The organism is Pseudomonas helleri (genome assembly GCF_001043025.1).
In the GTDB taxonomy this organism is placed as follows: Bacteria; Pseudomonadota; Gammaproteobacteria; order Pseudomonadales; family Pseudomonadaceae; genus Aquipseudomonas; species Aquipseudomonas helleri.
In genome coordinates this window covers 1-57,671 of sequence record NZ_JYLD01000017.1, presented here as the reverse complement: position 1 = coordinate 57,671, position 57,671 = coordinate 1, and the positions used below count along the sequence as shown (strand labels likewise).

The 57,671-nt window shown below is 58.3% G+C and carries 47 protein-coding genes and 1 pseudogene (1 of these 48 running past the window's edge); 14 read left to right on the top strand and 34 right to left on the bottom strand.

Annotated features, from left to right (window positions below; all coding sequences use genetic code 11):
- Together kdgD and garD are read left to right on the top strand one after the other, a co-directional pair.
- Window positions 1-497: pseudogene (kdgD, locus tag TU84_RS22075) on the top strand (5-dehydro-4-deoxyglucarate dehydratase) (it extends 415 nt beyond the left edge of the window).
- A gap of 60 nt (window positions 498-557) precedes the next feature.
- Window positions 558-2,111, top strand: a complete 1,554-nt coding sequence (gene garD, locus TU84_RS22070) for a galactarate dehydratase (RefSeq protein WP_048372932.1) — start codon at window positions 558-560, stop codon at window positions 2,109-2,111.
- Window positions 2,112-2,193: 82 nt separating this feature from the next.
- On the opposite strand, the gene TU84_RS22065 is transcribed toward garD, so the two are convergent.
- The 13 genes from TU84_RS22065 to TU84_RS22005 form a co-directional block, all read right to left on the bottom strand.
- The gene (locus TU84_RS22065) at window positions 2,194-3,594 is read right to left on the bottom strand and encodes a purple acid phosphatase family protein (RefSeq protein WP_082148788.1); all 1,401 of its coding nucleotides are present in this window, start codon (window positions 3,592-3,594) and stop codon (window positions 2,194-2,196) included.
- A 225-nt stretch (window positions 3,595-3,819) separates the two neighbouring features.
- A complete protein-coding gene (locus TU84_RS22060) occupies window positions 3,820-4,221 on the bottom strand; it encodes an ExbD/TolR family protein (protein ID WP_048372930.1) in 402 nt (133 codons plus the stop codon).
- A 1-nt stretch (window position 4,222) separates the two neighbouring features.
- Window positions 4,223-4,942, bottom strand: coding sequence for a MotA/TolQ/ExbB proton channel family protein (locus tag TU84_RS22055; protein ID WP_048372928.1), 720 nt, complete (start codon window positions 4,940-4,942; stop codon window positions 4,223-4,225).
- A gap of 82 nt (window positions 4,943-5,024) precedes the next feature.
- Window positions 5,025-5,831, bottom strand: a complete 807-nt coding sequence (locus TU84_RS22050; RefSeq protein ID WP_048372927.1) for an energy transducer TonB — start codon at window positions 5,829-5,831, stop codon at window positions 5,025-5,027.
- Window positions 5,832-5,934: 103 nt separating this feature from the next.
- A complete protein-coding gene (locus TU84_RS22045) occupies window positions 5,935-7,032 on the bottom strand; it encodes a sigma-54 interaction domain-containing protein (protein ID WP_048372918.1) in 1,098 nt (365 codons plus the stop codon).
- Between the two features lie 225 nt (window positions 7,033-7,257).
- Window positions 7,258-8,076, bottom strand: coding sequence for an ABC transporter ATP-binding protein (locus TU84_RS22040; protein ID WP_048372917.1), 819 nt, complete (start codon window positions 8,074-8,076; stop codon window positions 7,258-7,260).
- Window positions 8,077-8,090: 14 nt separating this feature from the next.
- On the bottom strand, window positions 8,091-8,861 hold the full coding sequence (locus TU84_RS22035) for an ABC transporter permease (protein ID WP_048372915.1): 771 nt from the start codon (window positions 8,859-8,861) through the stop codon (window positions 8,091-8,093).
- Between the two features lie 9 nt (window positions 8,862-8,870).
- Window positions 8,871-9,638 carry an ABC transporter permease gene (locus TU84_RS22030; protein ID WP_048372913.1) on the bottom strand — a complete coding sequence of 256 codons (768 nt, stop codon included), beginning with the start codon at window positions 9,636-9,638 and terminating at the stop codon, window positions 8,871-8,873.
- A complete protein-coding gene (locus TU84_RS22025) occupies window positions 9,638-10,693 on the bottom strand; it encodes an ABC transporter substrate-binding protein (protein WP_048372912.1) in 1,056 nt (351 codons plus the stop codon). The genes TU84_RS22030 and TU84_RS22025 overlap by 1 nt, the downstream gene beginning before the upstream one ends.
- A 65-nt stretch (window positions 10,694-10,758) precedes the next feature.
- A complete protein-coding gene (locus tag TU84_RS22020; protein WP_048373022.1) occupies window positions 10,759-11,814 on the bottom strand; it encodes an ABC transporter substrate-binding protein in 1,056 nt (351 codons plus the stop codon).
- Between the two features lie 241 nt (window positions 11,815-12,055).
- Window positions 12,056-13,891 carry an ABC transporter ATP-binding protein gene (locus tag TU84_RS22015; RefSeq protein WP_048372910.1) on the bottom strand — a complete coding sequence of 612 codons (1,836 nt, stop codon included), beginning with the start codon at window positions 13,889-13,891 and terminating at the stop codon, window positions 12,056-12,058.
- On the bottom strand, window positions 13,884-15,665 hold the full coding sequence (locus tag TU84_RS22010; protein WP_048372908.1) for an ABC transporter ATP-binding protein: 1,782 nt from the start codon (window positions 15,663-15,665) through the stop codon (window positions 13,884-13,886). The genes TU84_RS22015 and TU84_RS22010 overlap by 8 nt, the downstream gene beginning before the upstream one ends.
- Window positions 15,666-15,765: 100 nt before the next feature.
- Window positions 15,766-16,935 carry an LLM class flavin-dependent oxidoreductase gene (locus TU84_RS22005; RefSeq protein WP_048372906.1) on the bottom strand — a complete coding sequence of 390 codons (1,170 nt, stop codon included), beginning with the start codon at window positions 16,933-16,935 and terminating at the stop codon, window positions 15,766-15,768.
- 338 nt (window positions 16,936-17,273) lie between these two features.
- On the opposite strand from TU84_RS22005, the gene TU84_RS22000 reads away from it, so the two are divergent.
- Complete coding sequence (locus TU84_RS22000) at window positions 17,274-18,002, top strand: class II aldolase/adducin family protein (RefSeq protein WP_053225293.1); 729 nt, start codon at window positions 17,274-17,276, stop codon at window positions 18,000-18,002.
- A 90-nt stretch (window positions 18,003-18,092) separates the two neighbouring features.
- Here the strand turns inward: TU84_RS22000 and TU84_RS21995 are convergent, their stop codons facing one another.
- The 6 genes from TU84_RS21995 to TU84_RS21970 all read right to left on the bottom strand — a co-directional run bounded on the left by TU84_RS21995 (window position 18,093) and on the right by TU84_RS21970 (window position 28,274).
- Window positions 18,093-19,133 carry an ABC transporter substrate-binding protein gene (locus TU84_RS21995; RefSeq protein WP_053225292.1) on the bottom strand — a complete coding sequence of 347 codons (1,041 nt, stop codon included), beginning with the start codon at window positions 19,131-19,133 and terminating at the stop codon, window positions 18,093-18,095.
- Between the two features lie 55 nt (window positions 19,134-19,188).
- Window positions 19,189-21,402 carry a TonB-dependent receptor gene (locus TU84_RS21990; RefSeq protein ID WP_048372904.1) on the bottom strand — a complete coding sequence of 738 codons (2,214 nt, stop codon included), beginning with the start codon at window positions 21,400-21,402 and terminating at the stop codon, window positions 19,189-19,191.
- Between the two features lie 247 nt (window positions 21,403-21,649).
- Window positions 21,650-22,840, bottom strand: coding sequence for an MFS transporter (locus TU84_RS21985; protein ID WP_048372900.1), 1,191 nt, complete (start codon window positions 22,838-22,840; stop codon window positions 21,650-21,652).
- Window positions 22,841-22,922: 82 nt separating this feature from the next.
- Window positions 22,923-24,338 carry an aldehyde dehydrogenase family protein gene (locus TU84_RS21980; protein ID WP_048372899.1) on the bottom strand — a complete coding sequence of 472 codons (1,416 nt, stop codon included), beginning with the start codon at window positions 24,336-24,338 and terminating at the stop codon, window positions 22,923-22,925.
- 10 nt (window positions 24,339-24,348) lie between these two features.
- Complete coding sequence (locus TU84_RS21975) at window positions 24,349-25,941, bottom strand: GMC family oxidoreductase (protein ID WP_048372898.1); 1,593 nt, start codon at window positions 25,939-25,941, stop codon at window positions 24,349-24,351.
- A gap of 53 nt (window positions 25,942-25,994) precedes the next feature.
- Entirely contained in the window at window positions 25,995-28,274 is a 2,280-nt protein-coding gene (locus TU84_RS21970) for a TonB-dependent receptor family protein (RefSeq protein WP_048372897.1), read from the bottom strand.
- 304 nt (window positions 28,275-28,578) lie between these two features.
- Here TU84_RS21970 and TU84_RS21965 point away from each other — a divergent pair, with 304 nt between their 5' ends.
- Window positions 28,579-29,736, top strand: a complete 1,158-nt coding sequence (locus tag TU84_RS21965) for an MFS transporter (RefSeq protein ID WP_048372896.1) — start codon at window positions 28,579-28,581, stop codon at window positions 29,734-29,736.
- A 97-nt stretch (window positions 29,737-29,833) separates the two neighbouring features.
- Here TU84_RS21965 and TU84_RS21960 read toward each other — a convergent pair whose 3' ends face one another.
- Window positions 29,834-30,718, bottom strand: a complete 885-nt coding sequence (locus tag TU84_RS21960) for an NAD(P)/FAD-dependent oxidoreductase (protein WP_048372886.1) — start codon at window positions 30,716-30,718, stop codon at window positions 29,834-29,836.
- A gap of 143 nt (window positions 30,719-30,861) precedes the next feature.
- Between TU84_RS21960 and TU84_RS21955 the strand changes: the two genes are divergently transcribed.
- The gene (locus TU84_RS21955) at window positions 30,862-31,320 is read left to right on the top strand and encodes an Rrf2 family transcriptional regulator (RefSeq protein WP_048372885.1); all 459 of its coding nucleotides are present in this window, start codon (window positions 30,862-30,864) and stop codon (window positions 31,318-31,320) included.
- 95 nt (window positions 31,321-31,415) lie between these two features.
- Here TU84_RS21955 and TU84_RS21950 read toward each other — a convergent pair whose 3' ends face one another.
- The 3 genes from TU84_RS21950 to TU84_RS21940 form a co-directional block, all read right to left on the bottom strand.
- Window positions 31,416-32,738, bottom strand: coding sequence for a type II toxin-antitoxin system HipA family toxin (locus tag TU84_RS21950; protein ID WP_048372884.1), 1,323 nt, complete (start codon window positions 32,736-32,738; stop codon window positions 31,416-31,418).
- Window positions 32,722-33,105: a helix-turn-helix domain-containing protein gene (locus TU84_RS21945; protein WP_174479345.1), complete on the bottom strand. Its 384-nt coding sequence runs from the start codon at window positions 33,103-33,105 to the stop codon at window positions 32,722-32,724. Before TU84_RS21945 ends, TU84_RS21950 begins: the two co-directional genes overlap by 17 nt.
- Window positions 33,106-33,287: 182 nt before the next feature.
- The gene (locus TU84_RS21940; protein ID WP_048372880.1) at window positions 33,288-34,061 is read right to left on the bottom strand and encodes an AraC family transcriptional regulator; all 774 of its coding nucleotides are present in this window, start codon (window positions 34,059-34,061) and stop codon (window positions 33,288-33,290) included.
- A 117-nt stretch (window positions 34,062-34,178) separates the two neighbouring features.
- On the opposite strand from TU84_RS21940, the gene TU84_RS21935 reads away from it, so the two are divergent.
- The gene (locus TU84_RS21935; RefSeq protein WP_048372873.1) at window positions 34,179-35,054 is read left to right on the top strand and encodes an EamA family transporter; all 876 of its coding nucleotides are present in this window, start codon (window positions 34,179-34,181) and stop codon (window positions 35,052-35,054) included.
- 145 nt (window positions 35,055-35,199) lie between these two features.
- Here the strand turns inward: TU84_RS21935 and TU84_RS21930 are convergent, their stop codons facing one another.
- From TU84_RS21930 to pstS, 6 genes are all read right to left on the bottom strand, one after another.
- On the bottom strand, window positions 35,200-35,835 hold the full coding sequence (locus TU84_RS21930) for a hypothetical protein (RefSeq protein ID WP_048372871.1): 636 nt from the start codon (window positions 35,833-35,835) through the stop codon (window positions 35,200-35,202).
- Window positions 35,835-36,533, bottom strand: a complete 699-nt coding sequence (locus TU84_RS21925; RefSeq protein WP_048372868.1) for a hypothetical protein — start codon at window positions 36,531-36,533, stop codon at window positions 35,835-35,837. The genes TU84_RS21930 and TU84_RS21925 overlap by 1 nt, the downstream gene beginning before the upstream one ends.
- A gap of 72 nt (window positions 36,534-36,605) precedes the next feature.
- Window positions 36,606-37,367, bottom strand: coding sequence for a phosphate ABC transporter ATP-binding protein PstB (gene pstB, locus TU84_RS21920; RefSeq protein WP_019410462.1), 762 nt, complete (start codon window positions 37,365-37,367; stop codon window positions 36,606-36,608).
- A gap of 75 nt (window positions 37,368-37,442) precedes the next feature.
- Window positions 37,443-38,336, bottom strand: coding sequence for a phosphate ABC transporter permease PstA (gene pstA / locus TU84_RS21915; RefSeq protein WP_048372866.1), 894 nt, complete (start codon window positions 38,334-38,336; stop codon window positions 37,443-37,445).
- Window positions 38,336-39,301 carry a phosphate ABC transporter permease subunit PstC gene (pstC, locus tag TU84_RS21910; protein ID WP_048372864.1) on the bottom strand — a complete coding sequence of 322 codons (966 nt, stop codon included), beginning with the start codon at window positions 39,299-39,301 and terminating at the stop codon, window positions 38,336-38,338. Before pstC ends, pstA begins: the two co-directional genes overlap by 1 nt.
- 71 nt (window positions 39,302-39,372) lie before the next feature.
- Entirely contained in the window at window positions 39,373-40,404 is a 1,032-nt protein-coding gene (pstS, locus tag TU84_RS21905) for a phosphate ABC transporter substrate-binding protein PstS (RefSeq protein ID WP_048372862.1), read from the bottom strand.
- Window positions 40,405-40,882: 478 nt separating this feature from the next.
- On the opposite strand from pstS, the gene TU84_RS21900 reads away from it, so the two are divergent.
- Genes TU84_RS21900 through TU84_RS21890 form a run of 3 tightly spaced genes read left to right on the top strand, consistent with a single transcriptional unit; the run spans window position 40,883 to window position 43,919 of the window.
- A complete protein-coding gene (locus TU84_RS21900; RefSeq protein ID WP_048372861.1) occupies window positions 40,883-41,641 on the top strand; it encodes a hypothetical protein in 759 nt (252 codons plus the stop codon).
- Window positions 41,638-43,245, top strand: a complete 1,608-nt coding sequence (locus TU84_RS21895) for a hypothetical protein (RefSeq protein ID WP_157403817.1) — start codon at window positions 41,638-41,640, stop codon at window positions 43,243-43,245. Before TU84_RS21900 ends, TU84_RS21895 begins: the two co-directional genes overlap by 4 nt.
- A gap of 32 nt (window positions 43,246-43,277) precedes the next feature.
- Complete coding sequence (locus TU84_RS21890) at window positions 43,278-43,919, top strand: glycine zipper domain-containing protein (RefSeq protein WP_157403816.1); 642 nt, start codon at window positions 43,278-43,280, stop codon at window positions 43,917-43,919.
- 146 nt (window positions 43,920-44,065) lie between these two features.
- Here the strand turns inward: TU84_RS21890 and TU84_RS21885 are convergent, their stop codons facing one another.
- Window positions 44,066-44,668 (bottom strand): response regulator transcription factor, encoded by a 603-nt coding sequence (locus tag TU84_RS21885; RefSeq protein WP_048372858.1) that lies wholly within the window; start codon window positions 44,666-44,668, stop codon window positions 44,066-44,068.
- 113 nt (window positions 44,669-44,781) lie between these two features.
- Here TU84_RS21885 and TU84_RS21880 point away from each other — a divergent pair, with 113 nt between their 5' ends.
- Complete coding sequence (locus tag TU84_RS21880) at window positions 44,782-46,392, top strand: ATP-binding response regulator (protein ID WP_048372856.1); 1,611 nt, start codon at window positions 44,782-44,784, stop codon at window positions 46,390-46,392.
- Between the two features lie 24 nt (window positions 46,393-46,416).
- On the opposite strand, the gene TU84_RS21875 is transcribed toward TU84_RS21880, so the two are convergent.
- Window positions 46,417-46,704: a hypothetical protein gene (locus tag TU84_RS21875; RefSeq protein ID WP_048372855.1), complete on the bottom strand. Its 288-nt coding sequence runs from the start codon at window positions 46,702-46,704 to the stop codon at window positions 46,417-46,419.
- 532 nt (window positions 46,705-47,236) lie between these two features.
- Here TU84_RS21875 and TU84_RS21870 point away from each other — a divergent pair.
- Window positions 47,237-47,974: a hypothetical protein gene (locus TU84_RS21870; RefSeq protein ID WP_048372854.1), complete on the top strand. Its 738-nt coding sequence runs from the start codon at window positions 47,237-47,239 to the stop codon at window positions 47,972-47,974.
- Between the two features lie 150 nt (window positions 47,975-48,124).
- Here TU84_RS21870 and TU84_RS21865 read toward each other — a convergent pair whose 3' ends face one another.
- Entirely contained in the window at window positions 48,125-49,828 is a 1,704-nt protein-coding gene (locus TU84_RS21865; RefSeq protein WP_048372853.1) for a LeoA/HP0731 family dynamin-like GTPase, read from the bottom strand.
- Window positions 49,828-53,073 (bottom strand): DUF726 domain-containing protein, encoded by a 3,246-nt coding sequence (locus TU84_RS21860; RefSeq protein WP_048372848.1) that lies wholly within the window; start codon window positions 53,071-53,073, stop codon window positions 49,828-49,830. The genes TU84_RS21865 and TU84_RS21860 overlap by 1 nt, the downstream gene beginning before the upstream one ends.
- A gap of 267 nt (window positions 53,074-53,340) precedes the next feature.
- On the opposite strand from TU84_RS21860, the gene TU84_RS21855 reads away from it, so the two are divergent.
- Window positions 53,341-54,324, top strand: coding sequence for an AraC family transcriptional regulator (locus TU84_RS21855; RefSeq protein WP_048372846.1), 984 nt, complete (start codon window positions 53,341-53,343; stop codon window positions 54,322-54,324).
- Between the two features lie 36 nt (window positions 54,325-54,360).
- Here the strand turns inward: TU84_RS21855 and TU84_RS21850 are convergent, their stop codons facing one another.
- Entirely contained in the window at window positions 54,361-56,286 is a 1,926-nt protein-coding gene (locus TU84_RS21850) for a tyrosine-protein phosphatase (RefSeq protein WP_048372844.1), read from the bottom strand.
- Between the two features lie 605 nt (window positions 56,287-56,891).
- Between TU84_RS21850 and TU84_RS21845 the strand changes: the two genes are divergently transcribed.
- Together TU84_RS21845 and TU84_RS21840 are read left to right on the top strand one after the other, a co-directional pair.
- Window positions 56,892-57,209, top strand: a complete 318-nt coding sequence (locus TU84_RS21845; protein ID WP_048372842.1) for a hypothetical protein — start codon at window positions 56,892-56,894, stop codon at window positions 57,207-57,209.
- Complete coding sequence (locus TU84_RS21840; RefSeq protein ID WP_048372841.1) at window positions 57,199-57,483, top strand: helix-turn-helix domain-containing protein; 285 nt, start codon at window positions 57,199-57,201, stop codon at window positions 57,481-57,483. The genes TU84_RS21845 and TU84_RS21840 overlap by 11 nt, the downstream gene beginning before the upstream one ends.
- The last annotated feature ends 188 nt before the right edge of the window (window positions 57,484-57,671 follow it).

Genomic DNA, 57,671 nt, shown 5'->3' with positions numbered 1-57,671 from the left:
TGGTCTACAACCGTAACGTCTGCCGTTTGACCGCACCGCTGCTGGAGCGTCTGGCAGAACGTTGCCCGAATCTGATCGGCTACAAGGACGGCCTGGGCGACATCGAACTGATGGTCTCGATCCGCCGTCGCCTTGGTGATCGCTTCAGCTACCTCGGCGGTTTGCCGACGGCAGAAGTCTACGCCGCGGCTTACAGAGCGCTGGGCGTGCCGGTTTACTCTTCGGCGGTGTTCAACTTCATCCCGAAAACCGCGATGGAGTTCTACCACGCCATTGCCCGCGAAGATCACGACACCGTGGGCAAACTCATCGACGACTTCTTTCTGCCGTACCTGGACATCCGCAACCGCAAAGCGGGCTACGCCGTGAGCATCGTCAAGGCCGGGGCGACCATTTCTGGCCACAGCGCAGGCCCGGTGCGCGCTCCGCTGACTGATTTGTTGCCGGAAGAATACGAAGCGCTGGCCGCCTTGATCGACAAGCAAGGCCCGCAATAAACAATGCCCAAGGCCGCTGAGCAATCAGCGGCCTTTTGCGTAAAACCAAGGAGCGGGCTTATGACGTTGATTGAACATGCCGACTCGCCGCGCACCATCCGCCTGCATGCGCGGGATAACGTGGCCGTGGTGGTGAATGACCAGGGTGTGCCTGCCGGTACCGAGCTGGCGGATGGCCTGGTGACTCTGGACTTTGTGCCGCAAAGCCATAAGGTCACGCTGGTCGATATACCCCAGGGCGGCGAAGTGATTCGCTATGGGCAAACCATTGGCTACGCCTTGCAGCCGATTGCGCGGGGGCGTTGGGTCAATGAAGACCAACTGCGCATGCCCACCGCGCCACCGCTAGACAGCCTGCCGCTGGCCACCGAGGTACCGGCCGCACAGGCGCCCCTTGAAGGGTTTACGTTCGAGGGTTATCGCAACGCCGACGGCACCGTGGGCACGCGCAATATTTTGGGCATCACCACCACCGTGCAGTGCGTGACCGGGGTGCTGAACCATGCGGTCAAGCGCATCCGTGACGAACTGCTGCCGCATTACCCGAACGTCGATGACGTGGTGGCGCTAACCCACAGCTACGGTTGCGGCGTGGCGATCAGTGCCACCGACGCTTACATCCCGATTCGTACCGTGCGCAATCTGGCGCGCAACCCCAACCTGGGCGGCGAAGCGCTGGTCATCAGTCTGGGCTGCGAAAAACTTCAGGCCGGGCAGGTGATGCACGACAACGACCCTTCGGTGGACCTCAGCGAGCCGTGGTTATACCGCTTGCAGGAGGCGAGCCACGGCTTTACCGAAATGATTGAACAGATCATGGCGTTGGCCGAAACCCGCTTGCAGAAGCTCGATCAGCGTCGCCGCGAAACAGTGCCGGCCAGCGAACTGATCCTCGGCATGCAATGCGGCGGCAGCGACGCGTTCTCCGGGATCACCGCCAACCCGGCATTGGGCTACGCGTCGGACCTGCTGTTGCGGGCCGGGGCGACGGTGATGTTTTCTGAAGTCACCGAAGTGCGCGATGCGATTTACCTGCTGACCTCGCGGGCGCAAAGCCAGGCGGTTGCCCAGGAACTGGTGCGTGAAATGGACTGGTACGACCGTTACCTGGCCAAAGGCGAGGCTGACCGCAGCGCCAACACCACGCCGGGCAACAAAAAAGGCGGGTTGTCGAATATTGTCGAAAAGTCGCTGGGTTCTATCGTCAAGTCCGGCAGCAGTGCGATCAACGGCGTGCTCGGTCCAGGTGAACGCTTTACCCACAAAGGGCTTATTTTTTGTGCCACCCCGGCCAGTGACTTTGTTTGCGGCACTTTGCAACTGGCGGCCGGAATGAACTTGCACGTGTTCACCACCGGGCGTGGCACTCCGTATGGTCTGGCCATGGCGCCAGTGGTGAAAGTCTCGACCCGTACTGAACTGGCGCAGCGCTGGCCGGACCTGATCGACATCGACGCCGGGCGCATCGCCACCGGGCGGGCGAGCATCGAAGAACTGGGCTGGGAGTTGTTCCACTACTACTTGGACGTGGCCAGCGGCAAAAAACACACCTGGGCCGAACAGCACAAACTGCACAACGACCTCACCCTGTTCAACCCCGCCCCGATTACCTGAATCCAACGCATCACCCACTGTAGGAGCGAGCTTGCTCGCGATCTTTTAAACAATCAAAAGATCGCGAGACAAGTGAAGGGGTTTACTTACCCCGCGAACTGCACGGGTAACCATCCGGGCCCGCCGTGCCGGTGCAGGCCCGTTCAGCAGGCAGGGACTTTACCGGCTCGCTCAGGTGGTTACGGTTTTGCGCATCTCGCTCCAGGTCAAACGCGTCATACAGCTTGCCCGCGGCGGTGTAGCTGCGCACTTCAAGGCGTGAGTCCTGCACGTCGATGGTCTGATACAACTGGGTTTCTTCAGCGCTGCGATCCGGTTGCAGGTGCGCCCGGTCATTGAGCCCGTACATCTTCGACCCCGCCACCGAGACCATGTACACCGGGCCCTGCACCTTGCCGCTGGCACGGTCGGCGCGGGAGGCCGCACGCCCGGCTTCGCTGGTCACGCGGCTGTAGCAATGGTCATGGCCTTGCAGCACCAGATCCACCTTGTAGCGCTCAAATAACGGCTTCCAGGCGGCCTTCAATGGTTCGGTGTCTTCGGGGCGGGCGCAGGTGAAAACGGGCTGATGGTTGACCACAATATTCCAGCGCGCCGGGCTGTTTTTCAGGCTGTTCTCAAGCCATGTTGTTTGCTCGGCCAAGGTGCCCATGTCGAGGGCCGCTGTGCCATCCAGCACGATAAAACGCACGCCCTGGTAATCCATCACATACGTGGTGTTCTTCAAGCCCGGCACGCCGTTGTCCGGCAGCGCGAACTGACGATTCCAGTGCGGGCTCAGGGTGCGGCTTTCACTGCCATCAGGGTGTGTCCCGTCCAGGTATTCGTGGTTTCCGATGGCCACCACCTGCGGGATCATCCCGTAGTTATAGCCACCGGCCTGGTTCCACTCGCCCCATTGGTCGTCATGCACCAGGTCATCGCGTTGCGACACCAGATCCCCGGCATGCACGATCAGTGCAGGGTTGGCCACACTTTTCAGGGCCTGGCGGATGCTGCGCGAGGCCAGTGACAGAATGTCGTTTTGCACATCGCCCATGTAGATAAAACTGAATGGCTTGAACGTCTCGGCAGCAGTACGAAACTGCAACCATTCGCTCCAGCCTTCAGCACCTTTGACCCGGTACACGTAGGCGGTGTCTGGCTGTAAATCGTGCAGGCGCACCTGGTGGTAAAGGGCCGGACCGTTTTCAGTGTCCAGGCTCAGTTGAGTCCCTTCCAGCGTATGGGCAGCCTTGGCCAGTTGCGGCCCGTCGAGGGCGACCGCCAACTGCAATTGGCTGGCTTGCTGGTGAGTGTCGGTGCGAAAGGTCACTGCCATTTCCCGTGCAGGATTGGCCCCTGGCGTCAGCACAATCCGATCCGCCAGACCGCTGGCGGCATAGGGTGTCCCGGGTGAATGGGGCAGGGGTGAGGCGGGGGTGGCCGCTGCACTGTTGATCACAGAAAACAGCGCGAGGGCGAGCAGCGTTGGGCGAATCATGGAGCCTCCTTGAGTGGCGAAATGCGCCCAAGGAAACAAAGCTGCGTGACATCGGGATGACGGTCGGGGGTCGATTCAGCTCGGTTTTCACCGGCTTTTTTGTGCTTTAAAGCAGGGGAGGTTTAAACGTTGAGCCCCGGCAGGTCATTTAAGATCAAGCCCATTGGCAGGAGCGAGCGTGCCCGCGATCTTTTGGTCCCTAAAAGATCGCGAGGCAACCCCTGTTTATTTGGCCGTGATCACCGCCAGCTTGGTAATGCCGGCCTTTTCAATCGAGGCCATAAGCTTGGCCACTTCGCCGTAGCTCACCCCGTTGTCGGCCTGCAACTGCACGCGCACATCCGGGTTTTTCGCCTTGGCATCTTGCAGGCTGACTTCCAGCAGGTCCGGTTGAATTTCGTCCTTGTTGATGTACACCTTGCCCTTGTCGTCGATGCTCACCACCACCGGATCCTTTTGCTCGATCGGGGCCACGGCCTCCGTTTTCGGCAGGTTGATCGGGATTGCGTTGGTTAGCAGCGGCGCGGTGACGATAAACACCACCAGCAGTACCAGCATCACGTCGACCAGCGGCGTGACGTTGATTTCACTCAGCACTTCATCGTTGTCTTGGGTTGAAAAAGCCATCTCAAGACGCCTCCTTCACTTTGCCTGCGGCACCGGCCGCGGTGTTCAGCACCGGGTGCAAATGCACGCGGAACGCGCTCTTCTGGGCCAGGCTGTAGAAGTCGTGAGCAAAGTCATCGAGGTCGGCTGCGGTCAGTTTCAGGCGACGCAAAAAGTAGTTGTACACCAGCACCGCAGGCACCGCGACGGCGATCCCGACGCCGGTCGCCACCAGTGCCGCACCAATCGGCCCGGCCACGGTTTCAAGGCTGGCAGAACCCGCAGCACTGATGCCTTTCAAGGCCGACATGATGCCCCACACGGTGCCGAACAGACCGATAAAAGGCGAGGTGCTGCCGATACTGGCGAGGATCGCCAGGCCGGTTTCCAGTGAGCGGCGTTCGCGCACGATCTGCTGGCGCAGTGAGCGCTCCAGGCGGTCCTGATGGTTGATGGCGTGAGCAAGGTCATTGGTTTGCTGGGTGTCAGACACCTGGATCGCGGCATAACCGGCCTGGGCAACACGGGCAGCGGCACCTGGTGCGGTGCTGGCCAGTTCGGCTGCGGAGTCGAGGCTGGTGGCGGCCCAGAATTGCTTGAGGAAGCGGCGGTCCTGGCTTTTAAGGCGGCCGAACTGCACGCCTTTGAGCAAGAACAGGCCCCACGTGGCGACCGAGAAAATAATCAGCAGCCAGATGACCGCGTGTTCGATGGATTCAAAAGGGGAAGCGATCAGGTTCATGGTGTGGCTCTCCAACAAAGGCGTTAAGTCAGTAGTGCGATGCGCCTTTTGTCAGGTAGCCCGCTGGAACAATCAGGTTCAGTTATTTGATTTTGAAGTCGATGGGTACGCTGACCCAGCCGTCCTGGGCCACGTCGCCCTGTTTGGCCGGGACGAAACTCCAGCGTTTGACGGCCGCCAGGGCGGCGTCATCGAGCTGGGTACGACCGCTGCTTTTTTGTATCTGGATCTCGCCCGGTTTGCCGCTGGCCAACACGTGCACGCGCAGCAACACCGTGCCTTCCCAACCGCGACGCATGGCCAGCGACGGGTATTCCGGCGCCGGGTTATGCAAATAACCGGCGTTGGCCGAGGCCGGTGTCACCGGTTTTGGCGCAGGTGGTGCCGGTGGCGCCGGGGCGGCCACAGGCGGTGCTGGCGGCGTGGGTGGTTGCTCAACCGGTTTCGGCACGGGCTTGGGCACAGGCTTGACCACAGGTTTTGGCTTGGGCTTGGGCGGCGGCGGAGGCTTGACGGCCAACTCGTCCTCGACGGGCGGAGGCGGCTCAGCGACCGGCTGCACAATCGGCTCAGGCGGTGGTGGCGGTGTTTCGACCACCGGCGCCGGTTGCGAAAACTCAATCGTCATCGGCGGGATTTCCGGCGGCACGATCGGCAGCACCGGCGCCGGGTTCTGGCTGATCCAATAAATCACGGCGCCGTGCAACGCCAGCGCCAACACGCCGATCAGCACCGCTTCCGGGCGGCTCAAAATACGCTTGGGGGTACTTTGCAGCCGCCCCAGCGCCAGCGGTTCGCGATAGGCGCGGCCCAGATCGAGCAAGTCGCCGACCGGTGCCGTGCGCCATAACGCGTCCGGCACAGCGCTCGCGGTGTGGACTTTACCCATTGACTGACTCCGTTTAAAAAATGTTCGTGTTACACCCTCTGCAGGAGCGAGCTTGTCGCGCGATCTTTTGATCTTTCAAAAAGATCGCGAGGCAAGCTGGCGCCTACAGTGACTGACGTTGAGCTTCCTGGCTGGCGCTGCGCGGTGATTGCGCCAACTCGCCGATTTTTTCCAGGCGAGCCCGGACGATGTTTCGGCTAATCCCCAGCACACGGCCGGTTTGCAATTGGTTGCCATGGCAAAACCGGTACGCTTCACGAAACACGGTTTCTTCAATGCGCTCGTAAAGGTTCGGCAAATTCTGTTCAAACAATTTGGCCAAGGCTTCTTCAAGGCTTGCCGGGGGCACATTTGTCGGTGTGAACGCCGGGGGGCTGGTGGCGCGCACCCCGTGACTGCGCATATCGACCAGGTGCAAATCTTCGGGCTGCACACGCTGGTTACGGCACACCAATAGCGCGTGGTGAATCGAGTTCTCCAGCTCGCGAATGTTGCCCGGCCAGCTGTGGTCCAACAGCTTGCGCTCGCACTCAGGACTCAGCGTGGCGCGGTTGTAGCCCAGGCGCTGGCAGTGTTCTTCGAGAAAAAACTCTGCCAACGGCAGGATGTCACCGGGCCGCTCACGCAACGCTGGCAAGCGGATCGTCGCGACGTGCAAGCGGTAGAACAAATCCTCTCTAAAGTTACCCGCCACCACCGCATCGGCCAGGTTGACGTTGGTTGCCGCCACCAGCCGCACATTGATCGGGATTGGCGTACGGGAACCCAGGCGCACCACTTCACGCTCCTGTAATACACGCAGCAGCTTGACCTGCATGTTCAATGGCAAGTCGCCGATCTCGTCGAGAAACAACGTGCCGCCTTTAGCCGCCTCAAACCAGCCGGCCTTACTGGTGGTGGCGCCGGTGAAGGCGCCTTTCTCATGACCGAACAGTTCGCTCTCCACCAGCGATTCAGCGAAGGCGCCGCAGTTCACGGCAACAAAGGGTTCATCGCGCCGATAGCTCAGGCTGTGGATATGTCTGGCGACCAGCTCCTTGCCGGTGCCGGTTTCACCCATGATCAGCGCATTCGCGTCGCTGGGTGCCAAACGCTCTATGCGGTTGAGCAGTTCCAGCGAGCGCGGGTCCTTGAAAACCAATACGGTAGCGCGGACCGACTTAGTCAGTTCGCGAGCATGCGGATGAGTGATCAATGACATGGTGATATTCCTGAAACCAAGAGCGCTGAAGAATCATGCACGATATTTATATAGATTAAAAAAGTCTTAATTAGCATTTGCATATTCAATAAATGCATATAAGCGATTTTCTGTTCAATCTGTATAAACCCCCCGGGTACAGGGGCTCGCACGGCTGAAAAATCAGCTGTGAAAGGGTCCCGTCGCAGCGTGATGACGGGCTGAAAAAGCGTGTACAAATGGCGTCTATGGGTGAGCAGGGGCCTCGCGATCGTTGCCGACCAATTCCGTCAACAACTCGTCCTTGAGTGCCTGCAAACGCGCGCACTGGCGTTCACGCGGGTGCGGTAAATCGACGTGAACTTCGTGTTTGACTCGCCCTGGACGAGCGTCCATAACGATCACCCGGTCACCCAGGTACAGCGCCTCTTCAACATCGTGGGTGACCATGATCATCGTGCTGCGTTGTTGTACCCAGATCCGTTGCAACTCGCGTTGCAAGTGCACGCGCGTCAGTGCATCGAGAGCACCAAACGGTTCATCGAGCAGGAGGATTTTCGGTTTATTGATCAGTGCGCGGGCGATGGCAGCGCGTTGCGCCATACCGCCCGACAACTGATGCGGGTAGGCCTTCTCAAACCCCTGCAAGTTGACCAGTTGAATATGCTCGGCCACTAACCTGGCTTTTTCGGCGCTGGATAAACGGTGATTTTTCAGCGCGAGCGCGATGTTTTGCTCAACGGTTTTCCACGGGAACAGGCGGTGGTCCTGAAACACGATGCCGCGCTCCAGGCTAGTCGAGACAATGCGTTCACCGTCGAGCAGAATGTCGCCGCTGTACTCGGCTTCCAGGCCGACAATCAGTCGCAGCAAAGACGACTTGCCGCATCCGCTGGCGCCGACAATGCTCACGAACTCGCCCGGCTTGACCGCCAGATTGATGTTTTCCAGCACCGTCAGCGGTTTGCCTTCAATGGCGTACTGCTTGCCCAGCCCACGAATCTCCAGGGCGCCGGGCAGATGCCGGGTCGGGTCCAGCCAGTGTTGCTTGAGAGGTGCATTCATGTGGGATCCCGTATTCAACGAAGATCACGCCAGCGCAGCAAATGCCGGCTGAGGCGCGAAAACAATTGGTTCATGGCGTAGCCGAGCAAACCAATGCACAGCACGCCAATAATCACGACTTCCATGCGTGAACCGGCCTCGGCATTCATCATCAGATTGCCCAGCCCGGCACCCGTCGAAAGAAACAGTTCGGCGCCCACCGAACTCACCCAGGCAAACGCCAGCGCATGCAGCACGCCATTGTTCAGGGAGGGCAGGGCGCTGGGCAGCAACACCTGAGTCAGTTGCTGCCACGGGGTGAACGCGAAGATCTTGCCGACCTCGCGATAGCGCGGCTCGATATGGCTAAACCCCTCATACGTGTTGAGGGTCATCGGGTAAAACGCGGCGAGGCTGACAATTAGCACTTTTGCCCCTTCACCGCTGCCGAACCACAAGGCAATCAACGGAATCAACCCCAGAATCGGCACTTGGCGCAGGATGTGGTAAAGCGGCCCGAGTCCCCGTTCAATCACCCGTGACAGAGCCATCGAGGCGCCGACCAGCAGCCCCGCCGTGACCCCGATCAGCAGCCCAAGGCAAGTACGTTGCAGGCTGGCCAGGGTGCTGATGAGCAGCGCGCCGCTGTCGATCAAATCGACAAACCCTTTGCCGATCGTCGCCAACGGTACAAAGGCGTAGGCCTGCGCAGCACCCTGACGGGAGCAGAACTCCCAAAGGCCGATCAGCAGCACCGGCAGCAACAGGCCACGGCAACGGCGCAGCAGGGCAAGCAATACGTTCATGGGCTTCTCCTAGCGGGCTTTCCAGCGCAGCAAACGTTTTTCCAGCAGGCGAAACCCGTAATCGAGAGCAAAGCCGATCAGCCCGATCAGCACTACGCCGACCATCACAATATCGATGCGCATCATCTGCCGACTCATCTCGATCATTTGCCCCAACCCGCTGTCAGCCGCGAGCAGTTCCGCAGCCACCAGCACCATCCACGCGCGGCTCAGCGCTACGCGCAGGCCGGTGAGAATCGGTGGCGCCGCTGCTGGAAAGATCACTTCCAGCACCAGGGCACGCCATGGCAGGCGGTATACCCGCGCGACCTCGAAGTAACTGCGCGGGATGGCCTTGATGCCTTCGCTGGTGGCCAAGGCCACCGGGAAGAACACGGCTTTGGTGACGATTACGATCTTGAAGGTTTCTTCGACCCCAAACGCCAGGATGAACATCGGAATCAACGCAATCGAAGGTATCTGTCGCACCGTGTGAAACAGCGGTGCGCAGTAGTGCTCGACGGTTTTTGACAGCGCCAGGGCAATCCCGAACAGCAACCCGGCACCGGCCCCAAAGGCAAAACCGATAGCCAGGCGGCTCAGGCTGAACTGGATGTGCTCAAGCAATTCACCGCTGTGCTGTAGATCCTTGAAGGCCTCCCAGACCACTGAGGGTGGCACCAGCAATTGCTCGGAGTAACGCCCGGAACCTGCCACTAGCGTCCACACCACCAGCACCAGCAGAGGTGAGAGCAGCCAGGTCAGGCGGATCAGGTTGCGCCGGATAAGCGTGCTCATCAGATGGCCAGCCTGGTTTTGTCCAGCACCGCTTCCAGCGGTCTCGCATCCACCCAGTCGCGGACATCAAAAGCCCGTTCGATAAAGTGATGGCGGTGCAAGAAGTACGTCAGGTCTTGCAGGGCCAGCAAGGACTTTTCTTCGAGGCGAGTCACCAGTCGACGGTGGGCGTCTTCACCGTAGGCTGCGGCGACGAAGTACTCACTGGTGTTCAGTTCACGGGCCAGAAAGCGTCGGGTTTCGTCGGCATGGCTCCAGGCCCACTGCTCGGCACGCAATACGGTTTCGACGATCAGCGCGGCGGCATCGAAATGCTCGTCGAGCATGTGCTGATCGACGGTCAGCGTGCGCGGTGTACCGATGTTGCTGCGCACCATGGGGTCCGGGTGCGAGCCGGTGTCTATCACCACATGCAAACCGAACTCGTCGGCCAATTGCACGGCGTGCGCGCCCTTGGCGAATATCGCGTCAATGTCCCCCCGCAGCAAACCGATCAACTCATTGTTGCGGCGTTTGCCCTGAGTGCTTTTAAGGGCGATCTGTGCGCCGAACACATGGCGGATTTGCTCGTCGCTGTGTTTACCGCCGTAGGGATAGTCCACCAGTTCTACATCGCCGATGTTCAGCCCTTCGAGTTGTAAGGCGTTTTCTAAAGCGCGCAGGGCCTGGGCGCGACCGAAATCGATCTGAACGTTGGCCCACTTGGGGATGCCAAAGCGTCGGTCGCGTAAGTCACGAATGGTTTTAACCCCGCTTTCCGGGGTGGTCAGGATCAGTTGCACTTCGTCCGTCCAGGACAGCCCCAGCACACGGGTATTTTTGCCGCTGGCCTTGGCCCAGATCGCGGGGGTGTTGCCGCCATGGCGGACTGAATTATCGAGGTGATGATCGAAATGTGCTTCGCGTATTTCCCGGTCAGATGACTCGCGCAGCGCTTGAATATTGGTGCCGTAAGGGCGAAATGCCTCGGCAAGGCGCCCTGATTCAACAGCGATGCCAAGTCCGGTGGGCACGGGGCTGTGTGTGTACCAAAGCGTATCGAGAGTTTTGCTCATGCAGTTACCCAGGCCATTTAAAAAGTGAAGCGGGCAGGGAATCCGTCCCTGCCCGGTACCGCGCATCAGCCCGTGCGTGTGGCCAATGACGTGCGCAAGGCTTCGAGTGGGCGGTTGTCGACCCAGTCATTCACCGAGAACGTGGTGGGGATGAAATTCCAGCGCTGCAGGAAGTCGGTAAAGTCCTGAACGGCATGCACTGAACGCTCGTCGAGATTGGTGCGCAAGCGCTGGTGGGCGTCTTCGCCATAGGCTGCCGTGACCCAGTATTCGCTGCTGTTGGTTTCGTGGGCGAGGAAGCGGCGGGTGTCTTGCGGGTGGGTCCAGGCCCACTCTTCGGCGCGGATCACCGAAGACAGAATCGCCACGGCGGTGTCGAAGTGGTTATCCAGCAAATGGCTGTCGACACTCAACGTGCGCGGCGTGCCATTGTTGGAGCGAATCAAGGGTTCTGGGTGAGAGCCGGTGTCGATCACTGTGTGCAGGCCAAACTGATGAGCCAATTGCACGGCATGTGCGCCCTTGAGGAATATGGCGTCGACTTCGCCGCGCAGCAGGCCCACCAGCTCAGCGTTTTGCCCACCGTCACGGCGGCCGCCGAAGTTGGCAATGCCATTGATCACATGGGTGGCTTCATCGCTGAACGTGCCGCCGCGCACATAGTCGACCAGCTCTACATCCTTGACCTCAAGGCCATCGAGCTTGAGGGCGTTTTCCAGGCCGCGCAGAGCTTGTGCGCGAGTGAAGTCGATTTGCGCGTTGACCCAGTGCGGCAAGCCGAATTTACGACCCTTGAGGTCTTTGACGGTTTTGATGCCGCTGGAGGGCAGGGTCAAGATCAGTTGAACCTCATCGGCCCACGACAGCCCGATAACGCGTGTATCACGGCCACTGGCCCTGGCCCAGATCGCCGGAATATTACCGCCGTGGCGCACCGAGTTTTGCAGGGTGTGATCGAAGTGTGATTCACGCACCGTTTGTTCGTTGGACTCGCGCAGTGACTGGATGCGCGTGCCTTGTTGTTCCAGAACTTCCTCCAGCCAACCCTTTTGAACCGCGATGCCAAGCCCGGTGGGTACAGGGCAACGGGTGTACCAGAGTGTTTCGAGGGGATGAGACATTGCACGTTCTCCAAAAAAATCGAGGATCGACAGGTCAAAGAGCAACCCCACGGGTTGCCGGTAAACCTTGTTTGCAACGCTCATGCCACGCTTTTGTTCAACGCTGAAGTCGCCGGTTTGCGGGGCTTTGCGCGATCTTGGGGGGCGCGGCGCAGGGCCGATTGCTGCTGGAGCAGCAATCGATCAGCAAGGGCTCTGGGGGATCAGCAACAGTGGCAGCCACTTTTGCCGCGGGCCAATCTCAAGCCGGGTGCAGTGCCTGCGAGCGCGCATACGTGCGGTACAGCGATGCATACACACCGCCCTTGGCCAGCAATGCGCTGTGATTGCCCAGTTCCACCAGTTTGCCGTTGCCGACCACGGCAATGCGGTCGGCATCGCGAATGGTGGCCAGACGGTGGGCAATGATGATCGCGGTGCGGCCTTGGCACAGCTTGCGCAAGGCTTTTTGAATGCGCCGTTCGGTGTGGATATCCACCGCCGAGGTGGCTTCGTCGAGCACCAGCACCGCCGGGTCGGCCAGGTAGGCGCGGGTCAGACAGACGAGTTGCCGTTGCCCGTGGCTAAGGTGTGCACCAAGCGCCCCCACTTCGGTGTGATACCCATGCGCCAGACGCTCCAGCACCTCACTGGCTCCCAATTCCTGCGCCGCCGCGATCAGTTGTGCATCGCTGGCCCCGGGACTTGCCAGGCGCAGGTTGTCGAGGACGCTGCCGCTGAATAGCACGTTGTCCTGCAGCACCACGCCAACATTGCGCCGCAGGTGCTGTTGGCTCAGGTGCCGGATGTCGATGCCGTCGAGTTTTACCGTGCCGTGCTGCACGTCATAAAAGCGCGTGAGCAATTGCACCAAGGTGCTTTTGCCATGCCCTGATGGGCCGACAATCGCCAGCACTTCACCCGCCGGAATATGCAGGTCAAAATCATCGATCACAGGCCGGGAGCCCGGTACATAGGCGAACCCCACGCGTTCGAAGTCCACTGCACCTCGGGCTTTTTCAAGGGCCACCGGCGTATGGCTGTCGGTGATTTCCGGTTGGGTGTCGAGTAGCAGGAAAATCCGCTGTGCCGACGCCGAGCCGGTCGCGTAACGTTCAAATAAGTCCGAGAGTTCTTGCAGCGGCCCCAGAAACAACATCACGTAAAACAAGCTCTCGGCCACTTGCCCGACCGTCAGTTGGCCTTGTGCCAGGCCGTAGGCGCCGAGCATCAGCAAGACCGCCATACCCAGCGCGGCAAGGAGCCCGGTGAACGGGGCAAACCAGCCCGAGCGCAGGTTGCCGCCGATCAGTGCATCGTTGAAGTCTTCGAGCAAGCGCCGATAGCGTTGCTGGTTGGGTTGCTGCTGCACGCATTGCTGGATCATCCGTGCCCCGGCCACGGTTTCGACCAGGTGTGCGGTAAAGCGGCTGCGGTTTTCTGCCACTTTGGCCCAGGTGCGCTGCGAGATGCGTTTGAAGCCCCAGGTGGCGAAGAACAACAGCGGGACGATGCTCGCCAGACTGAAGAAAAACAGCGGCGAAATCAGCCACAGCATCACCGACGCGACACCGCAGCGCAGAAGTGCGCCCAGCAGTTCCGGAGGCCCTTGAATCAACAGCGATTCGAGGCTGTCGACGTCCCGGTCGGCGCGCGAAATGATGCGCCCGGCCTTGGTCCGGTCGAAGTAGCCAATGCTCAGGGCCTGAACGTGGCTGAAGACCCGGATGCGCAGCTCATTAAGGACGCGGATGGCTGCGCTGCCAGCGACGTATTGCGAGATCCCGGCCAATACAAAGCGTGCGCTCCAGGTCATGAAAAGGCCAACCCCGAGCATGGCAACTAATGAGGTGTTGAGCAGCCATTGGTTGTCCTGATGGACCAGCCCGCGATCCAGCAGTTCGCGCACGAACCAGGGCCGCAAAAACACCGCAAACACCAGCAGCAGTTCCAGCACAATGACGGCGGCAATGCGCCCGCGCACCGGGCCGAGCAAGGGCAATAGCCGAGTGAACATGCTGCGGTCCAGGGCTTTTTTGGCCAGCGACTCTTCAATCTCAATGTCGCTGAGGGCTTTTCCAGGTAAGGCATTAGCCATGCTCGACTCCCAGCAGATCACGATAAAAAGCGTTGCGCTGCACCAGTTCGGCATGGCGACCGCTGTCGGCGATGTGGCCATCTGCGAGCAGCAGCACGCGGTCGGCCAGCAATAGAGTGGAGAGCTTGCTGGAGATGATCAGCAAAGTGGTGCCGCGTCCTTGGTCTTGCAGCAAGCTGCGGATGTTCTCGATCACCCGCCGCTCAGTCACCGAGTCCAGCGCGCTGGTGGCGTCGTCAAGGCACAGAATGTCCGGTTTCGCCAACCATGCGCGGGCCAGGTTGATGCGCTGGCGCTGGCCGCCAGACAAGGTCACGCCACGGTCGCCGAGCGCGGTATTGAGGCCCTGCGGTAAACGTTCGAGCACATCGTCTGCGGCTGCCATGCTCAGCCCCCAGCGCAGGGTTTCATCACTGGCATCGGGGGCGGCAAGGCGTAAGTTGGCGGCGAGGGTATCGGAAAACAAAAAGCTCTCTTGAGGCACTACATGCACGCGCTGGCGCAGTTCATCCAACTTGAGCGTGCGCACGTCTTGCCAGCCATCGCGGCTCGACCCGACGAGCACGGCGCCCTGTTCGGCATCGGTCAAACGTGGCAGCAGGCTGGCCAACACGCTTTTGCCAGCACCCGTGGCGCCCACCAGGGCAACGACTTCGCCGGGCTGCACGGTCAGGCTGCACTGGTGCAGAATGCGTTGCCCGCCCCCCGGTGCCTCAACGCTGACCCGTGCAAGGCACAACCCTAGCGGGGCTTTGGAGAGAGGCTCGCTGGCGCTTTGAATGGCCAATGGCGCGTCGAGCAATTGCCAGATGCGCTCTGCCGAAGCTCGCGCATCGGCGAATACCTGCATCACTCGGCCAATGCCTTCGATACGAAAAATCAGCGTGGTGACAATCAACAGCGAGGTCACCCATTCGCCCACCCCTAGCCGGCCGTCACGCACCAGGCAGGCGCCGTAGATAAATATCCACACGTGGCTCAGCGCGACCACTACCTGTGGCAGCGGGATACGTGAACTGGCAAAGGCCAGGGCCAGGCGTGCCTGCTCGGCAAAAAAGTCGACTTGTTGGTTGAAACGCTCAATACGCCCGGCTTCCAGGGCAAATGACTTGATCACGCGGACCCCGCCAATCCCTTCGCTCAGGTCTTGATTGACCCGGTCATAGGCAGCCCCCACTTCGCGGTCGAGCACCAGCAGCCGTTCGGTCTGGCGTACAAATATCCACAGCCCCACACCTGTCAGCAGCAGAGGCACCAGCCCGAGCCACAGGTTATAGCCGATCAGCAGACCGACAGTGGCCAGCACGATGAGTGGGGTTTCCACCAGTTGTCGCCAAAAACTGATCAAGGCGTCACGCAATTTATCGGCATCGCGGGTGGTGCGGCTGATCATTTCGCCCATGCCGTGTTGCCAGTGATAACCCAGGTGCAGGCTTTGCACGTGTTGCAGGATGCGCTCGCGCAATCGGGTCAACAGCGCCTGGCTGAGGATCAATGACAGGACGCCAGCGCTGTACTGGGCGATGCCGCGTATCAAAGCGACGCCCAGCAGCAGCCACAGCCAGAACCACGCTCGGCTGGCGTCGAGGTTGCCATCGGCGAGGCGGACCACGGCGTGACCATTGTTGACCTCATTCAGAGCATTGCCGATTAACCATTGCTGCAGGGCTAACCCACCGCTGACCACTACAAACAGCGCTGCGGTCAAGGTAAAGCGCCAAGGCATTTCTCGGTAGATCAGCAGGCTTCGCAGCAAGGGATAGTGCTTGATCATGGGTTCCATTCTTTGTGGACCGATACGCGGATCGTCAAAACCCCGCAGACACTGACGTGTGTGCGGGGTGGTATGAAGGGGTGAAACGCAGGGCTGAGTTTCAGCCAGCGGCCTTGAGGCCAGCCGTGACCGGCGCGGTCTCGGCTACAGGGCGCTGGTGCACAAGCGGCAGCACTTCCTGGCCAATACGCAAGGCTTCTTCCAGGTGCGGGTTACCGGCCAGGATAAAGGTCGAGAAACCGGCATCGCGGTACTCGGCCAGCCGCTCGGCAACGTTCTCGTGGCTGCCCACCAGGCCAATGGTGGGGCCGGGTTTGGCCTTGCCGAAACCGGCCCACAGGTTGGGTCCGATGATCAGGTCTTCGAAGCGTTGGGAGTTCTGGTGGTAGGCGGTTTGCCGGGCGGCACCCACGGAGTCCGAACCGCTGGCGAAGTTCTTGATGAAGTCGCTGGTCTTGGCGTCGATACGCTCGTATTGGCGGCGCAAGTCTGACCAGGCGGCCTCTTCGGTCTCGCGGGCGAACAAGTCGATACGAATGCCGAAACGGACTTCGCGGCCTTGTTTGTCGGCCAGTTCGCGCACGCGCTCGATGTGCGGCTTGAGTTTATCCACCGGCTCGGCCCAGTTCAGGTAAACGTCTGCATGGCGGGCGGCAACGTCCAGTGCCGGGTCGGAAAACCCTGAGAAGTACACCCCCGGCTTGCGCTCTTTGGTCAGTCCGCGTGGCAGCGAGCCGTTTTCCAACTGGTAGATATCGCCCTGATAAGAGAACGATTCGTTCTCCCACAGACCCTTGATGATGTCGAGGAACTCGCCGGTGCGCTGGTAGCGTTTGTCGTGTTCCAGAAAGTCTCCGTTGGCCCGCTGTGACGCCGGGTTGCCGCCGGTGATGATGTTCCAGTCCAGGCGCCCGTGGCTGAGGTTTTGCAGAATCGCCGCTTGCTGCGCGGCATAGGCGGGCAGGGTCCAGGTGGCCTGGAAGGCGATCAGAAACTTGATACGGCGGGTTTCGCGGGCCAGTGCGGCAGCCGCGATCCATGGCTCAGGGCCGGTGGGCAGCAGTGCGCCTTCAAAGCCTGCCAGCTCAGCGGCTTTGGCCACCTGAGCGATGTAGTCGATATAGGTGAAGCCGTCAGGTTCGCCATTGGGCAAGCGGCCGGGGGCGATATTGCCGGGGCGGTAAATCGCACTGCCACGGGTGTTTTTATCACTTGCCAAATCATGCCCATCACTGCCCAGAGGCAGGCGCCAGAAGAACTCGGTACTCATGAATAACTCCAGAGTGACAGTGGTCGGGCTCATCACCTCGAGAGCCGCGTTACCGAGGTAATTGCAACGCCTGTGCCAAGGCCCCGGAGCCCTCTGGATCGGGGCTTTGCACAATGGCCCCGGGTGTGATTGCTGGTGCAGCAGCAATTGATCAGCACGTCATGCTGGCACCGCAGCAAGATCAACAGCAGGTGGCGGAATAATTCTCTGATCTTTAATAAATGTCTTTTAAAACAACGCGTTAATTTTTGTGTCGGGGCTGGCACAGGAAGTGCTGTGTAGCGGGCATGCCCGGATTTTCGCCCGGCATTACTAATCGATTAGCTGGAGCCTACGCCATGACCCACTCGTTGACCGTTGAACAACTGAGCTTCCTTGAGCAAGCCAAACGCGATTTTGCCAAAGCGACTCGTGTGCTGAAAAACACCCGTACGCTGACCGCTACCAATACCTTCCAGGCGTATGTGCGAGTGCCGCAAACCCGTTTGGTGATTGCCCTGCATGCGCCCGGCCCGTGGGCAGATGACGAAGAGATCCGCGCCGTGGTCGCTGACTACGACGGCGAGGTGTATGTGGACGAATCGGTTGAAGGCCCGCTGAGCGGCCGCAAGGCAGGGGGCAATGGCAAGCGTTATGCGGCGATCTTTGCCCAGCGCCCGGAAGTGAACGTGGTGACGCATGTGCACACGCCATGGCTGGGTGGTTGGGCCAGCGCGCATCAAGTGCTGCCGATTCGCTATGCGGCCTCGCAACGGGTGACCTTGGCCCGCGAGTTGCCGATCTACATTGACCGTCGACAGCCCGAGGCTGATTTCATTGTGCAGAACCTGGAAGCGAACCCGCACTTGCCGGCGATTCTGGAAGCCAACGGCGGCGCAACCTTCTGGGGCACAGGAATTATTCAAGTGGCCAAGTTGATCTTGTTGATTGAAGAAGGCGCCTGGTTCCAGGGCCTGGCCGAAGGCTTGGGCGGTTCCAAAGAGTTTGGCCCAGGGGTTCTGGAGCAGCAGTGGAACATGACCGGCCTGTGGGCCGAGGGTAAAAAGTTGCTGGAAAACGCGGCTTAAGGTCCAGCCAAACGGCAGGAGCGAGCTTGCCTCTCGATCTTTGACACGGTCAAAAGATCGCGAGACAAGCTCGCTCCTTCAGGGTGTCGATTACTTCCACTCCTCGGTGAGGATGAGGTTCTTCAGGCCCTGTTTGACGAAGCGGTCGTCGAGCAAGTTATCCACATTGACGTCTTTGCGGATCAACTTGGACTGCAAGCTATAGGCGATGCCGTCGGCGTAGTGCTGGCGCAAGGTGGCGTTGATCAACGGGCTGAAGTGATCTTTCCAGGCTTCACCTTGCACTTCGCGCAGCAGCACGCTTTGCGGCTGGCCCGATTGCGAGAGCAGGGCGATGTACTCGGCCTTGTGCTCATCTTGCGAGGCCCATTTCAACGCTTTCAGGTAAGCATCGACCACCAGTTGCGTGACCTCGGGGTTTTGCGCGATGAAGTCTTTGGCGCCAAACAATTCGGCTCGCATTTTCCAGTCCAGAGGTGCCTGTTTGCTGGACCAAATGATCTTGCCGACTTTTTTGTCTTCCAGCAAAAAGGCGTCACTCAAGGTGAATAACCCGTCGATTCGCCCCGCACTCAACGCCGCACCACCGGCCTGGGGGTTGAGGTTGAACAGGCGGAAATCGTCGAACGCCAAGTTGCGCGACTCCAGCAGTTTGGCAAAGGACAGCTCCCAAGGCCGACCCCGATGCAGGGCAACGCGTTTGCCTTTCAGGTCATCAATCGAGGTGGCCGTCGAGTCGGGCGGCACTACCAGGTAAACGTTGTTGCCGATGCCGCCTGCGGCAATCAGTTGGGTCGCAACGCCGGAAGCATTGAGGATGATGCTCGGCAGGTCGCCGTAGAACGCAAAGTCGATGCGTTTGTTGGCGAACTCTTCATTCACGAACGTGCCCACCGATGCGGTGGCGGCCGGCACCCATTGCAGTTCGACGCCGCGTTGTGCCAGTTGCTCTTTGAGCCACGGGTCTTTGTCCATCAAATAGGTGGGGCCGTTGAACGTGATTTTGCCCGCGTTGGAGTACGCGACGGTAGCAATGCGCACGGTCTTCAAGGGCTCGGCGGCGTAACTTGCGGAGCTGGCCAGCAGCCCCAGCATCAGCAACGGGCTTAACAGAAAGCGCGAAAATTTCATAAGACGGTCTGCCTTGTAGAGCGGCGATCGGAAGTTTTCCGGTCGCCGGGGTTGATCAGAAACGGCTGGTCACGGAGATACCCACGGTGCGCGGGTCGCCAAACATCACCCCGGCACTCTGGTAGCCGCCGGGCAAGGTGTGGCTGCGATACTCCTTGTCGGTCAGGTTGTGCACATAAGCGGTAACTTCGCTTTTGGCGCCTGCCAGCTCATACGTGACCCGTGCGTTGCCCAGGGTATAACCGCCGCTGCGCATGCCCTGGCTCTGGTCGTTGGTGAAGAAGTACTGTCGACTGCGGGTGTCCCAGTCGGTGCCGAGAATGATTGCACCCCCCACGTTCAGCGCGATTCGGTAGTCGGCGCCAATCACCGCCGACACATTGGGTGCCCGCACGAACGTGTTGCCCGAGTAATCGTTGCTGCCCGAGGTGTAATCGGTAAATTCGGTGTGCAGCAAACCCAAACCGAAGTTGACGTGCAGGTTTTCGACGGGGATGGCTTCGAGCTCGAATTCGGCGCCATACACTTCACCCTGCGCACCGTTGGCCAAACGGGACACGGTCTGGTTGTTGATCGCGCTCACGATGTTTAACTGGATGTCCGAGTAGTCGTAATAAAACGCGCTGGCGTTGGCATTCAAGCGGCCATCGAACCATTCGGATTTAAAGCCCAGTTCATATGCGGTCAGGTATTCCGGATCTACGGTGGCCACGGTCGACTGGGTGGTGACGCCAGCGTTATACCCCCCGGAACGGAAGCCCTTGGAATAACGCAAGTACACACGGGCATGGTCTGAAAGCTTGTACTCAGGGGTGACGTCGTAGGTCCAGTCACTCCAGGTATTGCTGTCATCTTGCACGGCGGTGATGCCCAAGGGCGTGGTGACATTGCCGGGTTTCCACCAGTTACCGCCAGCAAATCCGGCCTGGCCGATGTTGGCCACGCGGTTGAGGTCGATGGATTTACGCTCGCGGGTCCAGCGCAGGCCGCCGGTGAGGCTGAAGGCTTCGGTGAAGTTGTAGGTCACGCTGCCAAACAACGCGTAGCTCTCGCTGGTCTGGTCGTAGGCGACACGGTTGTAGTAGCGGCTCACGTACGTGTTATCCAGCGCGGCGCTGGCGGTTTTGGCGTCCAGGTCTTCGTGGAAGTAATGGAAGCCGGCCACCCAGTTCAAGCGGTCAGTACGTGGCGAGGTCAGGCGAAACTCTTGTGACAGCTGACGACTGTCGACGTAGGCGTAGCCGCGTTGAAGTTCCAGCGGGGTGTTGTCGCTGTCGCTGACGCCTTCGCGGTTAAATGCTTCGATGGCGCTGATCGAGGTGAGTTGCAGGTCGCCCAATTGCCAGTTGAGGTTGAGGTTGGCACCGTCCTGCTTGATGTTCGCGCGGTTCTTGGCGTTGTAGTAAACGCTGCCTTGCTTGGGGTCGACGTGATAGCCGAACTGGTTATTGCCGTTGGGGCCTATGCCGTAGTTGACCGAGCTGGAGCTGCCGGTGTCGTGATAGCGGCGACTGTGAACGTTCAGGTTGGCCTCCAGATCATCCGACAGCACGGCTAGCAACTGCAGACGAATCGCATCATCCTCCAGCGCGCCCTGATCGTTGTCTTTGGCCTTGTTCTCGTTGTAGCCGTCGTTGCCTTGATGACGGATCGAAACCCTGGCGGCGAGTTTGTCCTCGATCAGCGTATCGCCGTAGGCACCTTCTACTGCACGGTTGGCGTAGTTGCCGACATCGACCTTAAAGTAGCCGTCCTCTTTAAAGGACGGTTTTTTTGAGATGAAGTTGATCGCGCCGCCTGTGGTGTTCTTGCCCCACAACGTGCCCTGTGGCCCGCGCAACACTTCGACCCGGTCCAGATCGAACAGCGGGAAACCTGTCGCGCTGATGTTCGAGATATACACATCGTCCATGTAGATTCCGACCGGGCTGACTGTGTTGGCGCCCTGATCGCCCGTGCCCAGACCGCGGATCCACCAGCGTGGGCGGCCATGCCCGTCGACGGTGCCGGCCGAAGCGTTGGGAATATAGCGGGTGATTTCATTCGCTGAGTTCAATGACGCCTGGCGGATTTTTTCGCCGCTGAGCACCGAGACGGGGGCAGGCACTTCCTGCACGCTTTCTTCGCGTTTTTGTGCGGTGACCGTGACCTTTTCAAGGGTTGCGGAAGGGGTGGCAGAAGCCTGCGGGTCGACGTTGTCGTCGGCGATGAGGTAGGTGCTGTTAAGACTTAAGGCGATAGCCATCGATAAGGTGGTTCGACTAAACATGATGCTCCCTGTGACTGTTGGATCAAGCGTTAAACGCGCTCGAAATGGCCAGTTTCAGGCCAGTACCTTGGCCCGTTAACAGGGGGTATTGCAGCAACCGTACCGAGATTGAAAACGGCTGATTAAAAACGTAAGTAACTGAAAGTAAATGTAAAAAAATAGCGTGCCAACGCGGGAAAAGAGGGCAGGGTTGCTGGTACAAAAGCACCTGCTGCGAGGGTGCTGCAAGAGCAGCACCCCGGCCGCCTTACGCAGGCACTAACGGGCTGGATTCGTTGCGTTTAAAACCCAGCGGCAACAGGAACAACGGCAGCAGGCTGGAGACAATCAACGCGACGAAAAACGGCACACGGGTCGGCAAGGCGAACAGCGGATAGAGCAGTACCGGCCCCAGAAACATCGAGATGTACAGCGCTTGCTCGGCAATGCCGCCTGCGCCCATGACGTCGCCATTGCGGGTCATTTTCGGGATGCTGGTGAACACCCAGGCCACCACGAAACTGCTGAAAAAGCCTTGCGCCACTTTGGCGGCAATCGCCACGTCAACGCTCACCCCAGGGATAAACACCAGCACCTCAAGCGTCACGCCAATCAAGGCACCGGCGATGACGCTGATGGGCCCGATGACGCGCAGGTTGAGGATAAAACCGGCGAACAGTCCGGCCACCACACTGGACAGGATGCCCACGGTCGAGATCACGCCGATGGTCGCGGGCGCGACTTTGAGCACGTGAATCAAGTAGTCCGGGGTGATGGTGATCAACCCGAGGGCCACGGTCAGTGGTGCTCCCACCGCTGCTCCCAGGCGCAGGGCAGACGGGTCGGCGTAAATCTTGAAAACCTGGGACAGCGGTTTGCGTTCGGCGCGGTTGGCCAGGTTGATCGACGGCAGCAGCGGCGTGGCCAGTAACAGCAGCAACAAAATCACCGCATGGCCGCTGAACGCGATGCGCCATTGGCCGTTGTCGCCGCCGATGTAGGGCGACACGGCAAAAATCGCAATCGCTCCGCCCAGTGGCGATGCCACCGACCAGAACGCCAGGGCGCTGGTGCGGCGTTTACCGTGGGTGGTGTGCACCAGTAGCGCCAGCGCGGCCAGCACGACGCTGATATAACCGGCGCCTTCGATAACACGCAGGGTCAATAAGGTCGAAAACTCAGTGGTCTGGCTGGCCAGGTAACTGCACACGGCTGCGACGATCAGGCCGAAGATGATGGCGCGTCGCTCGCCCACGCGCGCCACCCCCCAGTTGACGACCGGCGAAGCGATCGCCGCAACGATGGCCACAGCCGACACCACCCAACTGGCGTGAGAAGGGCTGACCGAATAGGCTTTGGCGATGTCGGCGATCAGCAGAATGGTTTTACCGTGGCACGCCGCGATAATCACGGCGAAGGCAAGGGTCAAGATAATCGAGGGCCAGCTACCGGGGCGCATAAGAAATCCTTCATCAGAAATAAATCAAACCGTGTAGGCGCGAGCGTTTTAAAGGATCAAAAGCTCGCTCCAACAGAGGCGTTTAAACCGCCGGGCGAGCGATGTTGAGCACTTGCAGGTCACTGAAGGCTTCATAGCCGCGCAACCCGCCTTCGTAGCCAAGACCGCTCCATTTGTAGCCGCCTTTCGGTGCGCCGGGTTGCACTTCAAGGTGCTGGTTGACCCAGGCCAAACCTGCATCCAGACGCCGCGCAATGGCCTCGCCGCGGGCGATGTCACGGGTCCATACCGAGGCGCCCAAGCCGTAAGGGCTGGCGTTGGCCTGGCGGATGGCGTCTTCGACGTCGCTGAACGGGATCACTGGCAGCACCGGCCCGAACTGTTCTTCGTCTACCAACGCAACGCCTGCGCCAATCCCGCTGACGATGGTCGGGGCAAAGAAATAGCCCGGGCCTTCAGGCTGCTCGCCACCGCTATGGATCACTGCGCCGTGCTTGCGGGCATCGGCCAGCAGCGCCTTGACGCGCTCCAACTGCTGGCGATTGGTCAATGGCCCAAGCTCGGTTTGCGCGTCGAGGCCGTGGCCCAGACGAGTTTTTTCGGCACGGGCGACCAACGCGTCGATCAGGGGCTGGAACAGGCTTTCGTGGACATACAGGCGCTTGATCGCGAAGCACACCTGGCCGCTGTTCCAGAACGCGCCCCAGAACAACGTTTCGGCAATGGCCGGTATGTCAGCGTCTTCGAGCACCAGCGCGGCATCATTGCCGCCCAACTCCAGCGTCAGGCGCTTGAGGTCACTGGCGGCGCCCGCGTACAGACGTTTGCCGGTGGCGACGCTGCCAGTGAAGGTGATGTGGCGAACCAGAGGGTGACTGCTGAGTTGCTCACCGACTTCACCGTCACCGGCGACGATATTCAGAACGCCCGCCGGGAACACGTCTTTGAGCAGTTGGCCCAGCAAAAGGGTCGACAGCGGGGTGTGCTCCGATGGTTTTGCCACCACAGTGTTGCCCGCGTGCAGCGCCGGGGCGAGTTTGAGCACCAGCAAAATGATCGGCACGTTCCACGGCGTGATTGCCGCGACCACACCCAGCGGGCGACGCTCAATGCTTGCCCGGCGCTGCTCGTCGTCGCGCAGTATTTCGGCGCCCGGCGCTTCGAAATGGGCGTAGTAATCGAACGTAGCCGCTGCGCCCGCGACTTCACCAAGGGTAAAGCGCAGAGGGCGACCTTGCTCGCGGCTGATCAGTTCGGCCAACGACTGGCTGTTTTCACGCAGCACCGAGGCTGCGAGTGCCAAGGCCGTGCGTCGGGCTTGCGGGTTTGCCGCCCAATCCGTAAAGGCGTTATGGGCGGAGTTCACAGCGGTATCGACCTGTGCCTGACTAGCGCGTGCGGCGTAGCCGACGACCTGCTCAGTGGCCGGGTCGAGCACTTCATCGTCCTGCTTGCCGGGGTGCAATTGTCCATCGATCAACAAGGCGTAGTGAGTCATGGGGAGATCCTCAGGCGTTAGCCAGAATAAGGTCGGAGAGTTTTTCGGCGATCATCACCGTGGGCAGGTTGGTGTTGGCGGTCGGAATCACCGGGATGACGGAGGCATCGGCGACGCGCAAACCCTGTACGCCCAATACGCGCCCGGCAGGGTCAACCACCGCCAGCGGGTCATCGGTGCGGCCGATACGGCATGTCCCGCTGGCGTGCCACACACCGCCCACATGGGTGCGCAGGTAGCGTTCAAGGGCGTCATCGTCGGCCAGCAAGTCGGCCAGCAGCGGGCCCTCCAGTGTTGTCTCGGCAAAGCGGTTCAAGCGTGGCGGGCCGCTGAATGCTGCGACTTCGGGGCTGGCAAAAACCTTGGCCAGCAACCGCAGGCCTTCACGCAGGCGCTCAAGGTCGCGGCGATCAGAGAGCAGGTTGAACTCAACGTGCGGGTAATCTGTCGGGTCGTTGCTGTGTAGGCTCAGGTGCCCGGTGGAGTCTGGTTTGTTGACCCACAGCACGGCGCCTGCCGTGCCCAATGCCGCGTTGCGGACGATCCCCAGGTACAAATCCCCCGGCACATCCGGGTTGACCCCGGACGAGACCCGCGCCGCCAGCAAGTGTGCAGAACCCGGCTCATCGCTCGCCGGGAGGTTGTCATGCAGGCGCGCGGTGAGCCCGATGGAGCTGTGGTCCCATAAATTCTGGCCCACGCCCGGGCGGTCGGCGATCACGCTGATGCCCAGGTCGCGCAACTGATCGGCGGGGCCAATGCCGGCCCTTAGCAGTAACGCGGGGGATTGCAGGGCGCCCGCCGCCAGGATCACTTCGCTGGCGCTGACGTCCAGCAGTTGGCCGTTGCGTAGCACGTTGACGCCGGTAACGGTCTGTCCGTTCAGGCGAAGTGCCTGGACTTGAGTGTGGGTCCACAGCGTCAGGTTGCTGCGTGAGCGCACCTCGGGGTTGAGGTAGGCCCGTGCGCTGGATACCCGTTGTTGGTATTCGATGCTGACGGCGGGTGCAAAATAGCCGTCTTCGAAGCGTCCGTTCTGGTCGACGATATTGTCCAGCCCCAGGCTGTGCAATGCATTGGCAGACGCACGGGTGAAACTGCCCCAGCGTCGCGAGTCAATTCGGGCTATTGGCAGTGGGCCGCTGTGACCGTGCTGTTCAGGGTCGCTCAGGCCAAAGTCGATGTCATGTTCCAGCTTGCGGAAGTACGGCAGTACGCCTTGCCAGCCCCAGCCTTCGGCGCCTTGTTCGGCCCATTGGTCGTAATCGCGGGGCAGGCCGCGGTTGGCGACCATCATGTTGACGCTTGAGCCGCCGCCCAGAATGCGCCCTTGCTCGTAACGCTGCGGGTCGCGCGGGATGTCCGGGTGCTGGCTGGCGCGCAATACGTTCAGACCCGGCCAGAAAAACCGATCGCCCGCCTGGCGTGGCAGCCAGGGTTGCAGGCCGTCAAGAATCTCGTTCGGGGTATTGTTGTCAGGGGTGTCGGCGCCCGCTTCGATCAGCAGCACGCGTTTGTCTGCACGCGCCGACAGTCGATTGGCCAGCACGCTGCCCGCAGTGCCGCCTCCCACGATGATGTAGTCGTAATGCTCAGTGCTCATGCTGGCTCCTCGGGGCGGCGGTTTTGCCAACCGCCCCTTTTAGCTGGGGACGGTTAGAAACCAACACTCACGGAGGCCACCAGCGAGCGCGGCTGGCCTCGATAGTATTGAGGCGCGCCGAAGAAGTTTGCGTCGCTTGGATCGGCGTCGATGGTGCCGGACTTCACGCCAGACAGGTATTGCTTGTTGAAGAGGTTGTTGGCGTTAAGGCTGACGGTGGTTTCCTTGAGCCCACTGACCAGGTCTTTGAAGCGATAACCCAGGTTCGCGTCGAAGACGGTGTAGCCGCTGATTTTCTGGTTATTGGCCAGATCACCGTAGTAGCTACCGGTGTAACGACCGAGGAAGTTGGCGTAGAAGGCCTGGTTGTCATAACCGATGCCTGCGTTGAACAACTGACGCGGGGTGTCGAAGAGCTGTTTGCCCTTGGTGTCTGCGCTATGGCCGCCCGCGCTGTAGTCCGAGTCTTGCTCGGCGCTGAGCAGGGTCAATGAGCTGAAGTAGTTGAAGTTGGCAGGCAGTTTGCCATTCACCGACAGCTCCAGGCCTTGGGTGGTGACGCTGCCCGCGTTGAAGTAGGAGGTCACGCCGGTCAGCTGTTGATACGCCGCCTGACGGTTTTTGAACTGGTCGTAGAACAATGCGGCGCTGACCAGGGTTTTGTCAGTGCTGTAGCGCCAGCCGATTTCCTGGTTCCAGGTCAGCTCGGGTTTCTGTTTTTCAACGCCATTGACGCTGCCGTATACCGAGGCAATGGCCGGTACACGCATGTTCGAGGTGGTGTTGTAGTAAAGCTGGTTTTCTTTATCAAGCTGGTAGCTGAGGCTCAGGCTCGGCAGGAAGCGGTTGTAGTCTTCGGTGTTGCTGTAACCCTTCAGGAGGTCATCGCCCTTGAGTTCAGTGTGCTGCCAGGCGAGGCCTGCGGTCAGGGTCAGGTCGCTGACAATGTTCCAGGTGTCCTGCAACCAGAGCTTTTGCGTGGTGATCTGGTTGGCCTGGTTGGTGTTGTAGTAGATGTTGCCGTTGCCATCGCGAATCGGTGTGCTGCCGTCGATGCTGGCCGGTTTGCCGTTGCCTTTGATCGGCGTGAAGATGAACTGGTTGCGGGCGTGGGTGTAGTCGGTCCACAGGCCTAGTTGCAGCACGTTGTTGTCGGCCAGGGTGAAGTCCAGGGTGTTGCTCGACCCGATGCGGTATTGGGTAGGCAATAATTGCAACGACGCGGGCACGACCGGATCCAGCGCATCGCCGTCGTGATTGACGTCGGTGCCCAGCTTGGTTTCGTTGACCGCTGCGGTGGCGATGGACGCGGTGCCGTCCGTGACCCGGACGTAATACGGGTTCACCTTCAGTTGCACACCGTCCGACAGGTTGAACACACCGTTCAGGCCATAGGTCTGGATTTTAAAGTCGGCCCGCGAGTTGGGCGCACTTGGGCCGGGTACGGTAATGTCGGGCACGCCGTTAATGCCGCCCTCCGTGGGGTAAGCCTTGGTTGGGTAGCCGTGGTCATATTTGTTGGCGCGGTATTGCGCCAGCGTGGGCGACAGATAGCTGTTGGTGCGCATCAGGAAACTGGAAAACAGCGCGTTGATCTGGTTGCCGTCGCCCCACTTGTACTGCACGTTGCCTTCGAAGCGGTTGGACGACAATTCGCCGTCTGAGTCGTCCCACAAGTCGGCGGTGGTGCGCGAGGCCGACAACCAGGCGGACAGGCCATCGTGCTCGCCGGTGTTGACCCGCACGAACTCACGATAGAGGTTGTTGCTGCCGATGCTCTGTTTGTACAACACGCCGCTTTCTTGAGTGGGCGCGACGGATTTGATCTCGACGCTGCCACCGCTGGCCGTCAGGGTGGGTGCGTTAATGGAGGCGCCGCCGTAAATCACCGAGACCGATTCGTAGTTTTCCGGGTCGCCCATGAAGTCGGCATGCGGCGTAAGGAACTGTGGATCATTCAGCGGGATGCCGTCGCGGGTAAAGCCCAGTTGGTCCTGCGAGAAGCCCCGAATGTTCAGCGAGCCTTCGGTAATGCCGCTGGAGTCGCCACCGCTTGAGTGCACGCCGGGCAGGTACTTCAGCGCCCCGGTGACCGCACTGTCCAGGCCGACAAACTTTTGCAGTTGGGCCTTGGTGAGTGTGGCTTTAGATTCTGGCGCCTTCTCTTGTTTGGCATCGCCGACCAGTGTATCGGTGGCCTGGTTTTGCCCCTGGACAACGACGGTGTCGAGTACCGAGTCACTGGTTTGTGCGATGGCATGACCCGAGACCAACAGCGTCCCCGATATAGAAATCGCCAGCCCCGTTTGTTTGATTCCACTTAGATATTGCATGAGTGTATTCCCCGGTTTGTAAGCGTTTGAGGGGGAACTTTGCAAGCCATGTGCCATGGTGTTTGGTCCCGTGTTTACGGGGGGTAAAGCCATGTTTACGGGATGGTTGCTGATACAGCAGCAAGGGTGTGCGCCGAGGCTGCTGCTGGAGCAGCACAGCAGTAGCAATGATTTTTTGGGCACATTTCGACGTTTGTCGGCGCAGTGGATTTTTGTGTTTTCGGGACCGCCCCAGGCGCTGAAAAAAGCGCATGATTGCGCGTGCCGCCATCGCCGAGCGGTCATCCATGGAAGGGTTGTGCGCATGCAATCGCCAAGTGCTGAATACACCGATCCACCCCGCTGGTTCGTGCTGGCCAAGATCAATGCGCTGTCGGTGCTGTCGCAGATTGTGCAGATCGGCACCATCACGCCGCTGCTGTCCATGTCACTGGAGCAGCGAGGCGTCAGCGCGGCGAAAATCGGCGTGGTGGTCAGCGCTTCGTGGATCGCGATTTTGCTGCTGTACAAAATCGTCCCGCGCGTTTTGGGTTCACTCGGCCTGGTCAAGGCCAACGTGCTGAGCGCGCTGCTCACCAGCCTGGCGTTGCTGGGCATGACATTGACTGAGGATCTGGTGCTGATCTTCGGCCTGAACTTTGTGCTGGGCGTGGGGTTGATCTTGCGCTGGATCGCCTGCGACACCTGGATCGTTGCCGTGTCGTCGCGCGACGGCCGCGGGCGAGCCATTGGCGTGCATGAAACCCTGATGGGCCTAGGCATTGCGATTGGCCCGTTGCTACTGGTGGTGTTCGGTGTTGACGGCGCGCTGCCGTACTACGCCTGTGCGGCGATCGTGCTGCTATCGGGCGCGCTGGCGCTGACCCTCAAAAGCCACGATTCGCAGCCGCAAACACCGCAAGAAAAAGCCCATGGCAAATTCTACGGCCTCATCCCCATCGCCTTGGGCGCCGCCTTGATTGCAGGGTTTGCCGAAACCTCCACGGTGTCGTTTCTCGCGCCCTACAGCCTGGCAGCGGGCTACCCGCTGACGGCCGCGACGCTGCTGATCTCCGTCTTCGGGCTGGGCGGCACCTTGCTGCAACTGCCCATCGGCTGGATGGCCGACCGCAGTTCCTACAAAACCGCACAATTGATCTGCGGCCTGCTGCTTTTGCTGGGCACCTTGGCCATCCCCTTCAGCCAGCCTTTGCCGTGGCTGGCGGCGCTGGTGGTGTTTGTCTGGGGCGGAGCGATTGGCGGCATGAACACCGTGGCCGTGATCGAAGCCGCCGACCGCGTGGGCAAGCATCAAGTGTCGACCGCCATGACCGCGATTGCGCTGTTCTACACCTTGGGCGGCGTACTGGGCCCTATCGCCACCGGGGCCGTGGCGACGTATATCAGTGATCAGGCGCTGATGCTGTGCATCGCTGCCGTGGGGGTTGTATTTGCCGCAATGCTGGTGTTTCGAAAAGCGTAATAGTGCGCACGAAAACCTGTAGGAGCGAGCTTGCCTCGCGATCTTTTGATCTTTTAAAAGATCGCGAGACAAGCTCGCTCCTACAGGGGTGTTGGGGTTAGCGGAACATCAGTGATTGATGCGCCGCCGCGCCGGTTCGCGCGCCATCACCCACGGCAATGGCCACGTTGCCAGCGGCCACGGCTGCATCGCCACAGGCAAATACGCCTGGCACGCTGGTTTCGCGGGTGGCATTGACCTTGATGAAATCCCCCATCGGCCCGGCCTCGAACTCGCAGCCCAGTTGCATGGGCAACGGGCTGGCCATGTGCATGTGCGGCTGGGTAAACACGCCTGCCAACTCAACCACACGCCCGCTGGCCAGCGTTAAATCCGCGTGGCCGCTGATGGACACAACCCGCTCGCGTTCCAGCGTTACCCCACGTTTTTCCAAGCTGGCCAGTTCTTCGGCGTCGGGCTCAAACACACCATTCAGAAACAAGGTAGTCGGCCCCCAATCCGGCAGCATCAGCGCCTGATGCAACGCCACTGGCGTGGCTGCCAGCACCCCGATCGGCCCGCTGTCCAGTTCATAGCCGTGGCAGTACGGGCAGTGAAATACATGTTTGCCCCAGCGCTCTGCCAGCCCCGGGATTTCTGGCAGGACATCGACCATGCCGGCGGCGATGATCAAGCGCCGCGCCGCAAAGCGTTGTTCGTCGGCCGTCACCACGGCAAACCCTTCAGCGCATTGGCCGGCCTTGACCGCCGATTGATCGATCCACTCGACCGTCGGGTACGCCAGCAATTGCGCCCGCGCCTGAGCGGCAATATCGCCAGGGGCGCGGCCGTCCTGCCCGAGAAACCCGTGCGAGTGCTGGGCAAATCGATTGCGCCGAAGCCCCGCATCAATCACCAACACCTTGCGTCGTCCCCGCGCCAGTTGTAAGCCCGCGGACAGCCCGGCATAGCTCCCACCCACAATCACTACGTCGTAAACCATGATCACGCCTCACGTTATCTCTTCGACCCCTCGAAGATTTCTCGATACAACGTAAGTTACGTGAAGTGGGCGTGTCAACACTCTCGTAACTTTTAGTGTGGCGAGCGATACTCTGCGCACCTTCACGCCTGAAATGAACGCCCATGAGAAACGACACCCGCCTGTCCCGCATGCTGCACGTCCTGATCCACATGGCGCGCCACGAACACCCGGCGACCTCCGACACCCTGGCGCAGATGCTGGGCACCAACCCCGTGGTCATTCGGCGCACCATGGCCCTGCTCAAGGAGCAAGGTTACGTACGCTCAGAAAAGGGCCATCGCGGCGGCTGGACACTGGCCAAACCGCTGGCGGACATGACCTTGCTGGACATCCACGAAGCCCTCGGCTCGGCCTCGCTATTCGCCATTGGCCTATCCACCGACCACCCGGAATGCCTGGTTGAACAAGCCGTGAATGCCGCCCTGACCGATGCTTTCGATGCCGCTCAAGCACTGCTGATCGAACGCCTTGGCAGTGTGACGCTGGAGCAATTGGCGGAGGATTTTGAGGCGCGTTTTCAGAGTTTGGGGCGGTGTGAGGTGGGAGGTACGGCGCAGTGATGCGGGGTACTTTCAGGGCCGTTAAACGACGTTAAGATCGTCGCCTTACAGCCCCTGTATTGGGAGTGTTGAGTGGCGGCACTCAGAGGACGGGGTTACAGGTCTTTTGCCAGGTAAAGCCGGTGAGACGCTGCAATTTGGTCGATAAGCGCGTCTGGAACCTGCGCCTTGGTCGCAAAGGTTTTCCAGCGACTGACGGCTGAACCGACCTTTTTGATGACTGTTCGCGGATTAAAGTTGGCTATATGAGTCGCGACCCTGAGCAGGTCGTCGAGCACAAAGTCATCCCGCTTTCCGTTGAGTGTCATTTGGTGTTTGGCAGTCCAGTCTCCGTTGGGATTGTAGGACCAGCAGACGTCGTAGGCTGGCGTCAGTTTCCAGATACCGTCGCGCCAGACCATGAACGCAATGTTGCGCGTATGGTCATCCTGGTTGCGCGCCAAGACATTGAAAACCATGCGCCGGTAGAGCTCAATTTGCTCAAGACGACTCAGCTCCAGATCACGACATACCATCAGGGCTGATTCATAGCTGTAACTACCAGGGGCGTTGTAGTCAGCCTGATCCATTGCACACAGGGTTTGCACGTGCAGCTTGTCGCCGTCTTCCATTCGATCGAAGCGCTTTGTCATGAAGTGAGACCGCGCCCCCTCTTGTAGCAACCTGCACTCGGTCATCTCGATCCCGGCGGCCTTGGCCATCAGGTGGTAGGCATACTCGACTTTACCGAATCCTTGCGGGTCACCCAGTGCGTTCTCTTTTTGGTCGACATCAAACTTGAGCAACCAATAGCTGTAGCCTTCTGGCGCCTGAATTTGACCGGAGCAAATCTCACCGCTTTTTTCATTGAGGGCAATAATGGCCTTGGCCCGTGCGCCGCCAGCAGATGAGCCAATTTTAAACAGACTTTTCAACGCCTCGTCTTCGCGGTCTGTTTGGGGGGCGAGCCGCAGGCCGTCGAGTTGGTCATGGCGGTCAGCCAGAATCTTGCCGGCAAGGTCGACCAGTGCGTCTATCTGCAGGCGTTCAATAGTGTCTGCGGGCTTCAATGCAGCAGGCTTGTATTCAAGGGCTCCCATGCCGCGGCTACCTATGTAGAGCAGGCGCTCGACCGGAGTGAAGGTCTTGGGGTCCCGGTTTTGGGTGGCCAGCCAGCTATCGATCACTGCATTACCGAAGTCGTCCGGTAATGAATCAGACAAGCATGGCGGCAGGCGTTTGAACGATTTGTCTGGAAGCGATGCAAATTCGTAGATCACTTCAGGTTCGGCTCGCATCGTAAGCGGGGCGAGTTGCAGGCCGATCAAGCAAAACTCTGGCTCAAATTCAAACGTGCCGGTCGGCACCGGACGTGTTTCGTCCCAGAGAACGGCGCCTACTTTCCTGTCCCAGATCCATACCTCAGCGACTTTCGCCATGGTCTTTTCTCGTTGTTATTTTAGGGAAGAGCAGTTTGCCTGTAGTGCTGCCCGGATACTTCTGGCTTACATCCTTTGATGCATTTTTTGGGCGGCCTTTAGCTCTGAGGCGCAAAGAAGGGGTTTTAGACGCTGCCAAAGGGCTGGCTGGCGCAGGACTAGTCAGCGCTATAAGCAGTTCCAGAGCATTGAGTTCTCTTAACGCCGCAATCAGGACGGCAAGGGTGCCTTTGCCTTTTTCAAGTTTTTGCAGGGTCGGCGTACTGACACCGATGGCTTCAGCCAGTTGTTCCTGGGTGGTGTTTTTGCGCAATCGACGCTCACGGATGGCTTTACCCAACTGAATGGCAATGGCTTCGTCAGACATGCGTTGAATACGCATAAGGTAAATAATCCTTTGTGTAATGGCTGCTTTGAGCTTTAAGCCAAATATTTGTTTGTATTGTAGGCCATAGAAAAAGAGGCCTTCTATTTAATGCAAATAAAAATTTATGTTGTTGGTCATTTTTTGGGTTTGTACAAAAAATTATTTGTATTGTCCTACTCGTGCTATTGCGCAAAATACCGGCTCGGAACCTCACCCAAAACTTTGCGAAACACGCTGGTAAACGCGCTGGGGCTGCTGTAGCCCAAGTCAGTGGCGACCCGTGTGACCGGTTCGCCGTTGCCCAGGCGCACTACTGCGGCCAATAAGCAGGCTTGCTGGCGCCATTCAACAAAGCTGATGCCGGTCTGTTGGCGAAACAGTCGGGTGAAGGTGCGGCGGCTCATGCCCACTTGTCGGCTCATGTCGTCGATCCCGATGTCCAGTGACGGTTGCGCCAGCAGGTGGCGGCAGGCACGTGCAAGCCGGGGTTCGTTGGGCAGGGGCGCGTTGAGGGACAAGGGCGGCATGGCTGCGATTTCGTGCAGCAACAAGCGCATCAGCAGGTCCTCACGCTGGGTCTCGTCGTACAGTGCAGGGATGTCCTGGGCTTGCAGCAATAACTGACGCAGCAGAGGCGAAACGCCGAAGACTTGGCAGTGGGCGGGCAGGGCGAGTTGCCCGGCGGCCGGGTTGGCAATGTACGTGTTGAGCATGGTCACCGGCCCGGCCATGGTCATTTCGTGAGCCACACCCGCCGGCACCCAGATCGCCCGTTGCGGCGGCACCACCCAGTTGCCTTGACCGCTGAACACGCTGATTACGCCGCAGGCGGCATAGGCAAATTGCCCGCGTTGATGGGTGTGCAGTGCAAAGTGCTGCCCGTCCGGGTAGTCATTGGCCGTGACGACAGCATCGCGGGGCGTGTTTTCGTAAGGATCTATGTTTATTTCGCGCATGGCCCGAATTTAATGAATGTTGACCTTGGAGTGCAAGCGGGCCATGTCGCGTATTGCGCATAGTGACGTCCAGCGGGTGCAGACAGGCATTCGCGTTGACGACTGGACGCCATTACGATGCAAAACAAACACCTGGCCTTGGCCATCGCCGTGACGGCGATGTGGGGGCTTAACTTTCCCATCACCAAACTGGGGCTGGCGGCCATTGATCCGCTGTTGCTCACCGCGCTGCGCTTTACGCTGGCGGCGCTACCGTGGGTGTTTTTTATCAAGCGACCGCCCATCGCCCTGAAATGGCTGGCGGCGTATGGATTGATTTTCGGCGTGGCGATGTGGGCGCTGATTAACCTGGGCATTGAGATGGGCGTGCCGCCGGGCACCGCTGCTCTGTTGATTCAGTTCAGTGCGTTTTTCACGTTGGGCTGGGGCGTGTTGCTGTTTGGTGAGCGGTTGAGTGTTGGGCAGAAGCTGGGTGTAGGGCTCGGGGTGTTGGGGCTGATCAGCATTATCCTGAGCAGCCCCGGCCATGGGACGACCGTGGGCTACGGGTTGCTGGTGGTGAGTGCCTTTAGCTGGAGCGTGGGCAATATCATCATCAAGCAGTCGAAGGTGCGGGAGATCTTTGCCTTTGTGGTTTGGGCCAGTCTGTTCCCGCCGCTGCCATTGCTTGCGCTCACGTGGCTGGCACACGGCAGCGCGCCGTTTGTCAGCGTTGTTTCGCACGTTGAGTGGGTGGGCGTGTTGTCGCTGTTGTTTCAGGTTTATGTCGCCACGCATTTTTGTTACTGGGGCTGGAATGTATTGCTCAGGGAATACCCGGTGTCGAGGGTGGCGCCGTTGTCGTTGTTGATTCCGGTGTTCGGGGTTGTGGGCTCGATGCTGATGCTGGGCCATCGGGTAGGTGCGAGCGAAGCGGTGTCGCTGGGGGTGATGTTGCTGGCGCTGGTGGTGGGGATGGTGAGGTGGCCGCGATTGTTTGCTGGCCGGACGTAGCCACTTTGAATGGCGGTCCTGCGGCCCGCATCGCAGCCTTCGTGCCTCGTCAGCTCCTACAAAAGCTGCATGAACCCTGTAGTCGCTGCCGAAGCATGAGGCTGCGATGGGTTGCGAAGCGACCCTGAGTGGCGGGCTACAGGGATCAGGAAGAAAACGCCCTGGCGGTCTGTGTTGCCGGGGCTGGGCGTTTGAACGAGTGTTGCCAGTCCAACTGCGCCTGGACCACGGCGACTGCGTCCAGCACTTGCCGGGCCCAGTTTTCGTCTTCAGGGTGAACCACGACAACGCGGAAACCGTGGTCCTGACCTTCAAGCCTCACGCCTTCGGAGTCATCCACATGCAGGTCGATATCGAAGGCCGATGGTAATTTCGACGGGGCGTTTGACAGCCCGCGAGCGGCCAGCGCAAGGCTGTGGCGGTCACTGTTGACCACGCCGTCAACGCGGATGCCGTACAGCATGAGCCAGCGCTTGATGTAGGCCGGGGTGCGGCCGGACGAGGTGTAGACCCAAATGCTGCAGCCCTGGCGACGCAGTTCTCGGATGAGGGCGCGGGTGCCGAAACGCAGCGGTTCACCCAACCAGCGATGGACGCAATCGGGCAGGCGGCTTTGCTCGACGTCGCAGTGGTGAAGCTGGCAGGCGAGGGTGTCATCGATATCAAATGAAATACGCACGCGTTGGCGTTTTTGCAGCGATGTCGGGAGGCTGGCCTGGACGGCCTGCTTTAATCGACCGACCACCGTAGGGCCGTTAGCGAGGGTTGATTCCTTGTTCATCAGTGCCTTCCTTGAATGACGGTCAAGGGTTTGTCTTTAAGAAAAAACTTTCTGGGAGCCGGTGATTGATCTTCCAGGAAAGCGGCGTACTTCTTCTTGATCTTGGGCAATTCATACAACGCTCTGACGCCATGTTTGGCCGAATTGCGTATGACCGATGACGGGTTGAAATAGCCTTCGGCGTTTTCCAGTGTCAGTACAAACGGCGGCAAGCCTTCGCGCATGAGCAAATAGCTGACGATCAGTGAACCGCTGCGGTGATTACCTTCGATAAACAATTGCGGCTCGCTGAGGATGCGTACATAGACCCCGGCCGCACGCTTCCAGACGGATTCGTTGCGATGCGCGCCGTACCAGTTGAACAAGTCCTTTATGCCTCCCTCAACGTTGTTGAAGAAGTGCTCCTCGGTCGCCAACAGGTGCTGAGCGTATTCCAGGCGCCGCTGCGGGTCGCTGCCACACAGTACGGTCGCATTGATCTCCAGCATCAGGTTGAGTTGCTGAAGGTCAAACAGGTCGACACCCCGAGCGACATAGTCATCAATCAGCGCATAGCCTTCAAGCACATTGTTGAGCACTTCGTCGGTCAGCGGATCGCGCTGCTCGGTAAAGTGCCGGCTGAGCTCGGCAAAGCCGCTTTGAACCTCACGCAGTGAGTGTTCAATGGCTGGCAGATCAAGACGACGCGATGCAGGCATTGGTATCCCTGAAAAACAGTAAAAAACACGTTGAAACAAACCGATGCCCGCTGACGTGCGGGCGCCTGTTAATCAGCTGAACTTGCCGGTGATGTAGTCACTGGTCATTTGTTCGCGTGGGTTATCGAAGATCTGGGTGGTAGGACCCATCTCAACCAGATAACCGGTACGGGTGCCCTGGGAGATATCCACCGAGAAAAACGCCGTGGTATCCGCCACTCGAATGGCTTGCTGCATGTTGTGGGTCACCAGGGCGATGGTGTAGTCCTTTTTCAGCTCGACCATCAGCTCTTCCACACGACGGGTCGCGATCGGGTCGAGTGCCGAGCAAGGTTCATCCAGCAGCAGCACTTCTGGCTCGGTGGCGATGGCGCGGGCGATGCACAGACGCTGTTGTTGACCACCGGACAGCGACAGGCCGCTGACCTTGAGCTTGTCCTTGACCTCATCCCACAACGCGGCGCCTTGCAGGGCGTGTTTGACGCGGTCGCCAATGTCGCCCTTATAGCGGTTGAGGCGCAGGCCGAAGGCGACGTTGTCGAAGATGCTCATCGAGAACGGGTTCGGCTGCTGGAACACCATGCCGATGTAGCGGCGTACCACGACAGGGTCTACGCCCTTGCCGTAGACGTCCTGCCCGAGGAAGTGCACATGGCCTTCAAAGCGGAAGCCTTTAACCAGGTCGTTCATGCGATTGAGGCTACGCAGCACGGTACTTTTACCGCAGCCAGACGGGCCGATGAAGCCGGTAATCTTGTTCTTTTCAATCGGCACATGGCTGTCACGGACGGCCAGGAAGTTGCCGTAGAAAATCTTGTCCAGCTTGCAGTCCATGACCACCGGGGCCTGGGTGATAAACGGAGCGGCTATTTGCGCAGTTGATACGTTCAAAATCAGGTGCTCCCTATCTCAATACTTGGGCTTGCCGAAAATACGGCTGACGATATTCACGAGCAGTACGATCATCACCAGCACCAGCGAAGCTGCCCAGGCAAGTTCGAGCTGGTTGTCAAAGGGCATGCCAGAGAAGTTGTAAATCAGTACGGCAAGCGAGGCCGTTGGATTCATCACCGCCAGGCTGCCGTCGTGGTAGATCCAGTAGTTGCTGAACAGTGCGGTAAACAGCAGCGGCGCGGTTTCACCGGCGGCGCGTGCGACGGCGAGCATCACACCGGTCAAAATGGCCGGCAGGCCGGTGGGCAAGACGATTTTCCAGATGACTTGTGAGCGGGTGCAGCCCATGCCGTAAGCGGCGTCTTTCATGATCTTGGGCACCATCTTCATCGACTCTTCAGCCGTCAGCACCACGATTGGCAGCATCAACACGGCCAGTGCCACGCCACCGGCTGGCGCCGAGTAGGTCCCGGTGGTCATCACCACCAGCGCGTAGGCAAATACACCGGCCAGAATCGACGGCAGGCCGGTGAGCATTTTGGCGGCAAAGCGCGAGGCGTTGGCCAGCTTGCTGTCCGGGCCCAGCTCAGCGAGGAACACGGCAGCCAGGATGCCGACCGGCACCGCGATGGCAGCGGCGATACCGACCATCACAAACGTACCGGCCAGGGCGTTACCGAAACCGCCGCCGGTCTCAAAACCGGTGGGTGGCAGCTCGGTGAACACTTCAAGACTCAGGCGGGCACCGCCGCGGGTGATCAACATATAAAGCACGGAAATCAGCGGCACACTGGCCAGCAGCGCGCCAAACCACACCAGCGTGGTCAAAATCAGGCTGCGCAACGAGCGGCCTTCGAGCCGACGTTGCAGGCTTGGCAGCGCCTTGGTAGGGGACGTGAGGTTTGTCATTACTTATGACCCCGCTGGGCGTAGAGCATGATCATGGAGCCGAACACGTTAACCAGCAGCGTGATGAACATCAGCACCAGGGCTGCGTACATCAGCACTTCGATCTCGTTAGGCCCGGCTTCAGGGAAGTTCAGTGCCAGCAAGGCGGCCAGTGTATTGGCCGGCGCAAACAGGGACAGTGAAATATTGTTTGCATTGCCTACCAGCATCGCCAGGGCCATGGTTTCACCCAGCGCACGGCCGAGGCCGAGTACCAGGGAGCCGAAAATACCGGTGGCGGCCGATGGCACCATCACCTTGAGAATCGCTTCCCAGTGGGTGGTGCCCATGCCGTAGGCGGCTTGCTTGGTTTTCATCGGGACGGCGGTGAGGGCGTCCTGCGAAACAGCAGCAATGGTCGGCAAAATCATGATTGCCAGTACCAGTGCCGCGGGGAGAAGTCCCGGCCCGCTTAAAGAGGTGCCGAAGAAAGGAATCCAGCCCAGCTCAGTGTTCAGCCACGCGGTCAGCGGGCGAATGGCCGGTATCACCACGTAGATGCCCCACAGGCCATACACCACACTCGGGATGGCGGCGAGCAGTTCTACGATGGTGCGAAACACAGCAGCCAGTTTGGCTGGCAAAAAATCCTGGGTCAGGAAAATCGCCATGCTGACGCCGAACACGCCTGCGATCAGCAACGCGATAAAGGCACTGTAAAGCGTGCCCCAAATAGCCGGCAGAATGCCGTATTTGCCTTGGTTAACGTCCCAGACACTGCCGAAAATCACGTCAAAGCCGTGCTTTTCCATGCCGGGAAGGGCCTTGCGTCCTACCTCGAATACCAAGGCGAAGACCAACGCCAAAATCAAAACGACCCCTATGCGAGCGAGTGCACGGAAGGTGCGATCAACCAGAAAGTCCTTCGTGGACGGTGGTTGGCAAGCAGAATCCGGATTAACCGGTACGACAAATGGTGTATTCATTGGCTAATTCCGGAGCTGGGGGGACACTCTCCCGGCATGGCAAGCGCCTGCCGGGAGAGACCTCACGCGTGTTACTGGATGTTGGCAGACGCTTTGCGAACTTGATCAACAACCGACGGTGGCAGCGGGATGTAGCCCATCGAGTCAGAGATTTTCTGACCTTCAGTCAGGCCGTACTCAACCATTTCACGCATGGCTTTGGCCTTGGCCGGGTTTTCGTTGTGCTTGCGGAAGATCATCCAGGTGTACGTGGTGATCGGGTAAGACTTGGCACCGTCCGGATCTGGCAGCCAGGCCACCAGGTCTTCTGGCATCTTCACCGCAGCCAAGGCTTCGGCGCCGCTTTCAGCGTTAGGCACAACATACTCGCCGGCCTTGTTTTGCAGTTGAGCGAAGTCAACTTTGGCCAACTTGGCGAAGCCGTATTCGATGTAACCGATGGCGCCTGGAGTCTGACGAACGGTGGCAGTCACACCATCGTTTTTAGGCGATTTGATGAACTTGTCGCTGGCAGGCCAGTTAACAGTGTTGCCTTCACCCAGGTCTTTTTTGAACTCAGGGTTGATAGCAGCCAAGTGCTTGGTGAAGACCGCGGTGGTACCGCTGGAGTCAGCACGCACCACCACAGTGATCGGCAGATCCGGCAGCTTCAGGCCAGGGTTGGCGGCAGCGATCAGTGGGTCGTTCCACTTGGTGATCTTGCCCAGGAAGATGTTGGAGTACACATCACGTGGCAATTTCAGCTCTTTCGGGTTGCCTGGCAGGTTGAACGCCAAGACGATTTCACCGGCGGTCATCGGCAGCAATTGCACGCCTTCGGCCACTTTGGCGATGTCTTCTTTGCTCATTGCCGAGTCGCTTGCAGCGAAATCAACGGTCTTGTTCAAAAAGTCCTGAACGCCCGCACCGCTGCCCTTGGACTGATAGTCCACGGTGACACCAGGGGTTTTCTTGCTGAAATCTTTAAACCAGGTCAGGTAAATCGGAGCCGGGAAACTGGCACCGGAACCTGTCAGACGTACGCTCTCAGCAGCAAATGCCGCCGACGTAGCGCAGAGAGAAACAGCAACAGCCAGTGCAGCAGACTTCATTAAGCTTTTCATCAAAGAAATTCCGTGTGAGATCGGGCCCGAGAACTTTGCAACAATCGTGTGACACTTTTATGAACGCCGATTGTTCTTACAGGGTCATCAGCACCCTGGGTGTCCCTCGATCTGGGTCCTTCGCACACTGAAACGGGCGAGTTACTTCACTCCCATGCTTAATTCCTAATGGTGGAAACTGCTGCTTTGATCGACGCTAGGGCGCTTTGAGGTTGGAGACTAGACGGGTGCGCGAAGGTGGAAATGCCTGAATGTCGACATTAATTAACCTTTATCGTTTGTGCTCGCCTGTCTCGCTCCGGGCTCTCCAAACATCTCGCAGGTGGGTGCGTAACGCTTTTAAAACAGCGGACTACTGAGACACAGAGGCCGCAGACGCCCAAAAACTGCGTTATCGTGAGGTTATGGCTTTGTGCTAGCATCCCCGCGCGAAGCGAATTGTCGGCTCGCCCAGGAATTCAGTTAAGGATGACGCACGTTGAAACCCATCAGAGTGCTGCAAGTGCTGGCCAGGCTGGTGACTCGCAGCCTGTTGCTTGTGCTGCTGTGCAGCGCATTCGGCGCGCAGGCCGACCAGGAGATCGGTCGCTTTAATTCGGTGAGCGGGCCTTTCAGTCACATGGAAACCCCGACTGGCCGAGCGTATTTGAACCTGCACCAGCGCAAAATGCAGGTGCAACTGCCGGACGACTGGCGTGAAAGCACCGTCGAAACCACGATGGAGCTGGACGGCGACACGGCGGTGGTCATGAGCTACCGCACTGCCCAGTGCGATTCGCAAACTGCGCTGGTGGTGATCTCCGGCAAGTCTGTCTGGGGCCCCTATCGATTGGGCGGCTGTGGCGACATTCTGGCCTTCCAGCGCAGTGAGAACGGCGAGAACTTTGTCGCCATGCAGATGAATGGCCAGCACTCCGAGGCTTGGACCTACTCTTCGAAAGATAAAAACTTCCGTGGGCCGATGAAGATCGACCTGCCGGGGCTGCTGCTTGGCCTGTCCAAAGCCAAGCCAGCGATTGACCCCGCACCGGCGCCCAAGCCTCCAGTGCCCCCTAAGCCTGTGCCTGCACCTGCCCCTGCGCCCAAGCCCATACCCAAATCGAAGCCCAAAGAGGCGATTGCTTCTACGCTGCCGCAGCCGGTGGCGGATGCTGTCGTCGAACATGCTCAGGCGACTGCGACACCCCGGCGCCGACTGGTGATCAATTTGATCTCAAGCGCGGAGCCCGGGCTTTGACCCGCCTCACACCGAGTGGGTTGATGCACTGGCTACGCGAAGACAAGAACCCGCTGCCTCGGCATCAAGAGCGTGTACTGGTTGTGGTGATGCTGACCCTGACGCTGCTGTACCTGATTGTCGAAATGGGTTTCAACGCCCGTTTGCTGGATGTCGTCGGTGGTCTGGCCAGCCAGCATCAAGTGGAGTCCATCGAGGTTTACGGACGCTTGATCGCCGGCACGGCGGTGGCCCTGCTGGGGTTGGGGGCGGTGCTGAAAAGGAGTTTGCGCCAAGGCTGGAGCCGTCTTCGCACAACGATCTGTGCGCTTCTGGTGATCGTCGCCTGCATCGGCACCACGTACTATGCGCAATTGGCATTGGTCAATCACCTGGTGGATCGCTCGACGCCCGATGAGCGCGCGCGTGCGGCCTTGGGTGTGCCGGCGACGTACTTGGTGAGGCACGACGATTTCCAACTGGCCGGTCTCAACCTCACCGGCGAAGAGTTGCAGAGCCCCGAGGGCAAGACCCTGCTGGCGACGTTGCCCAATATGCTGCTGTCGGCAGATCACCTGATCGAAAAAATCAAACCCCAGGCTCAGCTGTTTTTCGAGTTGTTCGCTGAAACCGTGCGCGGCAACGTTGCGGTTAATTATCGCCACTACCAAGACTCCCTCGCCGAACTGAACGAGAGCTATCGCCAGTACCAATTGGGCAGTAGCCGTTACCTGGAGGCGATCAGCGCGGCCTCTATCGCCCGGCGCCAACAGCAGGCCTGGAGCGATTACGAGCAGAGCCTTAAACAACGTAATCGCCGCCTGACCCCCAACAATGTACCCAGGCGCCATGCCAACACAGTCCGCCAGTCGCTGCGCGAGAAGGGTATCGCGGTGGACGACGATTGGCGCCCCAATGACCGTGCGGGTTTCAATCGGGCCGTGGCCAAGCGCGTGCAACTGGATGCCCGCAGCGCCTATGCCTCCGGGCTGAAGTCGGTCGACCGATGGATCGATCCGGGCTTGCCGCGCGGGCAGTTTTTTGCGCAGTTGCCGATTCAGAACAAATGGCGCGATGCTTTGCATTTGCCCTACATGATCACCTTGCAACCCGACCTGTCACTTGGCGGCTTTGAGCAGACCGTGTACCGGCCGACCATTAGCCATGATGCCAAACAGTTAATCGAAGATCGCCTGGTGGACCCGCAGAGCTACCGCGACAGAGGCGAAAAGGCGCAGATCGGTCGTGACAGTTACCGGGCGCTGATTGTGCCGATGATCGCCCTGTTGTTTTCCCTGCTCGGCGCCTTTACCCACATCTTCAAGTGCCTGGGGTTCTTCGGGCGGGCGCTGTGTTATGTGCCGCCGAGGCTCTACATGGCCGCCTTCGCCGGCTATGCGCTGGTGGTGCTGGCGGTGCCGATGCTCTGGACCAACAAGGTGACCGAACAACCGCTGTTTCTCGACCTCAAGCGCCAGAACGGCTCCACGCTTGGGGTAATGGGCTGGCTCATTGCCCACAGTGTGCAGTGGACGGCGCAGGTCCAGCCGGTGTTTTACCCGCTTAACGAACGGGTGCGCCTGCACCTGCTCGGGGGCCTGTCCTACGGGTATCAGCCTCAATGAATGCTCATTTTCACTCTCGAAAGGAATCGCCCTTGTCACGTGCACTTGTTGTATCGACCGTGTTGCTCGCCTGTAGCGGCTTGTTGTTGAGTGGCTGCCAAAACTCGCCCGTGGGCAGTACGGCGGTCGGTGGTGTGCTCGGTTGCATTGGCGGCGCGGCGATAGCGGCCGGTACGGGTGGCAATCCTCGCGTCGGTTGCGCCATTGGTGCGGCCTTGGGCGCGCCGACCGGTTACTACGTGGGCCGCCAAAAAGACCTGGAAAACGCCCGGCAAGCCAAGGCGGCCATCGAGCGACAGTCGGGCGATGTCGCGGTGGTGCAGTTGACGACCCGCCAGGAGGCGGTACCGGCAGACAAGCGCAACGACGTTGGCGCGGCCAGTGTCGAAAGCATGGACTCGATGCAGGTCAACGTCCCGCAGGCCCTGGTGAAAAAACGCGACAAACGCCTCAAGCAACCGCTGTCGCAAGTGGGCAACTACGTGTCCAGCGCCAGCAGCAACGCCAACATCGTCGTCACCACCCGCAGTAAGAGCGACTTCAACTACATCGTCGCCAACATCAAAAAGGGCTACAACGGCAAGGTCACGCCTGACAAAGTGACCTACGAGTACCGCGAGTTGACGCGTGGTACCCAATCGGCGATCCAGGTGGTGCCGAACGCTCAGGTGTAAGCGGGCTGGGCAGGTTTGCCCTCAAGTAAAAAAAGGCACTGGTGAGCAATCGCCAGTGCCTTTTTTTGCCTGTTTGTGGCCTATCAATCCGCTATTAGCCCATCTGTATTACTTACCCCGTACTCGCGCACTGATACTGTCAGGCCTCAATGGATACCTGAATACTTCACCGCCGCTGCTGCCCGAGAGGGCACATTCAAGGCGCGCAAGAGTGCCGACACATGAATACGCACGGTAAAGGGCGAAATAGAGAGTACCTTGGCAATTTCCTTGTTGGTCTTGCCGTCCGCAATCAGGCGCAGTACTTCTTGTTGGCGAGTGGTGAGCACATGGGTGTGCAGTGGCAGCAAGCCCGAGGGCGCACATTTGACCAGCACATTGCCTTCTCGAATCGCCAGCAGCGCCTGCCCGATGTCGTCTGGGGCGATATTTTTGCCAATAAAGCCGTCGATGCCCAAAGCCATCACCTGCTCAATCAGCGCCGGGTCATCGACCATTGACACGACGATCAGCGTGGTGCGCCGCATTGTTTGTCTCAATTCATGCAAAAGGCTCATGCAGGTCAAACCGGGAAAGCGCAGGTCGAGAATCAGCGTGTCGACTTCTTCGCCCGTTTGTATCAACGCCTTGACCGTCTGAAAGTCGCCCGCCTGCTCGACCGTCGCCTCAGGTAACAGGCGTTGCACGGTGCGCAACATCCCCTCGCGAAACATCGGGTGGTCGTCGGCAATAATGATTCTGCATGACATATCGTGTTTTACCTTGAGTCAGGCTTTTTATAGGGATGGCTTTAGCATCGAGCCTGTTGATAACCCGTAGGGCCCATCACGGCCTGCCAGATGCTCAGTTCAGGATGCTCTGTATGACGTTTCAGAAGAACACCGAACTCGACCAGGCCAACTTGCGCATCATTGTGACCCTCTGCGCCATTGGCTATATCAGCGTGCTGGGCTTTCTGCCTGGGCACCAGGTAGAGCGTTATCTCCCTGTCATCCTTTATTACGTGCTGTTCCTGCTGGCGTCCATTGGCTTTCGTTACGCCATTTCTCACTGGCCCGGGCATTACCCTGTGCGCCGAATATTGGGGATGGTTCACGACTACACCGGGACCTCGTTCGGGTTGATCGTCGGCGCCGAAGCGGCGCTGCCTCTCTACGCGGTGATGGTCTGGGTCAACCTGGGCAACGGCATGCGCTATGGCTCGCGCTACCTGGCCATAGCCACAGCACTGGCGCTGCTGGCGTTAATGATCGTCTACTGGCTGACACCCTGGTGGCAGACGCAACCGTTTATGGTGCTGATGCTGATGATCACCAGCACGGTGATTCCGGTGTATGCCCACCTCTTGCTGGAGCGTACGCGCAAAGCGTCTGAAGAAGCCGTAGCCGCCAACCTGGAAAAATCGCGCTTTCTGGCCCAGGCCAGCCATGACCTGCGCCAGCCCATCCATTCCATCGGCCTTTTTACCGCGTGCTTGCGCGAAGCCCGCCTGGGTGATGATGAGCAGCGCTTGGTGGACAGCATCGACCGCTCGCTCCTCAACGTTTCGCAACTCTTTCGCTCGATACTCGACCTCTACACCCTGGACAACGGCCGCGTAGTGCCCTCCTTTCAGCCCCTGCACTTGGGGGACTTTTTGGCCGACGTGGTACGGCAACATGCCGAAGCTGCGCGTTGGGCGGGTGTTGAATTGCGCCTGCGGCCTTGCCCGCATTGGGTACGAGCCGACCCTGTGCTGCTCACAACCATGGTGCAAAACATACTGTCCAATTGCTTCAAATACGGTGCCCAGCGCCCGGTATTGATCGGCGTGCGCAAGCGCGGCCAAGGGCTTGCGATCGAGGTTCATGACCAAGGGCGGGGGATCCATAAAGAGCATCTGCTAAAAGTCTTTGACGAGTTTTACCGCGTGCGCCATCAGCGCGACAAAGACGTTGAAGGCGTAGGCCTGGGCCTTTCCATCGTCAAGCGCCTGGGTCACTTGATGAACCTCGACGTTGCCATCCGCTCGCGGGTCGGCCACGGCACGTCAGTCTGCTTGAATGGGTTAGCGCCGACAGTGCCGCCGCCAACCGTTGCCCCTCAAGAAGGCGAGCACAAAGCCTGGCTGCTCACAGGCTTGAAAGTGTGCCTGGTCGAAGATGATCACAACGTATTAATGGCCACCCGTGCACTGCTGGAGCGCTGGGGCTGCACAGTGCAAGCTGAATTGACCGGGCAGAACCTGAGCAGCGACTGCGACGTCATCATCGCCGACTATGACCTGGGCAACCACGCAACCGGCATCGAGTGCATCAACAGCCTGCGCCAACAACGCGGCTGGGCGGTGCCCGCGTTGATACTCAGCGGGCACGACACCGATAAAATCCAGACACAGCTTCGAGAAAACGATATCGCCATCCTTTCCAAACCCGTGCGTCCGACAGAATTACGCACAACATTGCGAGAACTCGCGCGCAAACAAACGGGTTAACCAGCCTTTAGCGCGAGTGCGAGCTTATTGCTTAGTGCACTGCGCGCCTGCCCCCATGCCCATGGATGCGAGAGCCACCATCGGGCCGCTGGGCAACTCACACGTATATTCCCCGCCAGCGGTTTTAACGCTGAAGTAAGTGGTATTGAAATCGCTGCGGATGTTCGAAATACCCGTAACCGGCTTACCAATACTGGTTTGAGCGCGACTCTTAAGATCACCTTCCGCAGGCTTGACCACCTGACACCCGGACATGCCGATAGCCAACGTGCCGAATACAGTAAGAACCGTTATTGAGTGAAAAAGCTTCATGGCAACCTCTGGGAAGTGCTGATTGTTTTTTGATGGGGTTTTGGATTGGCGGGGCTTTATGAGGCGCACTGAACATCGCAGGGGCAGGCCCTGCTTTAGCTACTGGCTAACCGTTAAAGGTTTAAACGCCGCGCCCGCCGTGGGTGTTTTTTTTGGGTTTGAGTTGGAGTGGAGGTTGGGAGTATTGGGGGTGGGTGAGGGGGAGGGCAATTAGGGCGGATGGGCTAGTGGCTGTTGGCTATGTGGGTTAACGTCGATGTTAATAAGTCATCTCTACCAGATTGAGTCAGCCATACAACCTAAGCGGCAAGTCACGTAAATTCTTCTCGATGCACTGCTGTGCTTCGCGACCGAATCGGGTGCGACGCATGCTTGATTAAGCACAAGGTTCAAAGAGTGGCGGTTTTCGCAATAGGCGCACGCGCGCTCGTATAGGCCAGTTAAGGTTGTGGCTATTTGATATCATTGGCGTAAAGGCTGAGTCAGGAACTCGTGTAGCGTTTTAGACCGCCTCACCCAATGAGAGAAAGAAATGCGTACACAGGTAATTATTGAAGATCATGTTTTACCGCAGTTGCTTACCTCGGCTATCGAAGCCTATGAAGTGTCACACCGATCTCATGCGCGTGGGCGAAGCAACAAGAATCTTGAAACATTTGGTTTGCTGTGGGGGGACGCGTTACCGGTCCGTAAGGGGCTTCCTGCTCGCTTGGTCGCCGTAGTTGCTACGGTGGAGACATCGGCCCTGAGGCACACCGACTGGGTCCGTCCCGATTTTGATTCGATAGCGATAAAGCGTGATTTTTTTGGTGAGTATTGGCCACAGCTGGAGTTGATAGGTACGTTCCATTCACACCCCTACGATGACCTGAGCACGATCAACAGTTGCAAGGGATGGCGCGGCTCAGAGGGGGATATGGCCTTTTGGCCTGCCTTCCATGAGTTTGTATGTCCCGACATGGATGAGCTGGCGCATTTGGTCATTGCCATCACGGCATTGAGCCGCAAAGGTACTGCAGAACCCGTGCGGCTGGCGGGTAATGAATACACGTCAGGCTACGTAATCAGTGCTGAGAAGCGCAAGCTGTGGATTAAGGGATATACATCATCCCTGTATGAGGAGATCGATGAGGATGCTCCGTTCGATGATGAGTTCATGGCGGGGAACATTGAAACTGTTTGTTCTTATGGTGTGTGGGAAGACGAAGATGTGTTGTTGGAAATACCGTCCCTGGAAGCACGCTTCAGGCATGAACTGCTGCGCAAGTAAGGGGCGTCTTGACTAAGTAGCCTCAAGCGCTTCCCAACGTCCGTTGAGCAAGCTTTGTAGCAGTCCTGCCCTTGAGCGTGCAGTCTGGCAGTGGTTAACGATCGGATTCTCAGGCACCCGTTACGTCATGCAACGGGCACCTGAGCTGATTCAATTCAGTGTTCTGAATTGAGCGTCGATGGTTTCTGCTTCGGCGCGCCATGCCAGCAAACGCTGCTGACGTTGGTGGCTTTCGTCCAGATTGATTTGCAGTTCTTGTTGACGAGTATTGAGCAGCAGATAGTCGGGGAAGAACTCTTCTTTGAAGCGATCGGCATTCACAAGGTTGATAAAGTCCTGACGCTGTTTTTCGAAGTTGTCGATTATCTCTGTAATGGCTTTTTTAAAGGCTTCTTCGCGTTTGTATTTTTCCCAACTGTCCCAGACCTCGAGGGCGACGCCGATGAAGGCGAGTGCGCCATTGGCGCCCTTGGCGAACTTTACTGCGCCCCATGGTTTGAACTTAAGGTATTTGCCAATATCCATGCCCACTGTTTTGGCAATTGTGGCCAGGCCATCGCGAGCGGCAAGCACCGTGGTGTTGTTGATCAAGTTACCTTTGAGCACGTGGTTAATGCCCTGCTTGCCAAATGTTTTGACGGTGGAGTTGAAGTGGTTGACTTCGTTGTCGAAGCCAACCTGCATCTTTGCGACCTCGAGAGTGATCGACTGTGTTTGGCGACTAAATTCATTCTGCAGGCGGGTGGCCAGAATGATGCCTTCAGCACCTACCTCGCGCTCGAAGAAGTCTGAAAAGGTTTCCAGGCTGCACCCCTTGGCTTGCAGGATCAAATCACGGAAATAGCGCGTGGCGAACTCTCGCAGACTAATGCGTGCATCCTCGATTTGCTGCCCGGTCATTGTTAGCTGTTTGGTCAGGCGAACATTGAGCTCGCCCAGCCGGTCAACTTCCTGGGACACTTTTTGATCGTTTTCGATCGCGATGGGTAGTTGGTTGCTGAGCACGTCACGGATTACGCTGCTACGCATTTCATTGGCGAGGGTTTCACTGCCCCCGTTTTTTCGGATTTTGCCCGTCGTCGCCATTTGCAACGTGCTGATATGCGAAAGGGTCTTGAACTCTTCGCGGTTGGCTAGCCAGTGCTCCACACCCAAATCGTACGGGTTGGCCGCCACGGCGACGATGGACAACTCGGCCGCCTCCTGTTCGCTTAACGCGATCAACTCCCGAAGCCGGCCTGTCACGTTGTCGCGCTTGACCTGCAGGTTCGTTTGGTAATCCTCTTCGTCTTCCAAGTCTGCCACTTCATCAAAGCGACTAAGGACGAAAACGGTGCGCGGTAGCAGTTCCAGAGTACGGAACAACCAAGTCAGGTCATCTTTGTGGCTTTCTTTGACCGGGTTGGTCGAGTTCATCACATAAAGCACTAAATGAGCTTCGCTCACGTACTTTTTGGTAATGTCTTTGTACTTCTCGATGGCGTGAGTTTCGGCATTTTCCTGTTCTTTGAAACCGAACAGACCGGGGGTGTCGATTAACACGAAGTCTTCGCCCACTTCGTAGACTTTTACCTCGTTGGAGGATTCCTGGTGGCTGATCCTCATGCTGGATTTGTCCAGCTTCTCCATCCAGGCCGCCGCAATTGACGTCTTGCCTTCCGAGAAACCGCCAATCAGTGCGACCTTGAGTTTCTCGTCCGACACACTACTAATGGCGTTCTGGAGTTTGCCGCTCAAGGCTTGGTCGATTGCCACTCCGGCTTGCGCGCCCTGTTCGAGGAATTTCTGCAGCCTGTCGAGCAGCGTCAGAGCGTGCGCTTGCTGGGCTTTGAAAGTATCGAGGGTGTTTTCCATTACAGATTTCCTGCGGTTTCGATTTGGCGGGAGAGGTTTTTCAAACGATGGGTACAACGAGCCAGCGTTTGCACCTGCGCAGCGGCCTGTTTGGCAGGTGCTTCAAGTGCCAGATCGAGCTGGGCGATAGTGTTGTGCATGTCGCTGATAGCTATTTTCAGGTTATCGCGCAGTGCTGCACGTAATTGCTCGGTGGCAGTACGGAGGTTTTTCTCAGTGGCTTCGCGTTGCTGAGATTTTTTGTAGTCCGAGCTAAAGGCGCTCCACACGGCTTTGCCAATAGACACCAGCACGGATACAACGGCGGCCCCTGCGATCCATAGGCTGGCACCGCCAGTGAAAGGCGCCGCTGCGATACCGAGTAGCCCACCTAACAAACCCGCCACATTGACGCCGTTGTCTATTTTAATCTTGAGGTCGAAATGTTCGTTCAGCCGTGTACTGCCAAGCTTTGCATAGCTCATCGTCAGCTCTTGCGCATGTTTTTCGAAGCGAGCAAGGATGTCTTCGGCCGCGCTCTGGAACTTGCCAACCTCTACATTCAACGCCTTGGGGAGGAGTTTGCTCAGGCGTCGCTGCTGGGATTTAAGCTGGCTGCCCAGCTCATTTTTAAAATCATCATTACTAATATCGTCTTCAATACGTGCATAGACGAGAGTGCGTACCTTGCTGGCGAAGTCGTCGATCAACGTTTCGCTGCACGACTCCAGACGTTTTTTAAGAGCCAGGAAGCTGCTGTTCAATTGACTCTTGGCGCTTAGCTCTTCTTGGCCGAGCTTTTTCGAGAGCGCAGTCAGGGTCTGTTGAATGCCCGACAGGGTTTCTTGGGTGTGATTGAGCGCCTCATTGGCCTTGTTGAAGTTGGCCCGAATGATTTTGGTTTTTCCATTGCCGATCAATGGGCCGCCGAGCAACTGAAGGAAGGCGCGCACGCCAGACTTTTCCAGCAATTGATCGGAACTAAAGTCTGAAAGCACCTTGCTTCGGCGCTTGGCGTTCTGCGAGCCCGGTACGAAGTGGTCGGTTGACGCAAGGAACGCTGGCAGTGCTGTGAGCGGGAACACTTCCTGGTAGTGCTTGCCAAGCTGCTCACGCATTTTCTCGTTCAACCCGGCGAGGCTGTTGTTCTCGTCGTCTGAAATCAGCGGTCGGCCCGTCAATGACTGCTTGGGATTGGTAATTTTTTTGTTGAAGATTGTCCACACCTCGGTTTGTGCACCCAAGTGTTGTTTGATCTTTTCCAATGTGCCCTGACGTTGCGCGTCTCCTGTTTGAGGTGGAGCGGGCTGGTTAGTGACATAAAAAACGGCGTGAGCGGTCTGAACAGCGCGTTCTATCTCGCTGAGTACCAAACCTTCTTTACCCTCTATTCCAGGTACATCCAACAGGGCGAAAGGCTGGCCGTTCAGCTCAAGATCATATCGCTGTGTCTGCCGGGTGTAGTCGGCCCTGCCATCGCCGATGATTTCACCGTCAGCCAGACTCTCTAATTGCACGAGTAATTGTGCAGATTGGCTTTCATTGTTTTGACGTTGTTGGATCAGGGTGTGTTGATGGTGCGCGGTCTCTGTCTGTTGCTCGCCTAGTGCCGTACAGGCTTGGTCGCGTGTTGCTACGATTTCGCCTAGCTGGCGCTCAAGAACACGTTGCTCCTGTTGGGCTTTATGTTGCTCCTCGGCCAGGGTCGCAGCGGTGCTGTCGCGTGTCGCTGTGGCTGCCGTCAGCGCATCAGTAGCCTGACCTAACTGGATCTCTTCGGGCATTTTCCGGAACCGATTCAGCAGTTTTTGCCAGAGTGATGCCGTGCTTTTACGCTCGGCGAGCAGGGCTTGCAGGTGCGTGACTGCATCCAGAGCATTGGCGTGCAGTTGCTCGTGCTGCTCAAGCGTGTGCCCTAACCGTTGTGTCAAGTCGCTAGAGCGAGCGTTGGCTTGGTCGAGAGCGCTTTGTGCCTCCCGATGGGGAGGCTCGTAACGTTGTAATGTGGCGCTCAACTCTTGCGTCAGCTCGCTGAGTCGGGCTTCGGTTAACTCAATGCGTTGTTGCAGCCGCTGGAGGTTGTCCTCGCTGAGGCCGTACTGCTCACGTAATTCACTGAACGCCTGTTGACTGGCCTGCTTACTGGGCTCTTGAAGCAAAATACGTAAAGTCTCGATGAGGGTCGATTTACCCGCGCCGGTTTCGCCATAGAAAGCAATGGTGAACGTATTCCACTCAGCATTTTGCTCCAGCTCAGCCAGTCGTTTGAGCAATATGGCCTGATGCTCAGTGAGCCGTTTGTGTGCCTCACGCTGTGCCTGCTTGAGTGCTTCGTCGGCTGAGGGCTGGCTCAGTTCGCCGATGAGCAGTGTCAGCTCGTCATTGATATGTTGATAAACATCCTCAGGGCTATCTAGTTTGAGTGTCATCTCATGCTCGGCATCTGGTTCTTCTGGGGCAAAGAGGGGCGAGACTGTGGCTGCAGGCTCTTGAACTTGGGTTGGCGAGATGTGCGTGGGCACTTTAAATCGTGTTTCGGCCAACACTTCAGGTAGCCGCTCCCAGTAATCGGTATGGCCGAAGTCGTTCATCTCGACGCTCTCGAAATGTTCAACGTCGTTACGCCCAAGACAGGTCTCACCCCAATTCAACAGAAGGGTCCTGTCTTTTTTGGAATAGGCGTTGATCAGTCGCCCCTGGAGCAGGCTGCGCATTGCGCGCGCTTCGACAGGGGTTACTTCGACGGCGGCAGCCATCAGGAGCACATCGTTGATCGCCAGCGGCTGTTTGTGGGTGAAGGCTCTCAACGTGCTGATAACAACCCTGCCACCGAGCGAATGACCAATCAGGTTGATCGTGTTGATCTGCGGATGGTTGTCGCGCAGGTACTCTTTCAATTGCTCGAGCAGCACCACGCCCATTCTTTCTGCGCGTGAGCGGGCATCAGTAAAGTTTTTCATCCGGTCTTTGGCAAAAGACCCCGCAACGCCCCAGTAACCAAAAGACCAGACAGGACTTCCTGTCCCGAAGGAAAGACCGGCGGTGCCAAGCGCCCAGAGTGAGGACTTATCAAAGTGCAGGTAGTGACTTGAGGGCCAGAACGCAAAGATGTTGGTGTAATGACTGAGTTGAGTGGGGATTTTTTCGAGTAAAAACTGTTGGTCTTTGTCACTGTGCCCGGCGCTGTAACCATGGATGAAAATGTTGGCTTCTGTGGTGTCGGGGCTTGCAGAGGATGAAGTCCGGAAGCTGAAGGGTTGGAGCATGTGAGTTCTACCTGTCCATGGTCATGCTGCTTTGGGAGCAGCGCCTGTGAGAAGTTGTGGCGGGTACTCTATGAGAAAGCCCAAGTTGCAGGCAATCGACCCCGAAGTGTTCCATGGGTAAATTTTGTTAAACGACTGAACAGCGACGATACCCGCGCGTAGGAGGCCCCACATACGATTGACTAAATGCGCGGCAACAAACTTGTCACAAGCCATTGCTAAGGTCATTAACATCTATAGCGTTAACATTCCAAGGTTTAAGCCAAGGTGTTTTCAGTCTCTACGCGCCAGCGAATAATTTTGCGTGCCGATAATCTCAAGTCGGACGACTTTTTTGCCCGGTTCTCAAAGATGTTTGGTAACGGTTACCCTGACCTTGCCTCCCAAACTCCCAATATCATCATTGGCGGAGTCTACGGTAGGCACGAAGGGGTCAGTTTCCGTCGCCTGCATTATCAAGGCAATTTCACAGTAACTTTGCCTGACCCCATGGATGAGATCACCTTCGTCATTCCCACCGAGGGCCGGATTGTCTTCAATCACACGTCCGAATCATGTGGTGCTCCACAAACCGGCTTGGCGATTGATAAGGCTGACATTCGCTCGATGCGGTTTATCGATAACCATGCTCACCATGGGATTTCACTCAATCGAGGGGTGCTTACTGAGCGTTTATCGACACTTATAGGTAAGCCGGTTTTGCAGCGGCTGGTTTTTGACTCGACTGTGGATTTGCAAAATCCAGCGCTCCAGGGCGTTAAGGGGTTGATCGCCATGGCCACAGGGGTTGAGTTCGATGCGTTGATTCACGCCGGTACGTTGATGCCTTCTCGGCTACGAGAAATGTTGATCGATGCGGTACTGGAAACCTGGCCTCACAACTTCACTCAAGCACTGCGGCTGCCTGCCCCGATGATTGCGCCCCGGCATGTGAAGTTGGCGGTTGAGTACATTCAGGCGCACCCCGAGCAGTTGCTCAGTGGCGTTGACCTTGCGCGACTGAGCAACGTCAGTCACCGCTCTTTACAGGAAGGATTTCGGCGGTTTATGGGCGTATCCATTGTGAGCTATCAACGCCAAGTGCGGTTGCAGTATGCCTACGATGCTCTGGCGTACGGGGCAGGAGCGTCAGTCGCGCACGTTGCCTTGCGCTTTGGTTTCAGCAATGTCGGCCGATTTTGCCAGTACTTTCAGAGTGCATATGGTCTTAGACCCGCCGATGTAAAGTCAGGCAAGCGGCCTCGACGCTAGCGACTTGATCGCGAGTCGAGGCCGCTGCCCTGTCACTCAGAACGCATAGCTGGCCTTGAGATTACCCCCAAAGCCGTGGCTACCACCGGCGCTTGCATTCATGTCAGCACCCAGGCTCAGCGCGCCAAGTTTGGCCATGAGATTGACGCCCCCTGTGAACTGATCACGGCTGTCGAAAGCAGCACGTTGCTCGATATTCAGACCGAGCAGTTGCCCACTGCTTTGCACGTCACGATCGCCGAGCGTGTGCTCATACCCCACCCTAACGCCAGGCACTAGTTGCCAATTGCCCAGGCTAATAGGCGCAAACGACACATCCAGCTTGGCCAAGGCGCTGCGGCGGGTTTGCTTGTTGCTGTCGACATCAAGTGCCAACTCGCTGCCTTTTTCCTTAAAGCTCGCTTGGTCCAGGTGGCTGATGCGTACACCAAGGCCGGGCTCGAAAATCATGCCGCTGACGGGAGCACGATAGCCAAACAAAAGCGTCGCCCCGACGAGCTTGCCATGGCTGTCCCCTTGGGCAGTACCGAGACCACCGCCTAGTTCCCGTTTGCTGTCGTAGTCGAAATAGCCTGCGCTGGCATTGGCGTCGACGAAAAGGCCCTGTTCTAACCTCTCCAGCGCGTAACGAGCGCCGAGGTTGAAGAAGGTCAAATCGGTGTCGACCGAGCCACCCGCGCCACCGACTTTACCTTGGCTATAACCAACACTTGCCCGGCCACTCAATTGCTCTGAGAAGCGCTGGGTTGCTCCCAGCATTAAACCTTGGTTGTGTTCGTTACTGCTTTGAGTGTGCGAGGAGCCATCAGTGCCGAGGTAATCTGTCAGTGTGGTGGACCACAATCGGTATTGACCCATTTTGAGATCGGTACCGCTTGCGTAAGGTGCCGCAGATTGATCAATCAAAGCATTCTGGCGCAGCAGATAGCTGGCGGCGTCAGCGTGGACCTGGCCCCCAACGGTGGACTCGACACCGTCCAGATTTTGGTTGTCGATGGCAGCCTGCAAGTAATAGTTGTAAGCCGTGTAGGTGCCGGACAAGCGGGTGTTCTGCAATTGCTGTAGCAGCTTCGCACCAGCCGCCGAGTTACCCACCATCCCTGCTTGCCCAGGCAAACTGTTGTACTCGACCATTTTGGCCCGCAACACGTAGATAGTTTCTTGTGATAATCCCAACCCTTGCTTGAGGTAATTATCCATGCTGCCGTATTGGGCACTGACCTGGTCCAGCCCAGCCTGCAGGTAGCTCGCATCTACACCGAGTAACGGAGCGTAGATGCTTGCCATGCTCGGCGGCATGGCTTTCAACGTCGCAGCTATACGCTCGGCAGAGTATTCATTGGTCGCCAGGTAATCACTCATAATCGTCGCGCTGTCGACGCCTGCGATGCTCTGCAGAACGGCTGCTGCCCACCCTGTGCGGTCTTTGCCGGCAGTGCAATGCAGCAACTGCGCCGCATCAACGCTGGCCAGTTCATTGAACAGCGTACCGAACTGCGCGCGCATTCCGGCATCGCCGACAAAAGCGCGATTGGTCTCCTGCATCAACTTCATGGCTGCAGCAGAATCCGGTGCATTAAGGATTGCAGCGGTAGTGATATTTGCCCCCGACGTGGCGGCACCGAGGATGTCGATATTTTGATAAGTAGCGCCAGTGAGCGGCGCGTCAGGCGCTGTCGAGATTTCGCCGGGTGTGCGTAAGTCATACACCGCCTTGATGCCCAAGCTATCAAGCGTGGCCAGATCCGCAGCCGATGGCGTCAGCGCATTCGAGCGATAAAACACACCCGCCCGCAGGGTGCCATCGTGGGCTGTGGAACGAGCAGTGGTGGTGCCGGCCACGTCGCGGAAGTTGTCCATGCTGCTCAGGCGCGGAGTATTAAGGGCTTCACCCCCGACGGCGTGAGCCGCGACGATGGAAAGACTCAAAATGGACAGCGAGTACAGAGAACGTTGCAGCATGGTTCAGCCTCATCGATAACGTTAAGGCTGCCTACTATCTGTATCGAACTGATACCAAAGATGACAAATTGGTGGCTAAGAAAAATCCGTGCGTGATTGGTCCATTGGCTGCGCTTTTTGTCCAGTTCATGCTTGATTGAAAGTGGAATATCGCCTCTTGGGACTGTGTCTGCGCATGCCCCACGGCTTCAAATTATGTGTTGGTGCAGGGGTAATACATGGCGGGTGTGATGAGAGGGAGGGCGGCGGATAGCCAGAAACAAGAAAGCACGCACGGGGCGGGCTTCTTGGGTGTTTGGCAGAAAGCTATTTGGTGGGCTGGGGGATTTGCGTTAGCTGAGTATGTACGTGAGTACTGGGTGCCACGTGTAGAGAGTTATCTAAGTGTCGGTGTTGTATGAAAAGTACTAGCCGGTTGAATCATGCCCCCAAACTTTCGACACAGAGATGTGCGATTAAGGCGTTATAACCCCGCCCTCATTGGTCATCAGGTAGCTGCAAGATACTTTGAGCAGGCTTGACGGTATGGATGGCACGGCGTTGAACGTAAATCACCCGACCAGCGTGCCTTGTACGTCCATACGGCTTTGCCGTATATTTTCGCCATGTATACGATCGTCGAAACCGAAATTTTCAAGCGTTACGCCGAATCCATATGGCGTGATGATGAGCGCCAGGAATTTATCGCGTGGTTGGCGGTGAATCCGTTCGTAGGCGAAGTGATTCCCGGCTGCGGTGGGTTACGTAAGGTACGTTGGTCTCGTGGTGGGATGGGTAAGCGTGGTGGTACGCGGGTTATCTATTACAACGCGCTTGCTGAAGGGCATATATGGTTGCTGATCGCCTACGCCAAGGCGAAGTTTGACAACCTGCCGATCGCCTTCCTGAATCAATTGAAAGAGGAGATCAGTAATGGATCATGAAATGGAAAATTTCCAGAAAGACTTGTTGGCTTCTGTTCGCCAAATGAAAGCCGGCAAGGCGGCGCGCGCAACTGAGGTGACACTTTCTGTCGCCGCTGAGGCGAGAGCTAAAGTCGGATTATCTCAAAGTGCATTTGCGCAGCTTCTAGGTGTCAGCCTGCGTACGTTGCAAGATTGGGAGCAAGGCCGCCGCAGACCAGCGGGTGCGGCACAGACGCTGTTAAGGGTGGCAAGTCAGCATCCAGAAGCGCTGCGGGACCTGCAGGCTATCTGATGCTGAGGTGTGAAGGCCTTTAATTCAGTTAATTTTAGGCGCAAAAAAAGACGCCCTAGGGTAATGCCAGTCAGTTAAGACTGACGCATTGACCTTTAGCCCACAGGCCGCAAAATCCGATGCTTGGAAACGAGCATCGGATTTTTTATGCGCCTATCAAAAGCCCTGTCCCTCACCCATGAAATGGC

Bases quoted from the DNA above. Each gene is read 5' to 3' on its own strand.
- garD (WP_048372932.1), top strand. From the start codon at position 558: ATGACGTTGATTGAACATGCCGACTCGCCGCGCACCATCCGCCTGCAT.
- TU84_RS22065 (WP_082148788.1), bottom strand. From the start codon at position 3,594: ATGATTCGCCCAACGCTGCTCGCCCTCGCGCTGTTTTCTGTGATCAAC.
- TU84_RS22060 (WP_048372930.1), bottom strand. From the start codon at position 4,221: ATGGCTTTTTCAACCCAAGACAACGATGAAGTGCTGAGTGAAATCAAC.
- TU84_RS22055 (WP_048372928.1), bottom strand. From the start codon at position 4,942: ATGAACCTGATCGCTTCCCCTTTTGAATCCATCGAACACGCGGTCATC.
- TU84_RS22050 (WP_048372927.1), bottom strand. From the start codon at position 5,831: ATGGGTAAAGTCCACACCGCGAGCGCTGTGCCGGACGCGTTATGGCGC.
- TU84_RS22045 (WP_048372918.1), bottom strand. From the start codon at position 7,032: ATGTCATTGATCACTCATCCGCATGCTCGCGAACTGACTAAGTCGGTC.
- TU84_RS22040 (WP_048372917.1), bottom strand. From the start codon at position 8,076: ATGAATGCACCTCTCAAGCAACACTGGCTGGACCCGACCCGGCATCTG.
- TU84_RS22035 (WP_048372915.1), bottom strand. From the start codon at position 8,861: ATGAACGTATTGCTTGCCCTGCTGCGCCGTTGCCGTGGCCTGTTGCTG.
- TU84_RS22030 (WP_048372913.1), bottom strand. From the start codon at position 9,638: ATGAGCACGCTTATCCGGCGCAACCTGATCCGCCTGACCTGGCTGCTC.
- TU84_RS22025 (WP_048372912.1), bottom strand. From the start codon at position 10,693: ATGAGCAAAACTCTCGATACGCTTTGGTACACACACAGCCCCGTGCCC.
- TU84_RS22020 (WP_048373022.1), bottom strand. From the start codon at position 11,814: ATGTCTCATCCCCTCGAAACACTCTGGTACACCCGTTGCCCTGTACCC.
- TU84_RS22015 (WP_048372910.1), bottom strand. From the start codon at position 13,891: ATGGCTAATGCCTTACCTGGAAAAGCCCTCAGCGACATTGAGATTGAA.
- TU84_RS22010 (WP_048372908.1), bottom strand. From the start codon at position 15,665: ATGATCAAGCACTATCCCTTGCTGCGAAGCCTGCTGATCTACCGAGAA.
- TU84_RS22005 (WP_048372906.1), bottom strand. From the start codon at position 16,935: ATGAGTACCGAGTTCTTCTGGCGCCTGCCTCTGGGCAGTGATGGGCAT.
- TU84_RS22000 (WP_053225293.1), top strand. From the start codon at position 17,274: ATGACCCACTCGTTGACCGTTGAACAACTGAGCTTCCTTGAGCAAGCC.
- TU84_RS21995 (WP_053225292.1), bottom strand. From the start codon at position 19,133: ATGAAATTTTCGCGCTTTCTGTTAAGCCCGTTGCTGATGCTGGGGCTG.
- TU84_RS21990 (WP_048372904.1), bottom strand. From the start codon at position 21,402: ATGTTTAGTCGAACCACCTTATCGATGGCTATCGCCTTAAGTCTTAAC.
- TU84_RS21985 (WP_048372900.1), bottom strand. From the start codon at position 22,840: ATGCGCCCCGGTAGCTGGCCCTCGATTATCTTGACCCTTGCCTTCGCC.
- TU84_RS21980 (WP_048372899.1), bottom strand. From the start codon at position 24,338: ATGACTCACTACGCCTTGTTGATCGATGGACAATTGCACCCCGGCAAG.
- TU84_RS21975 (WP_048372898.1), bottom strand. From the start codon at position 25,941: ATGAGCACTGAGCATTACGACTACATCATCGTGGGAGGCGGCACTGCG.
- TU84_RS21970 (WP_048372897.1), bottom strand. From the start codon at position 28,274: ATGCAATATCTAAGTGGAATCAAACAAACGGGGCTGGCGATTTCTATA.
- TU84_RS21965 (WP_048372896.1), top strand. From the start codon at position 28,579: ATGCAATCGCCAAGTGCTGAATACACCGATCCACCCCGCTGGTTCGTG.
- TU84_RS21960 (WP_048372886.1), bottom strand. From the start codon at position 30,718: ATGGTTTACGACGTAGTGATTGTGGGTGGGAGCTATGCCGGGCTGTCC.
- TU84_RS21955 (WP_048372885.1), top strand. From the start codon at position 30,862: ATGAGAAACGACACCCGCCTGTCCCGCATGCTGCACGTCCTGATCCAC.
- TU84_RS21950 (WP_048372884.1), bottom strand. From the start codon at position 32,738: ATGGCGAAAGTCGCTGAGGTATGGATCTGGGACAGGAAAGTAGGCGCC.
- TU84_RS21945 (WP_174479345.1), bottom strand. From the start codon at position 33,105: ATGTCTGACGAAGCCATTGCCATTCAGTTGGGTAAAGCCATCCGTGAG.
- TU84_RS21940 (WP_048372880.1), bottom strand. From the start codon at position 34,061: ATGCGCGAAATAAACATAGATCCTTACGAAAACACGCCCCGCGATGCT.
- TU84_RS21935 (WP_048372873.1), top strand. From the start codon at position 34,179: ATGCAAAACAAACACCTGGCCTTGGCCATCGCCGTGACGGCGATGTGG.
- TU84_RS21930 (WP_048372871.1), bottom strand. From the start codon at position 35,835: ATGAACAAGGAATCAACCCTCGCTAACGGCCCTACGGTGGTCGGTCGA.
- TU84_RS21925 (WP_048372868.1), bottom strand. From the start codon at position 36,533: ATGCCTGCATCGCGTCGTCTTGATCTGCCAGCCATTGAACACTCACTG.
- pstB (WP_019410462.1), bottom strand. From the start codon at position 37,367: ATGGACTGCAAGCTGGACAAGATTTTCTACGGCAACTTCCTGGCCGTC.
- pstA (WP_048372866.1), bottom strand. From the start codon at position 38,336: ATGACAAACCTCACGTCCCCTACCAAGGCGCTGCCAAGCCTGCAACGT.
- pstC (WP_048372864.1), bottom strand. From the start codon at position 39,301: ATGAATACACCATTTGTCGTACCGGTTAATCCGGATTCTGCTTGCCAA.
- pstS (WP_048372862.1), bottom strand. From the start codon at position 40,404: ATGAAAAGCTTAATGAAGTCTGCTGCACTGGCTGTTGCTGTTTCTCTC.
- TU84_RS21885 (WP_048372858.1), bottom strand. From the start codon at position 44,668: ATGTCATGCAGAATCATTATTGCCGACGACCACCCGATGTTTCGCGAG.
- TU84_RS21880 (WP_048372856.1), top strand. From the start codon at position 44,782: ATGACGTTTCAGAAGAACACCGAACTCGACCAGGCCAACTTGCGCATC.
- TU84_RS21875 (WP_048372855.1), bottom strand. From the start codon at position 46,704: ATGAAGCTTTTTCACTCAATAACGGTTCTTACTGTATTCGGCACGTTG.
- TU84_RS21870 (WP_048372854.1), top strand. From the start codon at position 47,237: ATGCGTACACAGGTAATTATTGAAGATCATGTTTTACCGCAGTTGCTT.
- TU84_RS21865 (WP_048372853.1), bottom strand. From the start codon at position 49,828: ATGGAAAACACCCTCGATACTTTCAAAGCCCAGCAAGCGCACGCTCTG.
- TU84_RS21860 (WP_048372848.1), bottom strand. From the start codon at position 53,073: ATGCTCCAACCCTTCAGCTTCCGGACTTCATCCTCTGCAAGCCCCGAC.
- TU84_RS21850 (WP_048372844.1), bottom strand. From the start codon at position 56,286: ATGCTGCAACGTTCTCTGTACTCGCTGTCCATTTTGAGTCTTTCCATC.
- TU84_RS21845 (WP_048372842.1), top strand. From the start codon at position 56,892: ATGTATACGATCGTCGAAACCGAAATTTTCAAGCGTTACGCCGAATCC.
- TU84_RS21840 (WP_048372841.1), top strand. From the start codon at position 57,199: ATGGATCATGAAATGGAAAATTTCCAGAAAGACTTGTTGGCTTCTGTT.